Origin of the sequence: Leptolyngbya sp. GGD, assembly GCF_026735145.1 — a bacterium.
Taxonomy (GTDB): domain Bacteria; phylum Cyanobacteriota; class Cyanobacteriia; order Leptolyngbyales; family Leptolyngbyaceae; genus Leptolyngbya; species Leptolyngbya boryana.
Genome location: NZ_JAPQKE010000002.1, coordinates 288,358 through 346,028, shown reverse-complemented (window position 1 = coordinate 346,028; position 57,671 = coordinate 288,358). Strand labels below are relative to the sequence as shown.

The 57,671-nt window shown below is 47.1% G+C and carries 50 protein-coding genes (1 of these 50 running past the window's edge); 28 read left to right on the top strand and 22 right to left on the bottom strand.

Features of this window, described 5'->3' with window-relative positions; all coding sequences use genetic code 11:
• The first annotated feature begins 224 nt into the window (after positions 1 to 224).
• Positions 225 to 761 carry a hypothetical protein gene (locus OU814_RS10570; protein ID WP_017285914.1) on the top strand — a complete coding sequence of 179 codons (537 nt, stop codon included), beginning with the start codon at positions 225 to 227 and terminating at the stop codon, positions 759 to 761.
• Positions 761 to 1,849, top strand: coding sequence for a bifunctional diaminohydroxyphosphoribosylaminopyrimidine deaminase/5-amino-6-(5-phosphoribosylamino)uracil reductase RibD (gene ribD, locus OU814_RS10565; RefSeq protein WP_268182605.1), 1,089 nt, complete (start codon positions 761 to 763; stop codon positions 1,847 to 1,849). The genes OU814_RS10570 and ribD overlap by 1 nt, the downstream gene beginning before the upstream one ends.
• On the opposite strand, the gene OU814_RS10560 is transcribed toward ribD, so the two are convergent.
• The 4 genes from OU814_RS10560 to OU814_RS10545 all read right to left on the bottom strand — a co-directional run bounded on the left by OU814_RS10560 (position 1,841) and on the right by OU814_RS10545 (position 5,364).
• Complete coding sequence (locus OU814_RS10560) at positions 1,841 to 2,056, bottom strand: hypothetical protein (protein WP_017285912.1); 216 nt, start codon at positions 2,054 to 2,056, stop codon at positions 1,841 to 1,843. The genes ribD and OU814_RS10560 overlap by 9 nt on opposite strands.
• A 160-nt stretch (positions 2,057 to 2,216) precedes the next feature.
• The gene (locus OU814_RS10555; RefSeq protein WP_190651541.1) at positions 2,217 to 3,173 is read right to left on the bottom strand and encodes a DUF362 domain-containing protein; all 957 of its coding nucleotides are present in this window, start codon (positions 3,171 to 3,173) and stop codon (positions 2,217 to 2,219) included.
• Between the two features lie 206 nt (positions 3,174 to 3,379).
• Positions 3,380 to 3,991: an SAM-dependent methyltransferase gene (locus OU814_RS10550; RefSeq protein WP_268182602.1), complete on the bottom strand. Its 612-nt coding sequence runs from the start codon at positions 3,989 to 3,991 to the stop codon at positions 3,380 to 3,382.
• 20 nt (positions 3,992 to 4,011) lie between these two features.
• Entirely contained in the window at positions 4,012 to 5,364 is a 1,353-nt protein-coding gene (locus OU814_RS10545; RefSeq protein ID WP_017285909.1) for an APC family permease, read from the bottom strand.
• Positions 5,365 to 5,579: 215 nt separating this feature from the next.
• On the opposite strand from OU814_RS10545, the gene OU814_RS10540 reads away from it, so the two are divergent.
• Positions 5,580 to 6,641, top strand: a complete 1,062-nt coding sequence (locus tag OU814_RS10540) for a peptidoglycan-binding domain-containing protein (RefSeq protein WP_268182600.1) — start codon at positions 5,580 to 5,582, stop codon at positions 6,639 to 6,641.
• Positions 6,642 to 6,656: 15 nt separating this feature from the next.
• On the opposite strand, the gene OU814_RS10535 is transcribed toward OU814_RS10540, so the two are convergent.
• From OU814_RS10535 to OU814_RS10525, 3 genes are all read right to left on the bottom strand, one after another.
• Positions 6,657 to 7,118, bottom strand: a complete 462-nt coding sequence (locus OU814_RS10535) for a Fur family transcriptional regulator (protein WP_017285907.1) — start codon at positions 7,116 to 7,118, stop codon at positions 6,657 to 6,659.
• Between the two features lie 233 nt (positions 7,119 to 7,351).
• The gene (sigC, locus tag OU814_RS10530) at positions 7,352 to 8,596 is read right to left on the bottom strand and encodes an RNA polymerase sigma factor SigC (protein ID WP_017285906.1); all 1,245 of its coding nucleotides are present in this window, start codon (positions 8,594 to 8,596) and stop codon (positions 7,352 to 7,354) included.
• A gap of 357 nt (positions 8,597 to 8,953) precedes the next feature.
• A complete protein-coding gene (locus OU814_RS10525) occupies positions 8,954 to 10,837 on the bottom strand; it encodes a DNA/RNA helicase domain-containing protein (RefSeq protein WP_268182597.1) in 1,884 nt (627 codons plus the stop codon).
• Between the two features lie 78 nt (positions 10,838 to 10,915).
• Here OU814_RS10525 and OU814_RS10520 point away from each other — a divergent pair, with 78 nt between their 5' ends.
• Positions 10,916 to 12,040 (top strand): extracellular solute-binding protein, encoded by a 1,125-nt coding sequence (locus OU814_RS10520; protein ID WP_268182594.1) that lies wholly within the window; start codon positions 10,916 to 10,918, stop codon positions 12,038 to 12,040.
• Here the strand turns inward: OU814_RS10520 and OU814_RS10515 are convergent.
• Entirely contained in the window at positions 12,018 to 12,602 is a 585-nt protein-coding gene (locus OU814_RS10515) for a hypothetical protein (RefSeq protein WP_017285903.1), read from the bottom strand. The two genes, OU814_RS10520 and OU814_RS10515, sit on opposite strands and share 23 nt — an antisense overlap.
• Positions 12,603 to 12,732: 130 nt before the next feature.
• Here OU814_RS10515 and OU814_RS10510 point away from each other — a divergent pair, with 130 nt between their 5' ends.
• A complete protein-coding gene (locus OU814_RS10510; RefSeq protein WP_017285902.1) occupies positions 12,733 to 13,158 on the top strand; it encodes a hypothetical protein in 426 nt (141 codons plus the stop codon).
• Between the two features lie 67 nt (positions 13,159 to 13,225).
• Complete coding sequence (locus OU814_RS10505) at positions 13,226 to 13,750, top strand: DUF456 domain-containing protein (protein ID WP_017285901.1); 525 nt, start codon at positions 13,226 to 13,228, stop codon at positions 13,748 to 13,750.
• Between the two features lie 27 nt (positions 13,751 to 13,777).
• On the opposite strand, the gene OU814_RS10500 is transcribed toward OU814_RS10505, so the two are convergent.
• Positions 13,778 to 14,812: a type IV pilin-like G/H family protein gene (locus OU814_RS10500; protein WP_268182589.1), complete on the bottom strand. Its 1,035-nt coding sequence runs from the start codon at positions 14,810 to 14,812 to the stop codon at positions 13,778 to 13,780.
• A gap of 314 nt (positions 14,813 to 15,126) precedes the next feature.
• Here OU814_RS10500 and OU814_RS10495 point away from each other — a divergent pair, with 314 nt between their 5' ends.
• From OU814_RS10495 to OU814_RS10485, 3 genes are all read left to right on the top strand, one after another.
• A complete protein-coding gene (locus tag OU814_RS10495; RefSeq protein ID WP_268182586.1) occupies positions 15,127 to 16,056 on the top strand; it encodes an Hpt domain-containing protein in 930 nt (309 codons plus the stop codon).
• A 39-nt stretch (positions 16,057 to 16,095) separates the two neighbouring features.
• Complete coding sequence (locus OU814_RS10490; RefSeq protein WP_268182584.1) at positions 16,096 to 16,977, top strand: NAD(P)-dependent oxidoreductase; 882 nt, start codon at positions 16,096 to 16,098, stop codon at positions 16,975 to 16,977.
• A gap of 335 nt (positions 16,978 to 17,312) precedes the next feature.
• The gene (locus OU814_RS10485) at positions 17,313 to 18,590 is read left to right on the top strand and encodes a glycosyltransferase family 4 protein (RefSeq protein ID WP_190651557.1); all 1,278 of its coding nucleotides are present in this window, start codon (positions 17,313 to 17,315) and stop codon (positions 18,588 to 18,590) included.
• Between the two features lie 59 nt (positions 18,591 to 18,649).
• On the opposite strand, the gene OU814_RS10480 is transcribed toward OU814_RS10485, so the two are convergent.
• Positions 18,650 to 19,255: a hypothetical protein gene (locus tag OU814_RS10480; protein ID WP_268182581.1), complete on the bottom strand. Its 606-nt coding sequence runs from the start codon at positions 19,253 to 19,255 to the stop codon at positions 18,650 to 18,652.
• Between the two features lie 364 nt (positions 19,256 to 19,619).
• Here OU814_RS10480 and OU814_RS10475 point away from each other — a divergent pair, with 364 nt between their 5' ends.
• The 7 genes from OU814_RS10475 (at position 19,620) to OU814_RS10445 (ending at position 25,889) form a co-directional block, all read left to right on the top strand.
• Complete coding sequence (locus OU814_RS10475) at positions 19,620 to 20,672, top strand: Fe(3+) ABC transporter substrate-binding protein (protein ID WP_017285894.1); 1,053 nt, start codon at positions 19,620 to 19,622, stop codon at positions 20,670 to 20,672.
• Positions 20,672 to 21,325, top strand: coding sequence for a MotA/TolQ/ExbB proton channel family protein (locus OU814_RS10470; protein ID WP_190651563.1), 654 nt, complete (start codon positions 20,672 to 20,674; stop codon positions 21,323 to 21,325). Before OU814_RS10475 ends, OU814_RS10470 begins: the two co-directional genes overlap by 1 nt.
• Before the next feature lie 22 nt (positions 21,326 to 21,347).
• Entirely contained in the window at positions 21,348 to 21,722 is a 375-nt protein-coding gene (locus tag OU814_RS10465; protein WP_268182578.1) for an ExbD/TolR family protein, read from the top strand.
• An 87-nt stretch (positions 21,723 to 21,809) separates the two neighbouring features.
• Complete coding sequence (locus OU814_RS10460) at positions 21,810 to 23,618, top strand: proline--tRNA ligase (RefSeq protein WP_268182576.1); 1,809 nt, start codon at positions 21,810 to 21,812, stop codon at positions 23,616 to 23,618.
• 235 nt (positions 23,619 to 23,853) lie between these two features.
• Positions 23,854 to 24,342: a GNAT family N-acetyltransferase gene (locus OU814_RS10455; RefSeq protein ID WP_268182574.1), complete on the top strand. Its 489-nt coding sequence runs from the start codon at positions 23,854 to 23,856 to the stop codon at positions 24,340 to 24,342.
• A 4-nt stretch (positions 24,343 to 24,346) separates the two neighbouring features.
• Positions 24,347 to 25,123 (top strand): LmeA family phospholipid-binding protein, encoded by a 777-nt coding sequence (locus OU814_RS10450; protein ID WP_268182572.1) that lies wholly within the window; start codon positions 24,347 to 24,349, stop codon positions 25,121 to 25,123.
• Between the two features lie 106 nt (positions 25,124 to 25,229).
• Positions 25,230 to 25,889 (top strand): GerMN domain-containing protein, encoded by a 660-nt coding sequence (locus OU814_RS10445; RefSeq protein WP_017285887.1) that lies wholly within the window; start codon positions 25,230 to 25,232, stop codon positions 25,887 to 25,889.
• 3 nt (positions 25,890 to 25,892) lie between these two features.
• Here the strand turns inward: OU814_RS10445 and OU814_RS10440 are convergent, their stop codons facing one another.
• Entirely contained in the window at positions 25,893 to 26,249 is a 357-nt protein-coding gene (locus OU814_RS10440) for an ArsR/SmtB family transcription factor (protein WP_017285886.1), read from the bottom strand.
• Positions 26,250 to 26,710: 461 nt separating this feature from the next.
• Between OU814_RS10440 and OU814_RS10435 the strand changes: the two genes are divergently transcribed.
• The gene (locus tag OU814_RS10435) at positions 26,711 to 27,793 is read left to right on the top strand and encodes a Gfo/Idh/MocA family protein (protein ID WP_017285885.1); all 1,083 of its coding nucleotides are present in this window, start codon (positions 26,711 to 26,713) and stop codon (positions 27,791 to 27,793) included.
• A gap of 129 nt (positions 27,794 to 27,922) precedes the next feature.
• On the opposite strand, the gene OU814_RS10430 is transcribed toward OU814_RS10435, so the two are convergent.
• Both OU814_RS10430 and OU814_RS10425 read right to left on the bottom strand, forming a co-directional pair.
• Positions 27,923 to 29,338, bottom strand: a complete 1,416-nt coding sequence (locus tag OU814_RS10430; RefSeq protein WP_268182569.1) for a glycosyltransferase — start codon at positions 29,336 to 29,338, stop codon at positions 27,923 to 27,925.
• 148 nt (positions 29,339 to 29,486) lie between these two features.
• Positions 29,487 to 30,107, bottom strand: coding sequence for an acetoacetate decarboxylase family protein (locus OU814_RS10425; RefSeq protein WP_268182566.1), 621 nt, complete (start codon positions 30,105 to 30,107; stop codon positions 29,487 to 29,489).
• 87 nt (positions 30,108 to 30,194) lie between these two features.
• Here OU814_RS10425 and OU814_RS10420 point away from each other — a divergent pair, with 87 nt between their 5' ends.
• From OU814_RS10420 to OU814_RS10410, 3 genes are all read left to right on the top strand, one after another.
• Positions 30,195 to 30,935 (top strand): LmeA family phospholipid-binding protein, encoded by a 741-nt coding sequence (locus OU814_RS10420; protein WP_268182564.1) that lies wholly within the window; start codon positions 30,195 to 30,197, stop codon positions 30,933 to 30,935.
• Positions 30,936 to 31,051: 116 nt separating this feature from the next.
• The gene (locus tag OU814_RS10415; RefSeq protein WP_017285881.1) at positions 31,052 to 31,888 is read left to right on the top strand and encodes a tetratricopeptide repeat protein; all 837 of its coding nucleotides are present in this window, start codon (positions 31,052 to 31,054) and stop codon (positions 31,886 to 31,888) included.
• 9 nt (positions 31,889 to 31,897) lie between these two features.
• A complete protein-coding gene (locus OU814_RS10410) occupies positions 31,898 to 32,722 on the top strand; it encodes a tetratricopeptide repeat protein (protein ID WP_268182562.1) in 825 nt (274 codons plus the stop codon).
• Here the strand turns inward: OU814_RS10410 and OU814_RS10405 are convergent.
• The 6 genes from OU814_RS10405 to OU814_RS10380 form a co-directional block, all read right to left on the bottom strand.
• Positions 32,686 to 33,189 carry a universal stress protein gene (locus OU814_RS10405; protein WP_017285879.1) on the bottom strand — a complete coding sequence of 168 codons (504 nt, stop codon included), beginning with the start codon at positions 33,187 to 33,189 and terminating at the stop codon, positions 32,686 to 32,688. The two genes, OU814_RS10410 and OU814_RS10405, sit on opposite strands and share 37 nt — an antisense overlap.
• 215 nt (positions 33,190 to 33,404) lie before the next feature.
• Positions 33,405 to 36,056, bottom strand: a complete 2,652-nt coding sequence (locus OU814_RS10400; protein ID WP_268182558.1) for an S-layer family protein — start codon at positions 36,054 to 36,056, stop codon at positions 33,405 to 33,407.
• Positions 36,057 to 36,156: 100 nt separating this feature from the next.
• Positions 36,157 to 38,574 carry a beta strand repeat-containing protein gene (locus tag OU814_RS10395; RefSeq protein ID WP_268182556.1) on the bottom strand — a complete coding sequence of 806 codons (2,418 nt, stop codon included), beginning with the start codon at positions 38,572 to 38,574 and terminating at the stop codon, positions 36,157 to 36,159.
• A gap of 145 nt (positions 38,575 to 38,719) precedes the next feature.
• The gene (locus OU814_RS10390) at positions 38,720 to 41,209 is read right to left on the bottom strand and encodes a two-partner secretion domain-containing protein (RefSeq protein WP_268182554.1); all 2,490 of its coding nucleotides are present in this window, start codon (positions 41,207 to 41,209) and stop codon (positions 38,720 to 38,722) included.
• Between the two features lie 101 nt (positions 41,210 to 41,310).
• Positions 41,311 to 44,073, bottom strand: a complete 2,763-nt coding sequence (locus tag OU814_RS10385) for a beta strand repeat-containing protein (protein WP_268182552.1) — start codon at positions 44,071 to 44,073, stop codon at positions 41,311 to 41,313.
• A gap of 100 nt (positions 44,074 to 44,173) precedes the next feature.
• Positions 44,174 to 46,864 (bottom strand): S-layer family protein, encoded by a 2,691-nt coding sequence (locus OU814_RS10380; RefSeq protein WP_268182550.1) that lies wholly within the window; start codon positions 46,862 to 46,864, stop codon positions 44,174 to 44,176.
• Between the two features lie 179 nt (positions 46,865 to 47,043).
• On the opposite strand from OU814_RS10380, the gene dps reads away from it, so the two are divergent.
• Positions 47,044 to 47,610 (top strand): DNA starvation/stationary phase protection protein Dps, encoded by a 567-nt coding sequence (dps, locus tag OU814_RS10375; protein ID WP_017285874.1) that lies wholly within the window; start codon positions 47,044 to 47,046, stop codon positions 47,608 to 47,610.
• Here dps and hemW read toward each other — a convergent pair.
• Entirely contained in the window at positions 47,600 to 48,778 is a 1,179-nt protein-coding gene (gene hemW / locus OU814_RS10370) for a radical SAM family heme chaperone HemW (protein WP_268182547.1), read from the bottom strand. The two genes, dps and hemW, sit on opposite strands and share 11 nt — an antisense overlap.
• Before the next feature lie 320 nt (positions 48,779 to 49,098).
• Between hemW and OU814_RS10365 the strand changes: the two genes are divergently transcribed.
• The 5 genes from OU814_RS10365 to OU814_RS10345 all read left to right on the top strand — a co-directional run bounded on the left by OU814_RS10365 (position 49,099) and on the right by OU814_RS10345 (position 53,927).
• On the top strand, positions 49,099 to 50,178 hold the full coding sequence (locus tag OU814_RS10365) for a PIN/TRAM domain-containing protein (RefSeq protein ID WP_017285872.1): 1,080 nt from the start codon (positions 49,099 to 49,101) through the stop codon (positions 50,176 to 50,178).
• A 1-nt stretch (position 50,179) separates the two neighbouring features.
• Positions 50,180 to 50,359, top strand: coding sequence for a hypothetical protein (locus OU814_RS10360; RefSeq protein WP_017285871.1), 180 nt, complete (start codon positions 50,180 to 50,182; stop codon positions 50,357 to 50,359).
• A gap of 26 nt (positions 50,360 to 50,385) precedes the next feature.
• Positions 50,386 to 51,237 carry a 3'(2'),5'-bisphosphate nucleotidase CysQ family protein gene (locus OU814_RS10355; protein ID WP_268182544.1) on the top strand — a complete coding sequence of 284 codons (852 nt, stop codon included), beginning with the start codon at positions 50,386 to 50,388 and terminating at the stop codon, positions 51,235 to 51,237.
• A 63-nt stretch (positions 51,238 to 51,300) separates the two neighbouring features.
• Positions 51,301 to 52,005: a Crp/Fnr family transcriptional regulator gene (locus OU814_RS10350; RefSeq protein ID WP_017285869.1), complete on the top strand. Its 705-nt coding sequence runs from the start codon at positions 51,301 to 51,303 to the stop codon at positions 52,003 to 52,005.
• A 116-nt stretch (positions 52,006 to 52,121) separates the two neighbouring features.
• Entirely contained in the window at positions 52,122 to 53,927 is a 1,806-nt protein-coding gene (locus tag OU814_RS10345) for a M61 family metallopeptidase (protein ID WP_268182541.1), read from the top strand.
• A 77-nt stretch (positions 53,928 to 54,004) separates the two neighbouring features.
• Here the strand turns inward: OU814_RS10345 and lysS are convergent, their stop codons facing one another.
• Entirely contained in the window at positions 54,005 to 55,525 is a 1,521-nt protein-coding gene (gene lysS, locus OU814_RS10340; RefSeq protein WP_268182539.1) for a lysine--tRNA ligase, read from the bottom strand.
• Positions 55,526 to 55,700: 175 nt separating this feature from the next.
• Here lysS and cysE point away from each other — a divergent pair, with 175 nt between their 5' ends.
• Positions 55,701 to 56,474, top strand: a complete 774-nt coding sequence (gene cysE, locus OU814_RS10335) for a serine O-acetyltransferase (RefSeq protein ID WP_268182536.1) — start codon at positions 55,701 to 55,703, stop codon at positions 56,472 to 56,474.
• A gap of 208 nt (positions 56,475 to 56,682) precedes the next feature.
• Positions 56,683 to 57,294 (top strand): DUF4142 domain-containing protein, encoded by a 612-nt coding sequence (locus OU814_RS10330; protein WP_036045149.1) that lies wholly within the window; start codon positions 56,683 to 56,685, stop codon positions 57,292 to 57,294.
• Positions 57,295 to 57,371: 77 nt separating this feature from the next.
• Here OU814_RS10330 and OU814_RS10325 read toward each other — a convergent pair whose 3' ends face one another.
• Positions 57,372 to 57,671, bottom strand: partial view of an NAD-dependent epimerase/dehydratase family protein gene (locus OU814_RS10325; RefSeq protein ID WP_268182533.1) — the 3' end only. Its footprint extends 657 nt past the window's final position; the window shows 300 of its 957 coding nt (coding positions 658-957); the start codon falls outside the window, past its right edge — the gene reads right to left on this strand; its stop codon occupies positions 57,372 to 57,374.

Here is a 57,671-nt window from a genome sequence, read left to right as displayed (position 1 = left end):
GACTGTATACTATGCCAAAAATTGCAACTGGAGCGCAAAAAAAGTTAGTTTATTGAGCCTGAGTATCTTCCTACTTGCCACTCTCTACTCCCCATCTTCACAAATGTAATGTTCTCCTCACGAAGTTCATTGAAATTAGATTAAATTCACCTAACGGTTAGTGAGGAAAGCGATGACAACAGTTTAGAATTCAGAGATACCATTGCCAATCCTGAGCTACTCCAGTGTCAGTTACTCGGTTCCTCCGCAAAAGCGGATTCATTCGTCGCCAGACTTTCCTCGCTGTGATGGTCTTCCCAGACGAAGCCTCAGTGTTTCAAGCCTATCGTTTGCTGCATTATCACGGTATTTCGCCCGAACATCTCGCGATCGTGGGCGCGGGTTATAGCAATCCCGAACATGTCGGTTTGCTTAAACCGATGCAGCTTGCTATCCGCAAAGCTCGATTTCTCAGCATTATCTTGGGCACCTTGGGCGCGATCGCTGGATTGGGTTTGTTTCTTGCTGCCCAGTTCGATCTGATTCAGATGACAGAATTAGAATCGCCATTTTTAGTACCAGCTTTATCGATCGTCAGCGGATTTTTTGGCGCAGTCATTGGCGCATTATTCGGGCTGTTTGGTGAAGGAACGACGGCGAGTATTTATCGACATCATCTCGATCGTGGGCAGTATTTGCTGATGATCGAAGGCTCCGAACGGCTTGTGCGCTGGGGACAAGAAATCTTAAGCCACTATTCAACCTCTAGTAGTTTGTATTGATGGCAACAGCAGACGAATTCGATCGGGCAATGATGCAGCGGTGTCTGGAGTTGGCGAGGCGAGCAATTGGGCGTACGGCTCCAAATCCCATGGTCGGCTGTGTGATTGTGTCAGATGGTGAAATTGTGGGCGAGGGGTTTCATCCGAAAACGGGAGAGCCTCACGCTGAGGTGTTTGCGCTGCAGCAAGCGGGTGCGCGATCGCGCAACGCGACTCTCTATGTCAATCTAGAACCCTGTAATCACTTTGGTCGGACTCCGCCTTGTTCTCAAGCAGTCGTGAAGGCTGGACTGAAGCGAGTGGTCGTCGGCATGGTTGACCCGAATCCGCAAGTTGCAGGCAAGGGAATTGCAACGCTTGAGAATGCCGGGATTGAAGTGACGGTTGGGGTTGAAGAAGCGGCATGTCAGACCTTAAATGAAGCCTTTGTGCATCGGATTCTAAATCGTCGTCCGTTTGGAATTCTCAAATATGCCATGACCTTAGATGGAAAAATTGCGGCAACGTCCGGCCATAGTAGCTGGGTGACTGGGCAAATGTCGCGGCGACGTGTTCATCAATTACGGACACAGTGTGATGCGATCGTCATTGGTGGCAATACAGTTCGCAAAGATAATCCTGAATTAACCACGCATGGACTTTCAGAGTGGCAACCCTTGCGGGTCGTCATGAGCCGCAATTTGGATTTACCAACACTGGCGAATCTCTGGAAGACTGAGATTGCTCGAACTGTCGTATTTACAGGGCTGAATGCCAATTCAGACATTCAAGAAAAATTGAGCCAGCAAGGTGTTGAAGTTGTGAATTTGGAGACGACTACGCCTGCTGCGGTGATGGAGAATCTCTACGATCGCGGAATGAATACTGTGCTTTGGGAATGTGGTGGAAATCTAGCAGCGCAAGCAATTCGCCAAAGTTGTGTGCAAAAAGTATGGGCATTTGTTGCGCCGAAAATTATTGGTGGAGAGCACGCACCAACGCCGATCGCAGAATTAGGACTCAATCAGATGACCGATGCGATTCCGTTAACGCGGGTGACCTGGAGCACGATCGAATCAGATTTACTAATCGAAGGCTATTTAGGCTAAGCGTTCATAGGCTAAATCCCGAATCAAAGCGAGCCGAGAATAAACATAAGTCGAGAGCAGCGAATTCTCTTCTGAGTTGAGGGGTTGCTGCGTATTCACTTGGCGCAGAAGAGACTGCACCAAGTTTGCATCATCTAGGTTAACCAGATGAGTGGCTTGGGTCGTCTCTACCAGCGCCCAGAGTTGACGAATCAAAGATGGGTTCATAGGAACAAAGGATGAGGTTGCTGTTTCCACAATACTGAATCTGCCTATCCTGAAAGCCAGACATTACAAGCTGAAATAACAGTTATTAAAAGATTATTCTGCGCCTGTATATCGACAGGACAGTCGAAAATATTGTGACTTTCCTTCATCCTTTCACACATTAGCGGTAGGCTGCTATCGGTTCTTTGATGAAGCGGATATACAGATGTTTGAAAGTTGATTTCAGAACACGAGGCGCACCAAAATCAATGGGCATCATTTTGTCAGGAAGCTGCCAATCTGAAATCTGTAGATCTACGGGTTGAAGCAGTGGAAAGTCAATTGCATCAATGTCCGAACAGAGTCCTAATCGCTGGCTAGCTACAATCGTCGGTACAGTGTTGGGATCGACTTGTAGAATGTCAACGATCGCTCGGTCAAGAGAAAATATATCACGCGATGCTCCCAATACGCCTAAATCTTTTGGTTCACCGCCGCTTGGTCCATTGCCTTCGTGCCCGATGATGCCATCCACGATCGTTAAATCTGGATCGATTGTTCGCGCTGTCTCAACTAACATCGTGCCAAAACGAGATTGATCTTTCCCCGCTTCCATGTGCCACCAAGCTTTCATTTTGCCTGGAACACATCCGAATAAATTTTTCACACCCATTGTGACAGTCAATTGCATGTGCGATTTGACTTTAGGTAGATTGATCACGACATCCGCTTCGATCGCTTGTTTACAGAGCAATAAATGATTGAATTCTTCACCAACTGTTTCATACCGTTTGCCTTTGAATTCAACGATCGGTAAATTGAGCGACTCAGTGAGTTCGAGATAACCACTTGCCTTTGCGACTCCTAGAGCGCTGCCAAAGGCGGGACTATCTCCTAAGAATGGCTTTCCACCTGCTTCCTGCACCATTTTCGCAACGCAGTAGGCAATCTCAGGACGCGTCACGCATTCTTTTCCGGGGCGGGCACCCGTCAGGAGATTGGGTTTGAGTAAAACGCGATCTCCCGGTTTGACGATGCTGCTGATTCCGCCCAGAGGTTCAAGCAATGCTTCGAGTGCAGCCCGAAGTTCTGTTAAATCGTAAGAGGTAGCACGCAGCAGACTAACGGTTGGTTTCATACGCTTAGAAGGTTTTTTATTACTTTAACCGCGATCGAAAAATCCTATTGCAAAAGCACGCTCAGAATTTTGCACATTTTTTGGGAGTGCTGACTGAGTGAGGTCGAGTTACCTTGTGGAAGCGCAAACGGATGCAGACAAGAAGGCAATTCTAGAGTGCAGTGCTAGACTAACGATCAATCAGCAAACCTGCTGAAACCAAACCGTCATTTTTTCAGATTCGCTGGAACCTCTTCAGGTACAACCCAGTAATAAACCGTTGTTCCGCCAACGTTCACGACCTGATCAGGTTTCCAATCGCCCATATCAAAAGCATGAGACACAATCCGTGTGCCTGGTTTCAACTGCAATAATTTAGGACGCAATTCGAGATTGATCCGAGGTAAAAGATAGAGCGAAATCACAGTCGCCTTGCTTAGATCTGTTTTAAATAAATCTTGCTGAGCAAACTTCACCAGATCACTCACGCCTTCTTTTTGGGCATTTGCGTTTGCTTCTTGAATCCGTTGCGGATCGATATCTACTCCAAATCCACGAGTTCCGAATCGTTTTGCTGCGGTAATAGGAATCCGACCATCTCCGCTTCCCAGGTCATACAGCACATCATTCTTCCCAACTTTCGCAACTTTGAGCATGGCATCAACCACTTCAGTGGGAGTAGGCACGTAAGGCACATCAAGCTGCGGAGACTCTTCGACTTGAGCTTGTTGCGGTGCTGCGGAAGGTTCAGGGGTTGCAGTTGGAGTAGAAGTTTGAGCACATCCAGTCAATGTCAAACTGACAAGACTGATAGTGATCATGAAAGTTTTAATCGTCATATCTTAGTTCTCCTAGAGCTTTATCGAAGTTGATTTTGCCGATATAGCACTGGAATTCCCAATGCTAGAACAACCACGCCTGCGATCGCACCCGTTTTCACATACACCAAGCTCGAATACAGCAAGTACCCACAAATTAGACAGAACAAGATTGGCGTGATGGGATAAAACGGAACGCGAAATCCATTTTCCTGAAGTGGCTCCTGCGATCGCAAAATAAATACGGAAATCCCAACCAGCAAGAAAAAGAACCAAAACACTGGAGCTGTATAGTCTACCATTGCTTCAAAACCCTTGCGTGTTAGTACTCCTAGTCCAATCAAAAACAAGGAGATTGCGCCTTGTACAAGTAAAGCGGTGGTTGGAGTATTCTGCTGTGATCGCCAAGTTCCTAAAGCCCGAAATACTGAGAAATCTTGTCCCAAAGCATAGTTTGTCCGTGCTCCAGTAAAAATCGTTGCATTCATCGCTCCTAATGCTGAAATAGCAACGAGGACGCTAATAAACACAACTCCAGGTTGTCCAAATGCTCGTCGCATGAGTTCTGCTGCTACCGCAGGCGAGTTTGCCATTGCACTGATGCCGAGTCCATGCAGATAAGCTGCATTAATTGCAACATAGATCGCTGTGATAATGCCAATACTCCAAAGCAGCGATCGCACAATATTTCGCCGAGGATTCTGAATCTCAGCAGAGATATAGGCGGCTTCATTCCAGCCTCCATAAGACAGCAAGACGAGAATCATTGCGAGTCCCCAACTGAGTGAGGATTTTGACTCGGTTACAACAGGTGCAGCAGTCGGCGATGTGAAGAGTCCAATTATGACAACTAAGATCAGCCCAACGACTTTTGCCGCACTTAAAGCATTCTGTACTCCCTTGCCCAAGCGCAATCCTGCTAGATTGATCACAGTAAAAAGAACAATTGCGCCTGCGGCATAGATCGGAGTCGAGAAGTTACCCAACGAAAAAATCTCAGAGGCATAATCACCAAAAACAAAAGCAAGGAGAGCAATCGAGCCAGTTTGCACAATCGTCATTCTTGCCCAAGCGAACAGAAACGCGATCGCGTTTCCATAAGCTCGCTGTAAGTAGTAGTAATTACCACCCACATGAGGATAATTCGTTGCTAGCTCCGCATAGCACAATGCTCCAATCAGAGACACAACGCCTCCTGCAATCCACGCCAACAGAGCAGCCGAATTTGTTCCAGTATTCGCTGCAACCAATGCAGGGGTTTCAAAAATCCCTGCTCCAATCACAATCCCAACAATCAACGCGATCGCATCAAACAAATTTAATGTAGTCTTGGGTCTAGCAGACTCAACTTGGGTAGTAGAAGCAATCGAGCCAGAAGAGTTGGGTAAACCCATAGCGACACCTAATTAACAATGATTGCTATCGCAACCTTAGCACCGGATTTTAATGTACTGAGGGAACGGACGCGATCTAACTTTCGATAGAGATCAAGAGCTTTTCCACAATCTCCATCCTTAGGAAAAGCGATCACTCTATGGTATGGGTAATATAGTTTCAGAAGCAAAAATTTCCCATTCTACTCCCATTCACGAAAATTGCTCACAAAATTATGAAAATGATCGCATACTTGCATCGAGCTGGCGAAAATAAGTCCCCAGACCACGCGCAGATCAAGCAAATCCGTTCTGGGAACCTCTGCGTTCGGATTTTGAGCGTGTTGATGGGATGCGCGATCGCTGGATTCACTCAAATCGCAATGGCACAGGAGCTTTTAAGAAAAGGAAGTTCGGGGCAAGCAGTGGTCGAATTGCAGAATCGCTTACAAGAGCTAAATTGCTATGACGGTTCCATAACTGGATACTTTGGCGATCAGACCGAAACAGCGGTCATTCGATGCCAGCAACAATTTGGAATTGAAGCCGATGGAATTGTTGGTGCATCAACGTATAACGCTTTGGGGATTGGAACGACTGTAAATCCCGATACAGGTTTTGAGAATCAGTTCAGCGATCGATTACGAGTGGGCGATCGCGGGTCACGTGTACAACAGTTACAACAGCAATTACAAGCTGCCGGATACTATTACAGCGAGATCGATGGCGTATTTGGCTCTGCTACTCAGAGCGCTGTGATTCAGCTTCAGAGAGACTTCAGATTGCCTGAAACAGGCGAGGCTGATGCTTCAGTTTATGCAGCATTAGATCGAGGAAGTGTGCCTACCTCCCCGACGAACAGACCCGGAACAGGCTTACAGCGTGGAGATAGGGGAACCCAAGTGAGCGAACTCCAACAACAACTCAACCGATTAGGGTATTCAGTTCGAGTAGACGGTATTTTTGGGGCAAGTACAGAAGCAGCCGTCTTAGATTTTCAGCAGAGGAACCTGCTTGCAACGACGGGTGAGGCAGATGCACGAACGCTGAATCAAATCAGACAAAGTGCAGAATCTTCTGCCTCGCTGAATGTTCGTCGCTATGTGGTCATTGTTCCGATCCCTACAACAACAGAGTGGAGTCGGGTACTCAACATTGCGCCTAGTGCCACTCCTCGCAAGGATCGATTAGGAGACTACGCTGAAGTGAATCGTTACACGACACCCGAAGCAGCAGAGAGAATTGCCGCAAATTTGCGATCGCAAGGATTTCCCGATGCTCGTGTGATTTTTCGATAACGATTTTTCGATAACTTAGAGCGGTAAGAGCGATCGCTGACAGGTCGGACAAACGGCGTGAATTGTTAACTGGCAGTCTAGAATGTGGTATCCCTCTTTCTGGGCTGCTTTTGTACCGATTTTCAAGATCGGGTCACTTTTGAATTCGATCGTTTTATTACAGCGTACGCAAATCAAATGATGGTGATGATGGAAAGGCTGGTTAATCTCGTAATGCTTGTGACCCTCTGCTAATTCAAGCTCGCGCAGGATTCCCATTCGCGACATTAATTTCAGCGTGCGATAGATCGTCGATAAACTAATTCCCTCATTCTTTTCCTGAAGCTCATGATACAAATCTTCAGCACTGAGGTGTTGACCTTCAGGAAGCTTTTGAAAAACATTCAGAATAGTTTCACGTTGCGGAGTGAGCCGCCATCCTTTTTCATTCAGTTCCGCTTTTAGCGAGGCACTGGTATATACAGGAGCGTTTAGCATTGTCAACAAAGCCTCCTTTCTTGAGAATCATAGCATATAAAAATAATAGGCGATTTGCAACAAGTTCGCCTTATTGAAAATAATCTGCAATTAACTTTTTCAAAAAATTACCCCGCCTGCCTTGCTTGACTGAGCGGAGTTGATGGCTATATCTGCCTTGAGAAAGTCTCCATTGATTGGATTTACGTACAGCGAGTTTCGGCTTCGCTGCACATAAATCCGATGGCAATTCCTCAGCTCAGCGATTCGAGATAGTCCCGAACGCGATTGCGCCGTTTCGGTTGACGAAGTTTTTGCAGCGCCTTCGCTTCGATTTGTCTCACTCGCTCTCTAGACAATTCGAGCGCGCGTCCAATCTCTGCTAAAGAATAAGGATGTCCATCGCTTCCTAGACCAAAGCGCATTTGAATCACATCTCTTTCACGAGTGGTTAAATCGGCAAGCAATTGCAGCAAATCTCGGCGCAGTGATTCCCGCATCAACGTCTCTTCAGGCGTGACTTCTTCTGTTTCCAGCAAGTCGCCGAGTTCGGTGTCTCGCTCTTTGCCCACTTTAGTTTCTAGCGATACAGACCGCGGAACTCGCAACAACACTTCCCGAACTTGAGGCGGTGTCATTTCTAGCTCTGTTGCAATATCTTCGATCGTGGCAGTTCGCCCTTTTTCTTGGGAGATTTTGCGCTGAGCTTTTTTGATCTTATTCAGCTTTTCCGTAATGTGGACGGGCAGGCGGATTGTCCGGCTTTGAGTGGCGATCGCGCGCGTGATGCCTTGCCGAATCCACCAATACGCATAGGTGCTGAATCGGTAGCCTTTGGTTGGATCAAACTTCTCAACGGCTCGTTCTAAGCCGAGTGTGCCCTCTTGGATCAAATCTAGGAGTTCTAAACCGCGATTTTGATATTTCTTGGCAACGGAGACGACTAACCGCAGGTTCGCATTGATCATGCGAGTCTTCGCAGTGAGTCCTTGACTTTGAATTTGCTCGAGTTCGGCAACGCTGAGTTTCACAACTTGTGCCCAATGTTGTTTGCCTTCTGCCAAGAGAGGTTTGAGGTTAGCGACCTCGATATTTGCTTCGGCAGCCCAGCGTTCGAGAGACGGGCGGTGGGTCAGTGTGGACACCAAGCGATCGCGGGCATCCATTAGGTCTACAAATTGACGGATAGAATCATTGCCTTTGTTAGCGGCATCATTGCGCTGTTCTAATAGCTTCATGTAGCGTTGAACTTTTTGCGCCTCAGCCACTTCCTCGTCGCGTCCAAGTAAGTGGTAGCGGCCGATCTCTTGCAGGTAGAGCCTCACTAAGTCAGTGGTTTTCCGTCCAGCGGCGCGCATTTCCATTTGCCCTGCCAGTTCCGCTTCAAGTTCAGCGAGATCCGCATTGGGATCAAATTCGGTTTCTGATAGGGTTGAGGGTTGCTCTAGTGTAGAGGGATCAAACTCTGCATCAGCGTAGAAAGAAGTTGCTGGCATCATGTTCCGTTTGTGCGCTATGTGGAAATCGTTCTGTTGGTTGCTTTGCTAGTGTTCCCGTGCTTCGGGACTCTGAAACAGAGTTTAAAGTTCCAGGAAACGTAGAAACTACCGATGACATTGGATTCGAGCAGGTTTTTGAAAATTGCAGTCTGCAATCTCCTCAGTTCTTGATAGGGACTACACGCGATCGCGGGTGCAATTCGGAATTTACACAGGAAAACTTTCCCGTGTCATCAAGTTGGAGTCAGTATAGTGACGATAAAAGGGATATAAAGTGATTGAGATCATTCCGTGTTTTGACCCAGATCACGTTTCAACGGGGGCTAAAATGATGTGTGATTGATGACATTACCTTTTTCACAACTCGGGTTTGGTCATCCGGATCGAATCTAGCCTCTGTAATCCGGCTGATTCTAAAGCGTCAAAAGTACTGTCCATCTTGCTCTCAGGCGGAATAAATACAATGAATCCGTCGCGTCCCCGGGTAAGTAAAACTCGATAGCTATTGAGGCGTAATTGTCGGGGATTCTGCACATTTTTTTGGCGATTTGTTGTTTTCCAATCCTCGTTCTGCCAAATCAAATCGTCTCCCCAACCCAAAATTGGCAGATCTAATTCTAACCCTTGGCAACTGAACTCAGTGACGACTCGATCAAACATGCAGCAAGAGGTTTCCGTATCAGGTGGTTCGACATACCATGCGCCAACATTGAGTCTTTGAGTCGAGAGATAGTCGTTTCGGATGCCATATTGAGTGAGATTTTTGGCACGAGACGAGGCAACTAGTCCGTAGCGTTTGTCAGGTTGACCCTGGTAGCGATCGCGACAATAAATTTTCGCAACTTCCAAATCACGAGTCAGGTAACAGTCAAATCCTTCTGCAATCATCAAGGGCATGATAGCCCTAGCTTGTTCAATCTCACCGGCTAAAACATGAGAAACCCAGGTTTGAACATATTGGGCAAGATGCGATCGCAAAGACGTGGTCAGATTCAGCAAGGAATTGGTATGAGTGGGCTGATCAAAGAATTTTGCGTGTTCTGGCGAACAGTGAACTTGCCAAGACTCGATCGAGCTTTGTAATCCCTGATTCCATTGCTCGATTCCGCCTTCTTCTCCGACATGGATCGTTTGCCCTTCGCCAATTAAACCAACCAGTACACACCAGTCTGGGGTGCGTTCACAGATCCGTAGAACTGTACCAGGAGCAGCACTTTGAATGCCATATTTTTTGGACATGCGATCGCTATCCCAAGCCCTTTGAGCTTCATCGAAAACAATGATTTGCTCTCTAGGGGCAGATTGGCGACGAGCTTCGTGCTGGATGTAAAAATTCCGAATTTCTCGAACCAAGGCTTTGCTTTTGAGGGCATATTGCAGAACGTTAATCAGTGGGCGGTTTCCAGATAGAAACAGGGCATTGTGATCGGTTTGGTAGACGAACTGTAAGCCGACGAGCGTTTTCCCTGAACCTGGAACGCCTGTGATCAGAACAAGATGGCGTTCTTTTTTCTCTGAGGCTTGCTGCACTAAGCGATCGAGAAATTCAAGTATCTCTGGAATGCCCGCACTTTGGGCGCGTCTGATATTTGGCAATGGCTCTTGCTGAAAGATTCGCTGCGCTGCTTCGATCACCGTAGGCAAGGGTGCATAATCTGAATTCACCCAACTTGTCGGATCGATTTCCGGTTGCTTTGCAGGTAAGGATTCCAAATAGGTTGAAATTTGAGTGGGCTTGAGAATTTGAACTGCGTTACGGGCTGCATTCTCTTTGACGGAGCGAGTGGGAATTAGAACTGCGCTGACTGGATGTTGTGCCGATGCTTGATGATATTCGGATAAGTCTCGTGCATAGGCAGCAACTTGATCGCAATCTGCATTGGAGGCTGAAGTATTTTGTTTGAATTCAAAGACGACAATGTGTCCGAAACCGAGCATAACTAAATCAGGACGACGACCGCCTTCACCCGGCAGTTCGTATTCAAAAATCAATGTCCAGGATTTGCGAGTCAGAGCAGACAATTGCGATCGCAAAAGTTCTCCACAGTCTTGCCAAGCCTGTTGTTGGGTTCCGGCTGAATTTTGATGATAGAGCCTTTGATAATTCGTTTTGAGTGTTTCAAGCCAATCTGCTTGAGAACAGGTGAGAAATTCATCAAGTGACCCCATCCAACCGTAATTCGACATCGTTTTTGCGATCGCAACTTTCCCTACTGTTGCAAAAAATCGGGAACACGGCATCTCGATTGCGACGGAAAGAATTCCCAGCAATCTTGGCAAATAAAGTCTAAGATTGCTGTGATGGAAGGGTTAGGGAAAATGGATCGACGCAGTTTCATACTAGGAATGGCAGCATTAGGAACCACGCTGAGCGGATGCAGTTCTGACCCCTCAGCATTTCGAGTGAGATTGCTGAAAAATTCCATTCCAAGCCAGCTTCCAAACGAGTTTCGCAGACAACTCAAGCAAGATATCAAGCTCGATTTCAAGCCTGCCAATCAGCTGCAAGACCTGTTTAATGACTTGCAGGTTTGGAAACAGAAGCCAAGTCGCAATCAAACATCATCACCCGGTTTACCCTTCATCAGTCAGTCTTCTGAGCCAATTCCAGACTTGATCACAATGGGCGATTACTGGCTTTCCACTGCGATTCGCCAAAACCTCATTCAACCGCTTGACCCGAAAGCTTGGCAGCTTTGGGCACAACTGCCCGATCGCTGGAAAAAGATTGTCACTCGCGACAATCAAGTTTGGGGTGCGCCCTATCGGTGGGGTGCAACGGTCATTGCTTACCGAACGGATATTTTCCGCGATCGTAATCTCCAGCCGCCTCAAGATTGGGCAGATCTGTGGCGCGAAGATTTACGGGGTCGAATTGCCTTACTCGATCAGCCGAGAGAAACGATCGGACTCACACTGAAAAAGCTTGGTCAATCCTACAACACCGCTGATCTCAATAAAATTCCAAATTTAGAACCGGAGTTAGTCGCGTTAAACCGACAAGCCAGAGCCTACAGTTCTAGTACGGCTTTGCAATCCCTGATCCTGGATGATGTCTGGGTTGCAGTCACTTGGTCTACTGATTTTCTACAAGCAGTAAACCGTAATCCGACGATCGCTGCGATTTTCCCCAAGTCTGGTTCTGCTTTATTTACTGACTTGTGGGTTCGTCCTGCTCCTGTTAGTTCAAAAGCGCCGATTGCAGATTGGATTAACTTCTGTTGGCAGCCCGATATCGCGCCCCAACTTTCCCTGATCAGTCAAGCTGCATCCCCAATGCTTTCCACATTGGATGCCAATACTTTTCCAGAAAAACTTCGGCAAAATCCGCTGCTGGTTCCGCAGCCAGAAGTCCTTGCTCGTAGTGAATTTCTAGAACCCATTCCCGACGCTACGATTGAACAATACCGTTCTCTCTGGGCTAAAATCCGAGGGTCGGCTTAGTTGGAGACCAGAAGTTCGTACTCGCTAAATTATCAAAAGAAGCACAAGCAAGTCTTTCATCTGCATCTTTTGCCGCAATCTCTGAATTGAAGTTACAGGTATAGGCTGCGACTATGCTGCCTTGCGGATCAAACACTCGCAGATTATAGCCATAGCCTGTTGTCGCTGTGCCAAATTTTTGGATGAACTCATAGCGATCGAAGAAATCCAGCGAACTCCAAAGCTGAGCATTCACAACTACATCGACTCGGTTGGGTTCTTCGATGCCAGGACAGGCAAGCCACCCATTGACTAAGCGATCGCCGTATTTATTTTGAGCCGCAAGCTGATCCCGAATCCACCATAGACTCGGCTCTGTCAATTCTGTCTGCTGAATATTTGTATCTGTAATTCCAGCGATATTAGAGCTACACATCCCTTGCTGGATCATCTTCGGATTAAATGGAGTGGTCGAAGGTTCAAGCGCAGGTTTTGCGACAACACTTTGACTCCCTAGACCCAGCATCAAACTGATGCGAATGAAGTAGTGTAAGCCAGTTGAGAAAACGTGTTGCTGTGTCATATTGAGTTGAGCGAATTGAGCTGAACGAAATGTTCCAATCTAGCTGGCTAATCGACGTTGAACTCTGAGCAAAAGTGCCTCTCAATCTGTTGTAGTCTATCTGTTTAAAAATTAAAACCCTCAATATTCTATGTTTGATCCGCTCCGCCCGTTGAAATATCTTCCTTGGATAGAATTGCTGCAAGTTGCACTTGTCACGATCGGATTTACAGTTTTATTAGATTGGGCGTTTTTTCAGGCAGCAAGTACTCCTGCTCTACGACCCATTGCTGCACGAGTTCTACAGTCACCGCTTGGATTTTTGCTCGAATTAGCAGCAGCCGTTGGAATTGGAGCATTAGCAGTTGCTATCATGGAACGCTGGTTCCGCCGGAGAATTTTAATTACGAACTCGGTTCTCTGGGCATTAGTGCCGTGTTTGGCACTGTGGCTGTGGCTGCGATCGTTTTTGCCAGACTCGATTTTTCCGCAGCTATTGACTCCGGTTCTAGGGATGAATGCCGTAATTTGTATAATTTTAGGGGTGTTTTGGAAGGGAAAACCCTATTGGCGATGATTCAATTTGTCGCTTGAATACGCTACCGTAGTCTCAAAAGCTTTTACTTACTCAAAGGACGCTCGTGATGGTTGCTCTGTATTGGGTTTTAGTCGTTGCCATGCTCGTTGGCATTGTGGGCGCGATCGTTCCGGGCATTCCAGGAACAAGTCTCATTTTGGCAGCGATCGTCATTTGGGGTGCAGTTAAAGGATTTTCAGATATTACGATCGCGTTAGCAGTGGGTGTGCTCGTCTTTCTGATGAGCTTAGGCATTGATTTTCTCGCAACCTACTGGGGTGCTAAAAAGGCAGGGGCGAGTAATTGGGGACAGATTGGTGCGTTCGTGGGATTTGTGCTCGGATTTTTAGGCTTTTTGCCGACTTTGCCAATCGGAGGACCACTCGGACCCATTATCGGAATTTTCTTTGGCCCTCTGGTAGGTGCGATCGTTGGTGAATATCTCTATCGAAAGGATTTAATGATCGCGGTCAAAGCTGGCTTGGGAATTGTCGTAGGTTCGATCGTTGGCAATCTCATCCAGGGCGTTCTTGCAGTTATTGCAGTGACCGTCTTCATTTTCACAACGTTCCCGACCGTGATGGGAGGTTAGACAAACCACGCTCGCCAGTCTTGCAATTTAAGGCAATTTCTGCGATCGCGCTCCACACTCTAAAGCCTTAGAGCCTTTTGCTGTTTTCGGCTTTTCTGGAGCTTGCACCGATGGCTTTAGAGATTGGCAAATTACACGAGTCGTTCCCGATGGACTCAGGCTGACCACACTGATGTAACTCTGTAAATTTGCTTCCCGAGGAATCGCAGTCATCACGGAATCTGTTCCGACTCGCAGGCGATAAGCATAACTATAGCTTTGAGAAATCACATTCGTCGATCGCTCTAATTCCTCTAAGCTACGCGCAAAGCGATTATTCTGTGTGTAAAAATTCTCTTGGGCAGTTGTCATCGCCTTCAGATAGGTTTCTGCCTCTTGCTGCTTCGCCTCAGGTGAATCACTTTGCGGTTTCATGACCGCCTCAACCGACTTGGAACCCTGATGCTTCGAGGTAGACCAGAACGCCGTCGTTCCACCCACGACAAATCCACCGATGACAACCAACGCGACCGGAAGTGCATAGACTCGCCACCGCTTCTTCACCCAACCTCGAAATGAAAGCGTTTCTTCTTCTTCCTCAATTTCTTCATCGTCGATCGCAACTGCGGATTCCATTTCAGGAAGCTCGTCCTTAATCGGTGGTGTTAAGGTTGCAATTCGTGAAGCTGATTCCTCAATTTTGTCATCGATCGCAACTGCGGATTCCATTTCAGGAAGCTCGCCCTCAATCGGTGGCGTTAAGGTTGCAATTCGCGAAGCTGATTCCGTCGATCGCAGAGAAAACTCACGTGTCCAAGCAAATGCCTCATCTCCGGCTCTTTTTCCTTGTGCCCGTACTGATCGAATTGAGTCATTGCCTAACTCAATCAATCCCTTCTGAATGAACGCTACGAGCGTTTCCTGATTCAGCGGCTTTTGAGACTCTAAAGAAATGCACAAACAGTCATCCTCAATGCCCGCTCGCGCTGTGATGCCTTTGGGAGACAATACTGCATTCATCAACGCTGCGATCGCACTTGGCTCACCTTGTTTTGCAAGCTCTAAAAGGTTCGACTGTTCCATAGACACAAACTAATCTCAAGCTTCAGATCTCAACGAGCCGCGAACGAATTGCCTTTACTTTACCGTAATCCATAGCGTTATCCACTGAAATCGTAGATGCTTCAGGATAAGAACTGACCGATTTTGAAAAAATCTGAATTGGAATTGTGAAGAAATAATTTCATTAAACTTGCATCTTGTAAAATTGCGGCAAAGAATTGTCTTAAAAGCAATTTAGCCTATTTTTGACGTGAATTCTTACCGTCCCTGGGAACACTGAAAAGGTAAAGGGAGAATCTCCCGAACTGGAATCTGTCACTTTCAGGAGCAGGGCGGTGCAATCGGTTAAACAGCAGCAAATTCTCGGTTATTTCATCGAAGAAGCAAAAGAACATCTCGACACGATCGAACAAGGCTTAGTCGATCTCGCTGCTACGATGGCGGATTCAGAGCGGGTCAATGAACTGTTTCGTGCCGCTCACTCCGTTAAAGGTGGGGCAGCAATGCTCGGCTTTGACAGCATTCAGAGAACTGCGCACCACTTTGAAGATTGTTTCAAAATTCTCAAAGAACATCCGGTCAAAATTGACCAACGTCTCGAAGATCTCTTTTTCAAGGGGTTTGACACACTCAAAGAATTAATCGAAGCTTTACAAAGCCCATTTGGCTTACGTGAAGAAGATGCTCAGCAAGCCGTTGCTGCTTCAGAACCAACTTTCCGAGAATTGCAGGCTTATCTCGAAGCGCTCAAAACCGGAAAAGCTTCTCCCTCGAAAGGCACTCTGCTGCCTCACAATGCTGCGACTCAGATTACAACGATTCTCAAGGGCATGTTGCAGCTTTTCAAACAAGGTGATTCTCAAAAAGGTCGCCAGCAGCTCGTCGCACTCTGCAATCGTCTGATTCAAGTCAGCAGTACCACAAAACCCTGGGTGACATTACTGCAAACCGCTCAGCGGGCGATCGCAAATCCCAAAAATACCTACGCATCTCTTGCCCCCATCGTCATTAAAGACCTCAAACAAGCGAGTGATCTTTTACTCTTAGGTCAAGCCGAGCAAATCAGCATTACGGCTAATCTGCAAAAACTGCTCAATCCAGCATCTGCACAGCCTGCTTCGGCAAAAGCTGCCCCATCTCCAGCCGTGAAGCAGCACGTTACGATTCCACTCGAACCGAGAGCGGCAGCTCGGACTCTGCTTGACGTGTTTAACAAGTCGGAACTGATCGAAATTGCTGAGTTCCTGATGAAAGCGATTCAATAGTCCATTAGACTGTGAAAGGCACAGTCTGGAGTCGCGCTCATGGTGAAGGTTAGCTTTCTGGGCATCGGGTTGATGGGATTACCAATGGCGCAACGTCTCATCGGTGCAGGTTATTCCGTGACTGCTTACAATCGCACCGCTACAAAATTAGAAAAGCTCTCTGAAGTCGTAAACCCAAAGGGCAGCATCGCGATCGCACACACTCCTGCAGAAGCGATCGCGGCTTCTGATTGTGTCGTGCTGATGTTAACCAATGCCCAAGCCATTCGAGATGTTTTACATCAAGCTGATTTAAGCGATCGGACTATCATCCAAATGAGTACGATTTCGCCAGATGAAAGTCGCGAGATTTGCCGCGAAGTGATGGCAGCAGGTGGAGCTTATTTAGAAGCGCCAGTTCTAGGAAGTATTCCTGAAGCAAAATCGGGAAAACTCATTGTCATGGTCGGCGCAGAGCCAGAACAATTTGAACAATGGAAACCTTTGCTGCAAACCTTGGGCGAAAATCCAGTTCTGATCGGGTCTGTCGGTTCAGCTGCAACAGTCAAATTGGCACTGAATCAATTGATTGGTTCGTTAACGAGTGCATTTGCTGCAAGCCTTGGGCTTGTCTTACGACAAAACGTTGATGTTGAAGCGTTTATGCAGATTGTGCGGCAGAGTGCCTTGTATGCGCCGACATTTGACAAAAAATTACAGCGGATGATCGATCGAGATTTTGAACATCCAAACTTTCCAACGAAGCATTTGCAGAAAGACATGAACTTGTTTGTTGAAACCGCAAAGTCGTCAAATTTAGATACAGCTTCTATTGAAGGAGTGCAGCAGATTTTACAAACTGCGATCGACCGCAATCTAGCTGACCTCGACTACGCTGCATTGTTTTCGGTAATTGTTCCTGAAGAATCAAAAATTCATTGAAAGTATAATTTTCAGCACTCTCCGGAAATTGGCGCGCAGCGTTGAAATTTAATATAGACCGCCCCCGTAAAAGGTTCATTCCTGACTTTTCACTGAAATTTATATCTCAACGCTAGATTCTCGGCATTTCTATAAAGCGATGTAACGAGTCATCATTTGTGGGCAACCTAGAGTTAGCGTCCCTAAATTTATCTTCGATTTCAAGTCTAGAAACTCACAGGACAGTTTCTTGCCGGTGATATGTGACCCCCTAGCGCATCTTCAGTCTCCAGCAGGTTGAGTTCGACTGAGTTTTATGCACATCGTGACCATTGCCGTTTGGGTTCACCAAAATTATGCGTGTTTTGATCTATTCCTACAACTACTACCCAGAGCCGATTGGAATTGCACCATTAATGACAGAACTCGCGGAAGGTTTAGTCCGCCGGGGACATCAAGTTAGAGTCATCACTGGAATGCCGAACTATCCCCAACGTCAGATTTATGAGGGTTATCGGGACAAGCTCTACATGACTGAGAAACGTAATGGAGTGATCATTCAGCGAAGCTATATGTGGGTAAAACCAAAGCCGAGTCTAATAGATCGTGTTTTACTAGATAGTAGTTTTGTTGTCACGAGTTTCCTACAAGCTCTGAAAGGCTGGCGACCCGATGTCATTCTCCTAACAGTTCCGCCCTTGCCTGTCTGTGTGCCTGCAGCACTTCTAAGCTGGTTCCACAACTGTCCGATTGTGCTGAATGTGCAGGATATCTTACCAGAAGCTGCCGTTCATGTAGGACTGCTCAAGAATAGAACCATGATTCGCGTGTTTGAAGCGCTGGAAAAGTTTGCTTATCGCACGGCTCATACCATCAGTGTGATTGCAGATGGGTTTGTTGAGAATTTAGAAGGTAAAGGTGTGCCGTCCAGTAAGCTCACTTGTATTCCAAACTGGGTCGATACGAGCTTCATTCGCCCGCTATCAAAAGAAAATAATGCTTTTCGGCTAGAGAACGGGCTAGATGGAAAATTTGTTGTGCTTTATGCCGGTAATATTGCCCTGACCCAAGGACTGGAAACAGTGATTGAGGCTGCGGCACGATTGAAGCATCAGCGTGATATTGCTTTTGCAATTGTTGGAGAGCCCAAAGCGATCGAAAACCTCAGACAGCATTGTGAAGCACATGGTGCAGACAATGTAAGACTGTTGCCATTTCAACCGCGTGAGAAATTGCCAGAAATGCTCGCTGCGGCTGATGTAGGCTTGATTGTGCAGAAACGCAATGTAGTGTCGTTTAACATGCCGTCAAAAACTCAGGTATTACTCGCGAGTGGGCGAGCAGTCATTGCTTCTGTTCCGAGTACTGGCAGTGCAGCAAAAGCAATCAAGAAAAGTTGCGGTGGCGTAGTTGTCGAGCCAGAAAATCCTGAAGCACTTGCAGATCAGATTTTGGAGTTGTACAACAATCCTGAACTGACGAGCAAGCTAGGGAAGCAGGGAAGACAATATGCGATCGAGCGCTACTCCTTTGAGCAAGCTTTGAATCAATATGAGGCGTTGTTTGAGAAAGTTGTGAGAACGCCTGCCGTAAAACCTGCCTATATGTTCAGTGTCAATAAGTCGAGCAGCTAGCTTTTAGGCTACGTATTTCCAATAGTTTGATGCCCTCACTTTAGCAACGAGGGCATTTTTTATAGTTGTGCTATTGCTGTGATTTGATCATAAGACAGTAAGTTATCATCACGGATATAAGCCGTTCCGCGATCGCTCCAGATCATGTGCAAATAGTAGGACTGCGTGCCATCTTTTGCAACGAGATAGACCCGAAAGCCTGTGTCTGGTTCTAGTTCTTGTCTTGTCAAAACAAAGCCTTGCTTTTCAAGCTGTTGCTCAAGTGTTCCAGCGACAGTTCGACCATTTGATTCTGCAATTTGCCAACATCCGATTCGACCTTGGCAGCCTGGAGTCGCTCCAGTAATTTGCAGGACATCTGTAGGAGATGGGCTAATGGTTGGTGAAGGATTTACGGTGGGAGATGGGCTGACCGTCGGGGACGGGCTGATCGAAGGCTGTGGAGATGGGCTGACTTGCGGTTGAGGTTGAACTGCTCGCTGAAGTGTGGGAGTTGCAGTCGGCGAAGGTTGAACGGTCTTAGAGGGTTGGACCTTAGGGGAAGGTTTTGGAGTTGGAGAAGTGATCGCGGATGGAGAAGGCGACGGCTTTGGTAAGTTCATCACATTCACTGAGTTCTCAGACTTCGGTGGCTCAATGTCTGAGTCAGTCGATGGAATTGGCATTGCGAAAAGGAATCCGTGCAGCCCAATTGAGATCGGGAGCATGTGCCAAAGCTGGAGATGGGGCAGTTTGAAGATCATGATCGCGACACAGGAGCAGAGACAATACTCAATTTGCAAATTATTCCTGTCTGATCATAAAGCAGTAACTAAATAAATTGTCAATAGTCTGAAGAAGTTTTGCCAGTGATATTGCGCAGAACCCTTGCAAAATATAAATTCTAGATCGACTTAGGGATTCTCAATGCGGATTCACTTGACAAAGATTTGGAACTCTCTTAAATTACTTACTAGAAAAAAGTCTCAATAATGACGACAAGCTCAGCAAGAAGTGCTATCGGACTTTTAAGAACATAGATGGAGTGTTATGGCGATTAAACGGCGGATTTTCTTGGCTTCAGGCGCAGCAGTGGCAGCGATCGCGATTCATCAGCTTGTCAAAATGCAAGCAGGCACATCAGCGGGAGTGGTGAATCTTTATTCTGCACGTCACTACGATACAGATAATGCGATCTACGAAGCATTCACCAAGAAAACGGGCATCAAAGTGAATCTGGTCGAAGCAGATGCAGACAAACTGATTGAGCGGATCAAAAGTGAAGGTGCAAACAGTCCGGCAGATGTTTTGATCACCGTTGATGCAGGCAGACTGTGGCGTGCTCAAGACGCGGGATTGTTCCAACCTGTTGACTCTGCGGTCTTAAAGTCTGCCATTCCTGAGAATCTGCGATCGCCCAACAACCTATGGTTCGGGTTCACCAAGCGGGCGCGGGTGATCATGTATAACAAAGACCGTGTTAAGCCTTCTGAACTGAGCACTTATGAAGATTTAGCTGATCCGAAGTGGAAAGGACGGTTGATTGTACGATCGTCGAGTCACGTTTACAATCAATCCCTCACGGGTGCACTGCTCGAAAAGCATGGCGAGCAGAAAGCTGAGGAATGGGTCAAGGGATTAGTTGCAAACTTTGCGCGATCTCCAGAAGGAAATGATACGGCTCAAATTAAAGCGATCGCCGCAGGCCAAGGTGATTTGACGTTAGTGAATACTTACTATTTACCTCGCTTAGCAAAATCAAATAAGCCTGAAGAGAAAGAGATTGCTTCCAAGATCGGCGTGTTTTTCCCGAATCAGGGTAAAGATGGGAGCGGAACTCACATCAATATTAGTGGCGGAGGCGTCCTGAAGACTGCTCCGAACAAGGCAGCGGCAATTCAATTTTTGGAGTTTCTAGCCAGCAAAGAAGCACAGCAAATTTTTGCTGCAAGCAACAATGAATATCCTGCGGTTGCAGGCGTTCCGGTTGATTCTGTCTTGCAGAGCTATGGAACGTTCAAGGATGATAAGCTGAATGCTGAAATCTTTGGGCGCAACAATGCGAAGGCGCTGCAAATTATGGATCGGGCTGGCTGGAAGTAATGTCAACGCTACTTGATTTAGCGGCAAAAGGTGGACCTGTGATGATTCCGATGACAGGTCTATCTGTGCTCACGATTGCTTGTGCCTTAGAACGGGCATGGTTTTGGTGGCATGTGTTGAGGGGTGAGGATCGCTTGGCACATCAAATTTTGGCGGCGGCTGAATCTGATTTGAATCAAGCGCGATCGATTGCCGAATCTGCTTCGGAAATCGCGATCGCGCGATTTTTATATGCGGCATTGAAGCTGGATCGTCCTGAGCCGGAAACCTTTCGACTGGCATTAGAAGCTGCCAGCGATCGCGAATTTGTCAAAATGCACAAGGGCGATAAGCTGCTCGAAACGGTGATCGCCATGGCTCCGTTGTTGGGACTCTTGGGAACAGTGACGGGGCTAATTGTCACATTTTTTAATTTGAGAATTGGTGGATCTGAGAGTGCGGTGGATACTTCTAAAGCTGCATTGGGGATTGCCGAGGCATTGATTACAACCGCAGCGGGAATGATTGTTGCGATCGTGGCTTTGTCAATTTTTCGGGTGTGTGTGACTTTGCAAGCGAAGCAGATGGACTATTTTGCTGAGATTGGCAGTGAGTTAGAGCTGATCTATCGACAGGTCTGGTACAACAGAGGTCATTTGCGCCATGAGATCTAAAGCAAGGCAACGTGGAACATCTATGCCTGAGATCAATCTCGTGCCGATGATGGATGTGATTATGACCATCCTGACATTTTTCATTATTGTGTCGATGACGTTGACCAACTTTCAGTCGGTTGATGTGGCATTGCCAACTGCTCAGTCTGGGGTCAATCGAGAACGACCGATTGAACCGATGATTGTGGGGCTGAATCAACAGCAGCAAATTTTGTTGGAAGGTAGCCCTGCAACTCGTGAGCAGTTAGCACAAGCGATTCAGAACTATCTCGCGCAGAATCCGAAAGGATCGGTTGTTTTGAAGGCTGATCAAAGATTGCCTTACCAACAGGTTATTCAGGTTTTGGCAACGTTGAAAGAAGTGGGTGGCGATCGCGTGTCTTTAGCGATCGAATAGTTTTGCAAAATCGATCGATCAACTCCGGAGCAAACTGCCATTGCCTTCTAGAATAGGATGTGGTTTTTTGCAACAAGGGCACGATCGATGCGGCTATCTCAGATGCTATTTGTAACACTGCGCGAAGATCCGGCGGAAGCCGAGATTCCCAGTCATAAGCTTTTGGTACGAGCAGGGTATATCCGGCGGATTGGCAGCGGCATCTATTCGTATTTGCCTTTAATGTGGCGGGTGTTACATAAGATCTCGCAGATTGTGCGGGAGGAAATGAATGCAGCAGGCGCACAAGAATGCCTGTTACCGCAGTTGCAGCCGTCGGAATTGTGGAAAGAGTCGGGGCGTTGGGATACATATACCAAGGCTGAAGGAATTATGTTCGCGCTCATCGATCGTCAAGATCGTGAAGTGGGCTTGGGACCGACCCATGAGGAAGTTATTACGACGATCGCACGCGATATGATTCGTTCCTATCGTCAATTGCCTCAAAATCTTTATCAGATTCAAACTAAGTTCCGTGATGAGATTCGTCCTCGGTTTGGATTGATGCGGGGGCGCGAATTCATCATGAAAGATGCCTACTCATTTGACGCAGATGAGGCAGGGATGAAAGTGACGTATCAGAAAATGCACACGGCTTACTGCAAGATTCTGACTAGAACAGGCTTGAAGTTTCGGGCAGTCGATGCGGATTCAGGCGCGATCGGGGGTTCTGGGTCACAAGAATTTATGGTGCTTGCAGAAGCAGGAGAAGACGAAGTTCTCTACACCGAAGATGGGAAATATGCGGCGAACGTGGAAAAAGCGATCGCGCTTCCGCCAGATGTTGTGACCTCTCCTTTTTCCAGTTATGAGAAACGCGAAACGCCAGGAACAGAAACGATCGAAAAGGTTTGCAAGTTTCTAAAATGCTCCCCTACGAATGTTGTTAAAAATGTTCTCTATCAAGCCGTATTTGATAGTGGCATCACTGCATTAGTCTTAGTTCACATTCGCGGTGATCAAGATGTCAATGATGTGAAACTGCAAAATGAACTGACCAAACTTGCTGATCAGTTTGGCGGCAAAACTGTGATTTCGCTGACGGTTCCCGACGCGGAAGCTCAACAGAAGTGGGCAGCAAAATCTTTGCCATTGGGATATATCTCACCCGCGATCGCGGATGATTACATCAAGGCCAGTAAAGAGATTGCATCGAAATTTGTTCGATTCGTGGATCAAACGGTGACAGATTTAGAAAATTTTGTCACAGGTGCAGATGAATCTGGCTATCACGTTGTCGGCGCAAACTGGGAGAAAGAATTCCAGAAACCTGCTTTAGTGGTCGATGTGCGCAAGGCGAAAGCAGGCGATCGCGCAGTTCACGATCCATCTCAAACGCTGCAAACCGCTAGAGGTATTGAAATCGGGCATATTTTTCAACTTGGAACGAAGTACTCGCAGGCGATGAATGCGACCTACACCAACGAGCAAGGGGAGGAAATGCCTTTAGTGATGGGTTGTTATGGGATTGGGGTTTCGCGATTAGCGCAAGCTGCGGTGGAGCAGTCCTATGACAAAGATGGCATTATTTTTCCGGTTGCGATCGCGCCTTATCACGCGGTCGTTGTGATTCCCAATGTCAATGATGCGGATCAAGTCAGCGCTGCTGAGAAGCTATATGCAGAATTGAATCAGGCAGGCGTTGAGACATTGTTAGACGATCGCAATGAGCGGGCAGGCGTGAAGTTTAAGGATTCTGAACTAATTGGAATTCCATATCGAATTGTCACCGGGAAATCTTTGAAAGATGGCAAGGTCGAAGTCGTACAACGGGCGACTAAGGCGGTGCAGGAACTTGCACTCGATCAGGTTGTGCCAACTCTGAAGCAATGGGTGACAGAAGCGCTGCATTCATAATTTTGAGCAAATTTTGAGCAGCAAGTTCTCAGTTAAATGGGTAAAGTTCAAATTTTTCGTGGGATTAACGTGAATTCGGGATAAGAGATTTCGCTCTTGTGCCGATGTGAATGGAATTCACGCCTAAACGTTAACGAACTGACGTTGGAATTAGGTTTCGACTTCGCTCAACCCACGAAAATTTTTTGTTCTTGCGCGTTTGCGTTGAGCTTTGTCGAAGGCTTGACGAAACGGAGTGAACTGGACTAAAGAGGCAACCGCGATGCACATTCGATTGTTTGAAGAACGAGACGCTGAACAGATTGCACAACTGTTTCATGACACGATTCGAGAAATTAATCGCCGTGATTATTCGCCGTCTCAAGTTGCAGCCTGGGCACCGGATGACATCTACTTCAGAGATTGGGTTGCAGTCTGCTCACAGCGAATCACTTATGTTGCTGATGATCACGGTGTGATTGCTGGCTTTGGTGAACTCGAATCGAATGGTCATATCGGCTGTTTCTACTGCCACAAAAACTATCAACGCTGTGGAGTAGGAAAGCAAATTTATCAAGAAATTGAGGCAAAAGCGATCGCACTAAATCTTACACAACTCGTCACAGAAGCCAGCATCACAGCAAGACCTTTCTTTGAAAAAATGGGGTTTTCAGTTGTGAGAGAACAAGAAGTCTATTGTCGAGGTGAGCAATTCAAGAATTACGTGATGCAAAAATTACTCTGAATCCATGGAATTTTTCACAATTTTGCTTTCTAGCTTGCTTGGATTAGTCTCTCCAGCAGGTGTCGTCGTCGATCGCATTGCAGAATCTCAAATCCGCAAGCAACTCGTCAGCGCAGACCAGCTTCAAGTCCGAGTGGACAATGCGCCCAATTATCAAATTGCTCAAGGAAGAATCGATCGCATTCTCATCGCAGGTCGCGGAATTGTACCTGTAAAAGGAGTGCGACTTGAACGATTTGAACTGGAAACCGATGCGATCGCACTTAACCTGAAACGCCGCCAACTGATGCAACCGCTTCAGGCTGGAATTCGAGTGAGTCTCACTCAGGAAGATCTCAATCGCGCCTTAAAGTCTCCACAAGTGACCGCTCGACTTAAAAACTTGAGTCTTCAATTGCTAACGCGATCGCAAGCCCGACAAGCTGAGCGTTACGATTTTCTCAATCCTCAAATCACGCTTTTGCCACAAAATCGCGCTCGATTTGCAATCGAACTTCAAGAGCAAGGTGATCCCGCTAAATTAAAAATCGTCGCAGAGGCTCAACCGCAAATTATTTCAGGTCGATCGCTACAACTGAATGATTTGAGAATCTGGGCAAATGGTCAAGAAAGTCCAAAGCAAATCACTGAAGCGATCGCCAATTTGATTCGCGATCGTCTCGATCTGCGGCGATTGGAAGCGTCCAATACAACCTCTCGAATTTTAACTTTGGTGCTCAATCCCTCCAACTTAGAGATTGCGGCTTTTGTACAAATCCGACCCGACGTAAGGAAACAATAACGGTTTGTGTCAAACATCCGAAATTGCGCTAAACATAGCTGTAGAACTTCTACAATCTGTCAGGACTCAGGCCTGGCAATTTCTGCCCTAGTTGAGGACTTCTCACATGCAAGAGCATCCGCGCCGTTTTCCACTCGGAATCGTAGTTGGATTATCCACGCTGGTTGTTGCGACCGGTAGTGCAACTGCATTTTTCACTTGGCAACAAGCCCAGAAACAAGCACCCACTCCTGTTGCTGTAGAGCAGCCTCAGACCCAAGATCCCCGAACCGCTGCGTCTGTCCCATCAGTTTCGCAAAATCAAATTAAGCCGCAAGCCCCAACGACTGAAAAAACAGCGCAGGTCTTCTGGCTCAAAGATAGTGCAACCGATATGGAACTCGTTCCAGTTGCCATCAAAGTGAAATCTGACGATCGCCAAGAAGTTTTACTCACAGCTGCGGTGAATAACCTTCTGAACAATCCGCCGACTCAAGATTTAATGACTGGCATCCCCCAAGGAACCCAGCTTCGCAGTCTCAAGGTCAAGGCAGATTCGATCTATGTCGATCTGACCAGACCGTTTACTGCAGGTGGGGGCAGTTTGTCGATGACGGGTCGCTTGGCTCAAATTCTCTATACGACAACTAGCCTTAACCCAAAAGCAAAGGTCTTCTTATCGGTTGAAGGAAAGCCTTTAACAGTTTTAGGGGGAGAAGGGCTAATCGTTGAGCAACCCTTGACGCGAGCGCAGTTTGAACAAGACACAGGCACGAAGCAGGAATAAATCCTACCGACGACTGGCTAAGCTGAAGGCTCGGAAATACTGAGCTTGCTGTTCAATCCGAGTCGCTAAGCGATCGCAGACCAGATTACATAACTCGAAAATCAGATCGTCTTCGACGCTGTAATATGCCAGCGTCCCTTTCGATCGCCGAGTTAAGATTCCCGCTTGCAGCATCACCTTGAGATGCTTAGAAACATTAGCTTGACTCGTATCAGTCGCTTCAACGAGATCCTGAACGCATTTTTCGCCATCTCGTAGTAAATTGAGAATGCGAAGACGCATCGGTTCACCTAACACACTAAAATAATCAGAAACTTGCTGCACGACTTCAGGTGGTACAGGTTGTGCGGGAGATTTCATGTCAATTTGACAACGGAATGACTTGATCCCAGATTCTAGCCAGTCATAATGCTCTATAGCAATAGAGTCATCTGAGCCTTACGTAATTTTGGCGAAAACTTCATAAAAACCTCGGCATCTATAGAGATGACATGTCGTAATTTCACGCAGAGTAGCTTTCAACCTGATGCAAATAGACTTGGAAGTCAGAAAGTGCGACATAGCAATTTAATCGAATGCTTTTGAATCGATTGGAGCGCTTAATAAAGGGCGGGAAGTTCTCGATCGCAGATCTACCAAGCAATTCAAAACTCCGTCTCTGGGCGTAGAAATTAAAAAAATCAGCGCACTATTGTAAAAGGGAACTTACCATGCACTTTGGAATTCTTCATAAATAATGTCGCTGTGATAGTATCTGGATGTCTGAGGAGATTATACGGCTGTTTAATCAGCACAATTTCGGTGGTGGAGGAGGAATAAGAGTGCAAAACAATATCCCAATTGGGTATTCCCAGTTTGGTGTATCCCGGAATCAGCCAGAACCTTTGCGGATTGGCGTGATTGGTGTCGGGAATATGGGACAACATCATACCAGGGTGTTAAGTCTGCTGAAAGATGTTGAACTGGTCGGAGTTTCGGACATCAATGTAGAACGCGGTTTGGACACGGCTAGCAAGTATCGTGTCCGATTTTTTGAGGACTACCATGATTTGTTAAATCATGTCGATGCGGTTTGTATTGCCGTACCAACACGGTTGCATCATGGGGTCGGAATGGCGGCTCTGAAGGCAGGGGTTCATGTTTTAATTGAAAAGCCGATTGCAGCAAGTATTGCCGAAGCAGAATCGCTTGTGAATGCGGCAGCAGAATGTCAGTGTATTCTGCAGGTTGGACATATTGAGCGATTTAACCCCGCGTTTCAAGAACTCAGTAAGGTTCTGAAAACTGAAGAGGTTTTGGCGCTCGAAGCTCATCGGATGAGTCCTTATAGCGATCGTGCAAATGATGTATCGGTTGTCTTGGATCTGATGATTCACGACATTGATTTGCTGTTGGAACTGGCAAATTCTAAGGTCGTGAAATTGACCGCAAGTGGTGGGCGTGCCTCGAATTCAGGTCAGTTGGATTATGTGACAGCGACGTTGGGCTTTGCCAATGGCATTGTAGCAACACTGACCGCGAGTAAGGTGACCCATCGGAAGATTCGACAAATTTCAGCCCACTGTAAGAATTCACTGACGGAAGCAGATTTTCTCAATAATGAGATTCTGATTCACCGTCAAACGACCTCGAATTACAAGACGGATTATGGACAGGTCTTATATTGCCAGGACGGTCTAATTGAGAAAGTGAAAACGAGCAATATCGAGCCGCTTCATGCTGAATTGGAGCACTTTGTCCAGTGTGTCCGGGGTGGTATGGCTCCCTCAGTTGGCGGAATTCAGGCATTGAAGGCACTTAGACTGGCGAGTTTGATTGAGCAGATGGCACTCGATGGTAAAGTGTGGCATTCTTCGCCAGACTCAAAGGTAATTGAACTCGATACTGCCGCGATCGCGGTTTGAGGGAGACATAAAATTTGCGCCGATCCAGACAAATCCAGATCGGCGCAGGGATTGTAAAAATTAATAGGTTTAAGAGGGTTAGAAGTGTTTAACCCTCTTTTGTTTGTTTTGTAGAGTGTTTTGTGAGATTCAGTTTGCTGCACCGTGATGCACAGTCTTCACCCACTTCAGCCGCTTCTGACGGATGGACATTCTCAATGTTGCAGTTGAGACAATGACAAACCAGTGCAACATATAAACCGCACCTCGTAATCCTTGAAAGATCTGAGTCAAGATTGAGATATCATCTTGACTTTTCAGTTTTTGAACTCGACGCAATCCACCGATCGCACTAAATAAGAACAAGAACAGCGTCATCGCAGAAATCGGACTCGTCAGCATCATCCGATGGCGCAAAACCGCCATGAGAAAATCGGGAATGGCTGCAGTTGGCATCACATATTGCAGCATCCAAAACATCGCGAGATCGATTGTTTTGCGGCTTCCCATGCGATTGCGTAAAATCAGTCGCCAGTAATCGAGATAGCGTTGATAGCCGCCTTCTGCCCAGCGATTTCGCTGATGCCAAAGCGCGATCGCGTTTGTCACGCCTTCTTCGTAAACGGCTGGCTCTGTCACGACTTCAATATCCCAGCCGCTCAAATGCAATCGGAATGTCAAATCCAAATCGTCTGTGATTGTTTCTTCGTTCCACCCCCCACAGTCGAGCAACGCTTCTCGACGAACGAGTTGTCCATTTCCGCGCAGTTCCCCTAATCCTCCGATCGCGGCTCTCTGCTGCTGAATAAACGCATCCAATGCCATTTCTGCCATTTGTCCTTGGATCCAGAAATTCTTCGCCTCGTTGGAGTGAAATTGCGGTTCAGCCTGAATGATCGCTTTTCTCACTTGGATCGCGCCGATATCTCCTCGCTCAAAAACGGGGATAACTCGACGCAAGAAATCTGGCTCGACTTGAGCATCGGCATCAAATACGACTAAGAATTCACCCGAAGTGAGTGGAAAGACTTGATTTAATGCGCCAGATTTGCCGCCACTTGAGTTTTCAGGACGATTGAAAACTTTCAGTTGGGGATATTGAGTCGTTAAATGGTCGAGCACTTCAGGCGTTTTATCAGTGCTGTTATCGTCAATTACCCAAACTTCGTAGCGATCGCGCGGATAATTCAACTCACACAGCATTTTGACCAAGCGCCCGATCACAGCTTCCTCATTCTTTGCCGCAACCATCAGCGAAACTGTAGGAAATAGATCATCATCTTCAAGAGGCTTTGCGAAGGCATTTGGGCGGGCAAGCATCAAGCGCATTGCATGAATACTCATTAGGGTCGTCACGCCCAACACAAACCAGTAACCCCAGGTCACTAAGTGCAGCGCGATCGTGCTACTCCAAATGGCAGCAAAGACGATCGCTGCTTTTTTCCTACGTCCTTGAAAACCGCGAAACGTATCCGGCTCTTTAGACCCGTTGGGTTCTTCGGGCAGTTCTGATAACAGTGCTGCCAGCGATTCAAGCTCGTTTTCTTGCCAAGAATTCTCCGACATAGGTTGTGATGTCTAACACCCAATAAAGTGAAGTTGAAAATTCAGGTTACTTTAATTTCTGTAACCTTTTCTTCAACTTTCGTACTCTGACAGCTTACCTTGCGATCGCCGAATTTCAGCGTTTTCTTCTAGGGGTTCGTGATTCGGATTACCCGACTCGCTTCGGAGCCGCGACGGTAAGTTCTAGAGATTCGGCACGTAGGGCAAGCCAGGGCTGAGTTCTGATCATGTGAGCAAATGGGCTAGATGCTGGAATATCGAGTCGAGCAGAAATCAGTGATAAATTGGCGATCGCTTCGCTCTCAAACCTTGCAAGCTGTTCCAGACTGGAATAAGTTCCGAATTGTCCCCGCTGTCGCCAAAGATTAAACTGCCAGGTTGGCGTGAAATCGCACAGAATGCGATCGCCTTGTTTGACCATTGCACCTCCGTTCGATTGCCAGACAAATTGTGCTTCTTCTTTCGGCAAACCCCAAATCTTATGTCCTCCTGCGATTGAATTCAAATCATCAACATAGATATGCGAAATCCAAGCTCCGATATTTCCGCTTTGGCGAACTAAAGCAGGTACAACAATGAGTTCTCCATACGTCAAAGTTGAGCCAGGTTCATATTTTCCGAGCACAATGCCGCCGATCGTTTTTCCAGGTAAGACTTGAACAATTTCGAGATCAGTTGGGATGCATTTTTCTGCTTGGACAACATCAACTAGATGCAGCGTCAAAAAGCCGTAACCTTTGAGAATCCAAGGGGCAAGGGGATAATTCATATGAGATCTCCAGAGTTTCTTCCAAAATGTAGAGATGTTTTATCAGCAAGAAATCTAGATTAGTGAGGAATTAAATTTAAAAAAGCTATGTCTGAGCGATCGCGAACTGAAGAGAATATTTTTGCGGAATTTACAAAGCTAGTTTTGGCAAATCAACTCGATGAATTCAGAAAAATAGCAGTTTCGATGAGAACGAATCTAGGTAAGCTTTTTCAAGGCGAAATCAATGACGTTTCAATTCAGGCGCGCGATTTTGTTAAAGATGAAATTCAAGTCCAAGAATTGGAAGTCAAGACGGATCAAATTTCAATTGATCCGCTCAGTATGTTATTAGGAAAAATCCGATTAAGTGAGCCAATTGATAGTGAAATCCGGCTAACTCTCTCTGAACAAGATCTGAATCAAAATATGAATTCAGAGTATGGAAAGTCTTTATTAAAACCCATTGAATTAACCGTCGATCGCGAAATTATTACCCTTGAATTATTGCCTCCCTCGGCGATTCGCCTCTTAAGTGATAATAAGCTGCGATTTACGGGCACTGTAGAGATTAAGCGTGCGAAGCAATCGCAGACCTTAGCATTCACCTGCATTATTTGCCCACGTACTGAGACAAGTCCTGTTCGATTAGAGACATTCTGTTGTACCCCAAATGCTGGGCAATCTATTCCCTTTATGATTGCACTTCTGCAATGGATGGAATCAATTCTCAATCGGCCCTACTATGAAATCGAAGGCATTGCATTTCGATGTAAAGCATTAGAAATTAAAAATAAAGTCTTAACAACTGAGCTTGAAATTCACGCGCGAAAAGTTCCCGATTTGTAATTAAAATCACACCCATTTTCTCTCGATTTCGCCTTATCAATTTTCATAACGTTTGTGATTCCTAGCACATCTTCTGGGAACCTTAACAAGGAACGTGTATAAGACGGAATTGGGTGATGAGCCAAGCTCAAGACGTTGAAGTAACGCTCTTCTTTCAGAAGGGGTTATATCTCAATAAACAGAAAGCCTACGAAGCCGCGATCGCGAGCTATGAAGCCGCACTAAATCTAAAGCCTGACTATCCGGATGCTTGGTACAACCGGGGCAACTCGCTTTACCATTTAGGACGATTCGAGCAAGCGATCGACAGCTACTCTCAAGCGATTGAATACCAACCGGGTTTCCCTGAAGCCTGGAACAATCGCGGCAATGCTTTAGATGAATTAGGACGCTATCAAGAAGCGATCTATAGTTACGACAATGCGATCAAGTACCGCGCTGATTATCACTGGGCGTGGTACAACCGAGGCATTTCGCTTCGGAACATGGAGCGTTATGAAGAAGCGGTCAATAGCTACGATCGCGCGATTGAATTCAAGCCGGACTATTACTGGGCTTGGTACAGTCGTGGACTCGCCTTACGAAAACTGGGTCAATTAGAACGAGTCGTAGCCAGCTACGATCGGGCACTCGAACTCAAACCTGACTTCGAGGAATCCTGGACAAATCGCGGCAACGCACTCTACCACATGGGCAACATTGACGATGCGATCGAAAGCTACGATCGTGCGCTTGCGCTCAAACCAGATTCTGCCACGATCTGGTACAACAAAGCCTGCTGTTACGCACTTCAGGGCAAGTCTGACCTTGCTTATGAACATCTGCGACGTGCAATCGAACTCAATCCTGATGAATATCGCGATTTAGCTCAGAGCAATGCTGACTTTGCCGCTTTGCGTCGAGATAATCGATTTCTATCGTTGCTGAGCTTTCGCGCGCCTCGCGAGTCGTAAATTCTGCCCATGCTTCCCTCTGATGAAATTCGGTATCGCAATGCAGGACGATCGCTATCTCTGCTCGGTCGATATGGAAAACAGTATGCGAGATTTGAGCAAATCTTAGCGATCGATCCTGATCATCCGAATGCGCTGTTGTGTCGGGGTTATGCACTAGAAAAGTTAGGTCGCTATGAAGAGGCGATCTCAACTTTTGAACGTGTGATTACACTTCGCCCTCGCATGGCTTTGGCATGGCAAGGACGCGGAATTTCATTAGGTCGAATCGGACAATATGAAGAAGCTTTGACAAGCTTTAATCAAGCCTTGAAATTTACGCCAGATGATTATCGCAGTTGGCAAAATCATGGCAAAACGCTGATGAATTTGTATCGCTACCAAGATGCGATCGCCAGTTTTGATCAAGTCATTGCTTTGAAACCACAAAATTACAAAGCTTGGTACAACCGAGCGATCGCGTTGTCATCTCTCAATGAGCATGAGGCGGCTTTAACGAATTTAGACATTGCACTGAAGATCAAGCCCGTCTCAGACTACATCTGGAATTATCGAGGGCAAGTGCTTGGAAAGTTAAATCGAATCCCGGAAGCGATTGCAAGTTTTGAGAATGCCGTGAAAATTAATTCTCGGAGTGCCAGTGCCTGGTATGGTATGGCTTGTTGTTATGCACTCAAGCGAGATGCAGAAGCAGCGATCGAGAATTTAACCCACGCGATCGAGCTTTCAGCTTCAATCTATCGCAACCTTGCTGCTACAGATCCGATTTTCAACTTTTTACACAACCGTTCGCAATTTCAGGCATTGCTAGAAGCTGGAACCAAGGCTTCTTGAACAATGAGCACTGAGCATCGTGCATGGTGCATGACATGATTACTGACACTGCCTAAAAAGAATTCACTTAGTCCTGATCTGCCTCTACGTCCCACCACAATTAGATCTGCGTTCCAAGTTTGCGCGATCTCACAAATAGATGTGCCCGGATCACCGACATGTTGTGTAAATTCACACCGGACTCCAGCCGCAGTTGCAGCGGCATCTCGTGCCCGTAACATGTCCAATCCAGCTTGTTCAACTTGGGAAAAGAGCTGGGCTGAAGATTGAAGTAAAGCCTCATGGTGCATCGGATAGAGACCATCGGGCATTGGATAAACAGGAGTTGGCACACCTTCGTCGATTGGGCTGATAATATGCAGTAACATCAATTCAGCGTGATTTGTTTTGGCAAGCTCGACCGCTCTTTCAAATACGGCTTGACTCGAATCAGAGTGATCCAGCGCGACTAAAATCTTGTGGAACATACGATTCTCCTAAATGTTGTAGGCAAAGGCGTTAAACTGGCTTTGAAGAGGAGTTGATCAGTCTTTGCTACTAACAGTATAAAATGCCTAGCTTGGTATTGCCGCTGGGTGTTTTCGCTTCTTAATATTCGATCGACGCTGACCACAACCGGGATGATTTTTGAGCCAAACAAGAGTACGACAATCCTCATCATTTAAGCGGAACTTGAACAACTTCAGGAGTTGGGTGTAGTTGCACAAGTCGCGATCGCATTGGATGGGAGAGGTCTTACGGCTGTTAACTCCACTTTGCCTGTTTGGGGATTGCGATACCAATCTGTGGCTTGCACGATCGTTGGAGTTGACGTGGGAGCTTGAGCGATCGCGGATTTGTGAAAAGCCGAGAGATCACGCATATCATTCCAGGAGCGATTGTGGCTGACTTCTTGAGTTGGATTTTGAGGAATCCCGCCTCGTCCTGTAATCACAAAACTACTCCCTTCAGTGCCGGAACAGGCAGCGGCGACTTGTTGGTTTGAATCGATGAGTGTGGTGGATAGCTCGACTAAGCCAGAGTTCGGGTCAACTCCTACATTGTTGACATCAACAGTACCATTCACGCCGAATTCAGAACTTGCGGTGATGTCATTTTCTGGGGTTAAGCGATCGCGGTACTGCAATCCGATAATGCCTTGAGTCGTAATTTGAATACTGCCTCCACGACCTTGCACAGCATTGGCGACAATATCGCTGTTTTCTAATCCCACAATGATAGGTGCATTAATCTTGATATTGCCGCCTGTGGAAGCTCCTGTAGCACTCGTGACGATGTTACTCCCCTGCCGCAGCAGTAGCAGATCGCGGGCTTGCAGCCAGATATTGCCTTGACTCCCGCCATTGACTTCGGCTTGCAAACTTGAGCCATTGTTGATGAAAACAGTCCCCGCATTGATGTTGAGGTTGCCTGCATCTCCCTTTCCGGTGTTACTGACTGTAATTCTTGCACCATCGCGAACACGCAAACTGTCGGCTCTCAAATTAACCGATCCTGCCGCAAAGGAACTGGTGGACGTTGCAGAAATGGTACTTCTGAGTAATTGATCGTTAAACGAATACTCAGAAATACCCTGCACGTCAATGTCCTTAACGTCTAGGTTAACGCTACCCGCAGTTCCCTGTCCTAAGTTGGAAGACGTGATTTGTCCACCATTAAACAACCGCAGTCTGTCGGCTGTAAGGGTAATATTTCCTCCCGGCCCGGCGGCATTGTTACTTACGGCAACGGTAATGCCAGCAGGTAAATTACTTAAAACATCAATGACGGGATCACTGACAGCTACCTCGGTCGCTTTAATGGTGATGTTTCCAGCCTTCCCGCTTCCTGAGAGAGAACTGCGGACTGTTCCACCGTTCCAGATTTGCAACCGACCAGTCTCGATCGAGATGTTTCCCCCTTGTCCCTCAGTTGCTCCGATCCCTGAGGAAACGCCGCCCAGGAGTTTATTGACCGTGTATCCTGAGATGTCTAAACTCTCAGTTGCTCGAATTTCGATATCGCCAGCCTTACCTGTGGGATAGGGGAAAGGATCTAAGTTGACGACAGCCGTACTGATCATTCCACCGTCTGCTATACGGATGCGATCTGCCTCAATGGTAATTTTTCCACCCTCATTGTTTGTGCCACTAAAGAGCGTCGTGGTAATGGAGGTAGGGATTTCAGTAATAAATGGATGGGAGCCGACGATCTCGATGTCGGAAGCGCGAACATTAACATCTCCCGATCGAGAATCATTGCCGTTGGAGGTGGACTGAAGCCAAGCCCCATTAAATAACCGCAGTCGTCCGGTTTCAACCGTCACATCTCCAGCTCGTCCGAAGGCTGGAAATCCAAGAAAACCAACACCTGTCCCGATACCCGTTGCCATTTGGTCTGGGAGTGAACTTCCCATTAGGTCAATAAAGTCTGTCGTATTGACAGTAATGCCTTTCCCTTGTCCTGCAAAGGTAACCGAACTGATATTGGAGCCATTCTGCACCGTTAACCCACTGCCCCGAATATTGATTGCTCCACCATTCATGCCAGTGGCATCGACAGATGAAACATTGTTGAGAGTGAGTGTGCCCCAGGTTGCTGTAGCTGTAGGACTCGCCAGTTTCCAGCCGATTTGGTTGTCGATCGCGACTCGTCCATTTCCCACTGCCCAAAGCTCAATCCGTCCATCCGGGGCAGAGAGGTTGGCACTGGTAATATCAATTTGTCCGCCGACTAGTGCGAGTGTTTGGGTTGGTGCGAGTGCGATCGTAGGTGGGCGCATCAAGGCGTTTGGGATTGCGGGTCCTTCGACTTGAATCGGTGCCGCATTTGTCCCCATCTGCAACCCCACAGGCGCACTGATCGTTAACAAGGGTGGACTACTCGGATTGAGTGCACTAAACTCGGTGCCATCGGCAAATTGAATGCTATTCGCAGTCGTTCCCACAAAGGAGCCGCCAATGTTCAACCTTGCATTGGCTCCAAACAGAATGCCACTGGGATTAAGCAGAAAAAGACTAGCAGTGCCATTCGTGTTTAACAGTCCATCAATATGGGAAGCACTGCCTCCAGTGACACGAGCAAAGATAGTTTGAATATCTGTTGAGTTATTGAAACTGGCAGAGCCGTTTGTTGGGATAGAGAATCGGTTGAAGCTGTGAAAGAGATTGTTGCCAGAACGTGTGCCTCCCTCGATCGTGAAGGCAAGATTGTTAGGAGTTTGAACTGTCGTTGCTAGGGTGTTGTCGGGAATGACTTGAGCATCAACTCGATCCATTCTGAGAATATGGTCGGTATATCCAAGAGAGATCGTACTGAGTCCAACCCACATTAATCCAACTACAGCCTGCTTCATAACGTTTAACCTTGAATTTTGGAATGTCAAACGTAGAGTGCCCGTGCTTCAAAAAACATCATCTTGCTGTATAAAAAAGATACTGTTGGCAAGCAGAAACTTAGGAAGGGCTTTCAGTTGAGCGAGGTTTGCTGGCACAAGTGGCAGATGGAGTGCTGGAAGTAGGATGTGCTGCAACTAATTCGACTTTTCCAGTTTGAGGATTGCGATACCAAGCCGATGCTTCTACAATCAAGGGTGATGAATTTGGCGACTGAGCGATCGAGGGTTTGTGGAAAGCTGAAAGATCACGCACATCATTCCAGGTGCGATCGTGGGTCACCTCTTGAGCCGGATTCTGAGGCACTCCACCTCGCCCCGTGATCACAAAGCTACTGCCTTGAGTCCCGGAACAGCCAGCCGCGACTTGTTGGTTTGAATCGATCAATGTGGTGGATAACTCGACTAAGCCAGAGTTCGGATCAACTCCAACATTGTTCACTTCGACGGTGCCATCTACGCCGATTCCGGAACTAGCAGTGATGTCGCTTTCAGGTGTTGTGCGATCGCGGTATTGTAATCCGATAATGCCTTGAGTCGTAATTTGGATATTTCCGCCTTTACCTTGTGCTGCATTGGCGACAATATCACTATTTTCTAATCCTACGATCACAGGCGAATTGAGCGTAATATTCCCACCGTTACCATTTCCACCCGAAGTTACCGCGATCGCGCTATTGCTCCGTAGCAGTAACAGCTTACCAACTGCTAAATCAATATTTCCGCCATTTCCTGACGCTGTTTGTGCCTGAATGCTAGCTTGACGATCTAATTGAATAGTATTAGCTTTGATGCTCAGCGTACCACCATTGCCATCCCCTTGATTCGTCACACTGACGGTGCCGCGATCTGTCAAGATTAGATTAGGTGTGGAAATGCTAACACTGCCTGCATTTGCGATTAAAATATCGGGAAGCCCAAATTGCTGCCGCAGTTGTGGGTTTAAGGATAGGACAGAAGAGTTGATGCTGCTATTATTGCTCTGATTGTATCCTCTGATCTCGATAGATTCTGCCGCGTTAATTCTCAGATCTCCGCCATTTCCCATAAAGAATGTCGTTGCTGCAAGGGTTCCGCCATCGAGAATTTGTAACCGATCTGTCTCCAGGGTGAGAGCCTTAGCAGTTCCGGTTGCAAACGTGACTGAACCAATAGCGCTCTGGAATCCGAAGCCGTTGCCGCCCGTGATCGTTGTTTGATTGTTGTGAATTGCAACTTGCCCACTCGCACCGCTGCCAAAGGTTGCTGAACTCAAGGAAGCGCCACCGGAAACGACTAAACTATCCCCATTGACCAGAATGTCACCCGCATTTCCCGAACTGTAGTAACTAGAGGTGCTGAGACTACTCACACTCCTAGGATTGCTGAGTGAAAAACCAGATACTTCAATGGCAGTTGCCTGAATGTCAATATTCCCGCTTGTAGCCGTTCCTATCGTTGAAGTATTCAATCCTGCCCCTGCTTGGACAGTTAGCTTGGGAGTAACAACACTGACGTTGCTTCCTGCTGCAATGCCAAACGTTTCACTCCGAATTCCACTCCAAATGCGTGAGTCCGTTGCACCAATCATGTCGATCGCGTTTGAAGCTCGCAGGCGAATTTCCCCACCCGGCAGGTAACCAAAATTTTGTGACAGGATCAGTGAACCATCGGTGAATTGAATCTCTCGCCCTTGAAGCTGTACCGATCCGGCATTAACGCCACTCACGTCGAGAAGCGACTTTTGGGTGAGTTGAATATTTCCAAAGCTCTGATCCTGCTCATAGTCCAATCGATACCCCTGAGCGGTAGGAATGAGGTGAATCAGACCTGCACCACTCAGACTGCCTAATTCGACTCGTCCCTGTGGGGCGCTTAGAGTTGCACCATTGAGATTCAAATTGCCGCCCATCAAGGCGAGGGTTTGTCCTGGTTGAACGCGCAATTCTGTCGCACTGGGAATTACAGCGATGGGAGGCAACCCACTAGGATTGGGATTACTCAGAGCGTGTCCTGTTCCTTGAACAGTAATGGATGCCGGATTGCTCCCCATTTGCAATCCCACAGGAACACTCATCGTTAACAAAGGGGGTGCCATTACATTGTCGGCATACCACTCTGTACCATCGGCAAATCTGAGACGATTTGCAGTTGTTCCCAAGAATGAGCCACCCAGATTCAAACGAGCATTCGCACCAAAGAGAATGCCATTGGGATTGAGCAAGAATAGATTGGCAGTGCCATTGGTTTGAATTAAGCCATCAATGTTGGAGATGGTGCTACCCGTAACACGACTGAAAATATTTTGAATGTTAGTCGCGTTGTTGAAGAGAGCAGACCCACCTGTGGGAATAGAGAATTCTTGGAAGCTATGGAAAAGATTCGTGCCGGAAGTCGTGCCGCCTGTGATGGTGAAGTCGTTGAGCGATCGTGTGACTTGAGTATTGAGGGTCGTGTCGGGAAGGACTTGTTGCGCTTGAACCGGAAGAGTGAGGGTCAAACATATTCCCAAGAGCACGGAGTGTAGCACGGATCGCACCATAGAAGCTTCTCTTGACAAATAGGAGACTCAGTCAATGTGCCCCAAAAATCATCAAGAGAAATGTTGTGTAAGGAATTTAATTGCAGGGTCGAATTACTTGACACTAGAGCGCAGTTGTAGAGGAGCCACAGGTTGCGGCAATGTGAGGTTTAGTTGGTACAGTGGCAACCAACTCGACTTTGCCCGTTTGGGGATGGCGATACCAAGTTGTCGCTTCTACGATCGAGGGTGATAAATTGGGAGCCTGAGCGATCGCAGGTTTATGAAAAGCCGAGAGATCGCGGATATCGTTCCAGGCACGCTCACTTCTCACAGTTTCAGTCGGATTTTCTGGCATTCCACCGCGTCCTGTGATCACAAAACGGCTGTTTTGAGTCCCAGAACAGCCCGCTGCGACTTGTTGGGTTGAATCGATGAGGGTTGGGGATAGCTCGACTAAGCCAGAGTTGGGATCTACGCCGACATTGTTAACTTCAACGGTGCCGTTCACGCCGAACTCAGAACTCGCAGTGATGTCGTTTTCTGGCGTTAAGCGATCGCGATACTGCAAGCCAATAATGCCCTGAGTGGTAATTTGAATGTTTCCGCCTTGTCCCTGATCAGCGTTGGCAACAATGTCACTATTTTCTAATCCTACGATAATGGGTGTATTGATGGTAATATTCCCTCCATTTCCCTGTCCGCCTGCTGTTGCCGCAATGCTACTACCAGAACGCATCAATAAGAGATCCCGAAGTTGAATGTTAATATTGCCACCCTCGCCTGATTGAGCCACCGCAGTAATGCGACTCTGATTTTCTAGCTGGATGTCATTGGCGATAATTTGTACATTTCCTCCAATGCCTGGGCCATCATTTTGGACACTCACAGCGCCGCCATTGCTGAGGCGGAGGGAGGGAGTATTAATCTTTAAAGATCCCGAATTACCACTGGGAATGGGGGGTAATCCAAATGCAGCTTGAATCTCTGGACTGACCTCTTCAGCATTGGAATAGATGCGAGAGAACGTTCCAACCGCATTTCCTGCTGTTCCCTGACCTTCAATCTCGATGGACTCTGAAGCATTTACTTCTACGTTACCCGCTGAACCTGTTGCAGCCGTAGAGGATCCTAAAGATGCACCCCCGGTTATTACTAATCTTGCTGTGTTGATCACGGCACGATTCGCATTGCCAGCCCCCTGGGTATAGGTAGACAGAGAACTTTCTGAAAATGCCACTGGATTGTAACCCGCAATTTCGACTTGTTTAGCCGCATTGACTTGGATTATGCCTGTGTTCCCATCACGCGCAGCGACCGAAATCATTGCGCCAGAATCCAAGACCCTGAGATTTTCTGTAGATAATGCGATGTTACCCGCATTGCCACTGCCAACTGAAAATGTGGCAACTGCTGTGTACACTGCTGGATTATTGTTGTTAAACCCAGTAATTTCAGTCGTACCATTAACGTTGATATTGATGTTTGCTCCAGCAGTGGCGCTTCGGGTTCTAGACATAATTCTAGAGCTATCTCGAAGAAATAGCTGAGCCGCAGAAATGAGAATGTCTCCAACCTGACCACTATTTAAGTTATTACTTTGAATCAAACTTCCTAATTCACCATTGGAAGTATTGCCTTGCAATATTAGAGATCCTTTTGCATTGACCGTGATTCCCCCTGCCGGTTGTGAACCAAGGTTTTGAAGTAAAGCCGCAGATCCTTCTGTCAAGCGAATGTTTTGTCCTTGGAGCTGGATGGAACCATTACTCCCACTAGCATTCAATAGCGATTCCTGCCCCAAATGAATATCGTTAAATTGCTGTACTGCTGAGTAATCACCAACCCAGCCCGTTGGAGTGGGTTGAAGTCCAACCGTTCCACGACTGACACTCCCGACTTCCAGATGCCCACTGCCCTGGATAGAAGCAACTCCACCAGAGAAGGTCACTGCACCACCAATCAAGGCTAACGTTTGATTTGCGCCAGCTTGTAAGCCAGCAGGACTGTTGATCGCGCTGGCTTGACCAAAACCAGTGATATCAAATAACTGATTGCCTCGCCCCTGCACAGTAATTGCTCCTGGATTCTGTCCCATTTGTAAACCGATCGGTGCACTCATGGTCAACAAGGGCAGACTACTGGGATTCACTGCACTAAACTCAGTGCCATCTGCAAATTGGATACTATTGGCAGTCGTTCCTACGAAGGAACCGCCAACATTCAACTGGGTATTGCTCCCAAACAGGATGCCATTGGGGTTCAGCAGAAACAGACTAGCAGTGCCATTCGTTTTGAGGAGTCCATCAATATTGGAAGCACTGCCTCCAGTGACGCGAGCAAAGATAGTCTGAATATCCGTAGCGTTATTGAAGAGGGCAGAGCCACCTGTGGGAACAGAGAGTTGGTTGAAGCTATGAAAGAGATTGTTACCGGATCGAGTCCCCCCATCGATCGTGAAGTCGAGATTGTTCAGCGTTTGAACTGTCGTTCCTAAGGTGCTGTCGGGAAGGACTTGAGCATCAACTCGATCTATTCTGAGGATATGGTCGGTATACCCAAGTGCGATGATACTTAGACCAACCCATACTAATCCAGCGACAGCCTGCCTCATTGCATTTAACCTCAAATTCTGGAGTGTCAAACGTAGGGTGCCCGTCCCTCAAACAACATCATCGCAATGTCAGAAGAAGTCTACTTCTGGGAAGTGGAGATTTAGATAGGGCTTCGAGTTGAGTTCAGCGTGCTGGCACAAGTGGCAGATGGAGTGCTGGAAGTAGAATGTGCTGCAACTAATTCAACTTTTCCAGTTTGGGAATTGCGATGCCAATTCGTCGCTTCTACGAGCATGGCAGTCTGAGTTGGGGCTGGCGCGATCGCGGTTTTATGAAAAGCTGCGAGATCTCGCACATCATTCCAAGAACGATATCGATCCACCTCCTGATTTGGATTTTGCGGCATTCCACCCCGTCCCGTGACCACAAAACTACTCCCTTGAGTCCCGGAACAGCTAGCCGCAACTTGTTGGTTTGAATCGATCAATGTGGTAGATAACTCGACTAAGCCAGAGTTCGGATCTACTCCAACGTTGTTGACTTCTACGGTGCCATTCACCCCGAATTCGGAACTGGCAGTGATGTCGTTTTCTAGGGTTAAGCGATCGCGATACTGCAAACCAATAATACCTTGGGTCGTAATTTGAATATTTCCGCCTTGACCCTGCACTGCATTGGCAATAATATCGCTGTTTTCTAATCCCACAATGATAGGTGCATTAATCTTGATATTGCCGCCTGTCGAAGCTCCGGTGGCACTCGTGACGATGTTACTGCCCTGTCGAAGCAATAGCAGATCAGCCGCTTGAATGTGGATGTTTCCCTGATTACCACCATTGACCTGTGCTTGTAGGCTGGCTTGATTTAAAGAAACGGTGCCTGCCTTAATGTTGAGGTTGCCTGCATCTCCCGAGCTTGTGTTACTAACAGAGATGACTGCGCGATCGCTGACTTGTAACGTATCAGCTTGGAGATTGACCGATCCAGCAGCAAAGGCACTAGACGAAGAAGCCGCAATCTCGCTCGGAAGGCTCTGTCCGCCTAGCAAAGGTTGAGAAACCCCCTGAATCTGGAGATTCTTCACCTGTACGTTAATATTGCCAGCCACTCCTTGTCCGTCTGTTGCAGAAGCAATCTGTCCACCCTCAAAAACTTTCAAATTGTCCGCTGTCAGGTTAATATCACCGCCAGTTCCACTGCCACTTTTAGCGACTACTGCGATGATTCCAGAGGTTGTCTGGCTAATGTTATCAATAGCAGCATCACGGACTAAAATGTCTTGTGCCTGAATGGTGATATTTCCAGAAGTTCCTGTTCCTGCTAATGCAGTAGAAATTGTTCCGCCATTGTGGAGTTGGAGTTTATTTGTCTCGATCGTGATATTTCCACCTTGTCCTTGAGTTCCTGGTTGCAGCGAGCTAATCACTGCACCGACCATCCCTCCACGGGTCACTCCCTCGATTTCGAGGCTTTCTGCGGCTCGAATCGAGATATCCCCTGTGCGACCTGTAGGGATGAATGGGCTGCCGAAGTTCGTCAGATCGGTACTAATCCGTCCGCCTTCTAATAAACGTACTCGGTCTGCGGTAATACTGATGTCTCCACTTCTGACATTGGTGCCAGGTGCCGTAAGGACTGTGGTAATTGCTGTCGGTATAATATTTCCTGGAAAATCTAGCGGCGTATCTGGTGGTAGAAAGGGGCTAGGAAAAGGAGTATCGCCCTTGACTTCTACATCCCGTGCTCGAATCGAGATGTTGCCACTGTTGGAGTCATTGCTATAACCAATGACTTGTCCTGTGAAGAAGTCATAAACAGCAGAAACACTCGATTGAATCCAAGCCCCATTCGCTAATCGAAGTACTGGAGTGTCCACTACAATGTCTCCTGCGGTTGCGCCTGAATTATAGGCTGTGGTGTTCAAACCTCCATTTCGATTGAATTGATCTGGAGCAGAAGTGCCCAAAAGATCCACAAACTCGGTTGTCTTGATCGTGATAGGTTGACCTGTTCCACTCCCAGAGGTGCTAGAAGCCAAACCAGAGCCATCTTGAACTGTTAACACACGAGCACGCACTTGAATTGAGCCACCTTGATAGGTTCCAAGCCCAAAAAGACCACCTGCATTGACAAAGGAGTTTTGGCGTAACGTTACAGTTCCCCAATCACTTGGTGCGGGAGATGTTCCAGTGAGTTCCCATCCGTTTGCTCGATCGATACTAATTTCAGTATTCTTTACTGCCCACAATTCCACATGCCCATCGGGTGCAAACAGATTTGCTTGAGCTAGATCAATATTGCCGCCAACAAGAGCAAGCGTCTTTCCTGCTGGCACTTGTAAGCCTGAAAAAACAAAGAAATTGGGTGGCTGTCCTTGGACTTGAATTGCTCCAGCGTTAGTACCCATTTGCAAACCAACAGGCGCACTGATAGTTAATAAGGGAGTCCCTGAAGTCTTGATCGCACTGAACTCTGCACCATCCGCAAACTTAATGCTGCTTGCTGTCGTACCAATGAAAGATCCGCCGACATTTAACGACGCATTTGCGCCGAAGAGAATGCCACTGGGATTGAGTAGGAATACATTGGCTGTGCCATTGGCTTGAAGTAAGCCATCAATGTTAGAAACTGTTCCGCCTGTGACGCGGCTAAAAATATTTTGTACATCTATGGGATTATTAAAGCTGGCAGAGCCGCCTGTGGGAACGGAGAATTGGCTGAAACTATGAAACAGGTTGCCCCCGGATCGAGTGCCACCTTCGATCGTGAAGTTGAGATTGTTGGGAGTTTGAACTGTGGTTCCTAAGGTAGTGTCAGGAAGGACTTGGGCATCAACTCGATCCATTCTGAGAACAGTGTCGGCATATCCAAGTACAATAGTACTCAGAGTAACCCACATTAATCCAACGGCAGCCTGCTTCATAACGTTCAACCTTGAATTTTGGAATGTCAAACGTAGAGTGCCCGTGTCTCAAAAAAATCATCCCGATTGTAGAAAAAAGATACTCTTAGGAAGCTGAGACTCAGAGAGAGCTTTCAGTTGAGTGAAGCTTGCTAGCACAAGTGGCAGATGGAGTGCTGGAAGTAGGATGTGCTGCAACTAATTCGACTTTTTCAGTTTGGGGATGGCGATACCAAGCTGTTGCTTCTACGAGTGTGGCAGTCTGAGTTGGAACTGGTGCGATCGCGGTTTTTTGGAATGTCGAGAGATCGCGTACATCATTCCAGGCACGATCTCGGCGCACCTCCTGAGTCGGATTTTGCGGCATCCCACCGCGTCCTGTAACCACAAAACTACTCCCTTGAGTCCCGGAACAGCCAGCCGCGACTTGTTGAGTTGAATCGATGAGGGTTGTGGATAGCTCGACTAAGCCAGAATTTGGATCAACTCCGACATTGTTGACTTCAACAGTGCCATTCACGCCGAATTCGGAACTCGCAGTGATGTCGTTTTCTGGCGTTGTGCGATCGCGATACTCCAAGCCGATAATGCCCTGAGTGGTAATTTGAATATTTCCACCTTGACCCTGCACTGCATTAGCAACAATATCACTATTTTCTAATCCCACAATGATGGGCGCATTGATAGTAATGTTTCCGCCCGTGGAAGCTCCGGTGGCACTCGTGACAATTTGGCTATCCTGCCGTAGCAGGAGCAAATCGCGGGCTGCAAGCCGGATATTACCTTGACTTCCGCCATTGACCTCAGCTTGTAAACTCGCGCCATTGTTGAGGAAAACAGTCCCCGCATTGATATTGAGGTTACCTGCATCTCCAGTTCCGGTGTTGCTGACTGTGATATTGGCTCCATCCCGAACACTCAAACGATCGCTCCGAAGATTGATAGAGCCAGCATTAAAGCCAGTCGTTGAACTCGCAGTGATACTACTGCGAAATTGTCCATCTTGGGAGAAGCCGCTAATATCGATATCCCCAGCTTGGATGTTGATACTTCCTGCATTGCCTAATCCATCGGTTGCCGCTGTAATCTGTCCTCCCCGGAAGACTCGTAATCGATCAGTGACAATATCCAAGTTGCCACCTTGCCCAGTCGCGCCATCTTGCACTGAGGTCACAATGCCGCTGAGCGATCCCGTAAAATCTACTAATGGGTCGCTAACTTCAACTTCGTTCGCTCGAATTACAATATTTCCAGCCTTCCCGTTCCCTACCAAATTTGCAGTAACCTTGGCTCCCTGCTGGATACTCAACCGCCCTGTTGTGATTCTCAAATTGCCGCCATGTCCTGTCCCCCTGGGTTCAACACTGCTAAATAGCCCTGTTGAAAAGGGTCCCCCATCCCAGGTGCTAAACCCGATCAACTCTACCGACTCGGTAGCATTCACCGTTAAGTTGCTGCCATTCCCTGACGCAAAAGCACCCGACGAAAATTGACTACCACCGAAAGCTTGGAACTGCCGAACATTCACCGTTAAATTCCCCGCATCCCCTGAACCGTTGGAATTGGATTGAACAAGCACAAAGTCCTTGGAGAAAAGTCGATCTGCATTGATCGTGAGATTGCCACCCTGACCCTCAGCAAATGTTCCGGTATTGAGAACACTCGGAAAGCCATTGCCATCCAGGTTACCATTGATTTCAACTGTTTGGCTCTTGATCGTGATGTTGCCTGCATTCCCTTGCCCTCTTGTGTTTGCGACAATCGCTCCTGCTTGACTTACGGACAGATAGGGACTGTCAATCTGAATGCTGCCCCCATTCCCAGTTCCCCCTTTGACAACAGCATACATGCCACTTAAACCACTGATATCAAAGTCTTCACCACCATAGAAAATGTTATAGGAAGATAGATCCTCAGTGCCTGCGATCTCGATGCGCTCGGATGCCCGAACCGTAATGGGTTTTCCCTGCTCCGATCCAAGCGTGTTCGATCGCACTTGTGCCCCTTGTTTGAGGCTCAACTGTCGAGCTTGGATTTGAATCGCCCCCCCACTACTGCCACTGGCATCTACTTGTGCCTTCTGAGTCAGTTGAATATCTTGAAAGCCTGTTGCTCCAGCGTAATTCATGACAAAAGTTGTCGGCTCAAGACCCACTTGACTATTCGCAGCAACGCTTCCTAGCTCGATGTTGCCAGATGGCGCACTGAGTGTTCCACCCGCTATGGTGAGAGATCCGCCAATTAATGCAAGAGTCTTACCTGGCTCAACTTGGAAGCCTGTTGTGGATTGGTGCGTGATGCTCCCTGGATTGCTGCCAAACTGTAACCCTACTGGCGCGCTTATCGTTAACAATGGGGTTTGGCTCGAATTTACGGCGCTAAACTCCGTCCCATCTGCAAACCGAATACTGTTAGCAGTGGTTCCCACAAAAGAGCCACCAATGTTCAATTGGGCACTGTTCCCAAACAGAATTCCGGCAGGATTAAGCAGAAATAGGCTGGCAGTGCCATTGGCTTGAATCATGCCATCAATGTTAGAAACTGTTCCGCCTGTAACCCGGCTGAAAATCATTGACACATCGAGTGCATTATCGAAAAAAGCTGTGCCACCCGTCGGAACAGAAAATTGGCTGAAGCTATGGAACAGGTTAGAACCATTATTTGGACGAGTTCCGCCTGTGATCATGAAGTTAGGATTTCCGGTCACAACTGTGCCAAGGGTGCTATCAGGCACAACGGCTTGCGCACAAACTTGTTCTGAGATTGCAACTGCCCCCAAGATTGCCAAACACAGCTGGAATATACCCTTCATCACTACCACACTCTTAAAGCTATAGGACGGTAGGTGTAGAGTTCCCTAATTCATCATTTTGTAGCCTATACAAAACTATAAGTAAGCAATGATTGAGCGCGCCTGGAGGGAATTTTTTGGCGATTTCCTAAGTTCCGATTTGCGATTAGACTATTAGGAAACATTCAGAAAAAAACAATATGAGTAGCACTCCGCTTCATTTCACGCGAATTGATCTTCCAGCGAATGTTCGATCGCAAATTATCGACATTTTGAATCAGACCTTAGCAAATACACTTGATCTCAAGACTCAAGTGAAGCAGGCTCACTGGAATGTCAAGGGAATGGATTTCTATCAGCTTCATCAGTTGTTTGATGAAATGTCATCCGAGTTGGAAGAGTTTATCGATCTGGTCGCTGAAAGAGTGACTGCTCTGGGTGGCACAGCGCTTGGAACTGCAAGACTTGCAGCGCAGACATCAGAGATTCCCGAATATCCGATCGATATTTTTGACGGAAAATCTCATCTGACTGCTTTAGCAGATCGTTATGCACCCTACGCAAAATTATTACGAGATGGGATTTCGGAAACAGACGATCTCGGAGATGCAGACACAGCAGATTTATATACTGAGATCTCAAGAGCGATCGACAAACGTCTGTGGTTTCTAGAAGCACATTTGCAAGCTGAGGGAACTCCAGTTTCAACCAACGGAAGTTCAGCAGAAACAAAAGCAACCAACGGTAAGAAAAAGTCTAAAAAGTAGACTCATCTTCTTCAAAAGCTGCGAACAATGTTGTCAAAATAACATTGGAAAATAGAAATCCTTCTGGATCAGTGAGTCGGATACTTGCTGCTGTGATTTCGACCCAGTTTGATGTTTGATAGGGTGCTAAACATTTCACAATTTCAGCGATCGCAGCTTCTCCGAATTGGGTTTTGAACTGTGCTAAATCAATGCCTTCTTTGAGCCGTAAGCCAACCATCAAACTATCTAACATCAGATCAGTTTGACTCACTTCGGCTTCAGATTGTGCTGTGCCAATCCAGTCGTAATACTCTTTCAGTTTGCGGGGGCGAGAAACCCGATCGCCATTCAAATAGCTGGTTGCTCCCATGCCAAAGCCATAAAACGATCGATTCTCCCAATACACGCGATTGTGTTGGCATTGATATCCCGGTTTCGCATAGTTGGAAATTTCGTAATGCTCAAAGCCTGCATTCGTCAACGTGCGTTGTGCGAATCGGTATAAATCAGCCGTTAATTCATCAGACGGAAGCGGCTTTTCACCCGGTTTCAATTGCTTTCCAAATGGAGTTTGCGGCTCGATCGTTAAATCGTATGTGGATAAATGTGTGGGAGAAAGCGCGATCGCTTGCTCTAACGACTCTTGCCAACTCTCGATCGTTTGATGCGGCAAACCTGAAATCAAATCCAAACTAAAGTTCTCAATTCCTGCTTGCCGGATCAGATCTACTGAAGTGTAAATATCTTCGACTGTATGTGTTCTTCCGCAGGCTTTCAAAATGTCAGATTGAAATGCCTGAGTGCCTAAACTAAATCGATTCACACCCGCTGATTTGAAGCCTTTAATTTGTTCGAGATCAAACGTTCCTGGATCAATTTCCATTGAAATTTCGGCATCTGAAAGAATGCCAAATCGGCGATCGAGCTTATCTAAAATTTGCTCAAGTTGTGACACCGCTAAAAGTGACGGCGTACCCCCGCCAAAAAAAACAGTTCTTAACGGTTCACCAAAATCATTAGAGCGATCAATTTCTTCACAGAGCTTTTCAATATATTGAGCAATAGTTCCAGAATTCCTGCCATTTCGTTGATCCCCTACAACCGAGATCGGAAAATCGCAATAAAAACAACGTCTTCGACAGAAGGGAATGTGCACATACGCGGAAGTTGGAACATTAAATTCCATAACAATTCACTCATTTTTTAGACCAAAATATTGGTTTTTCAAAACTCTCTGACGGTTGCCTCTCAGAAAGTCCAGCATTTGTATCACAAACTACGACTAAGATACGGTAAACCTCCCATGTAATCGGTATTTGGACACAGGAATCGATAAGCTCTCAAGATATAATGGTGCAAAGTCAAGCCCGATCGCTAAGCCTGACATACTCTAAAATTCTAGTCTGGCGAATTTCTGTCTTTAATTTCGCCTCAGAGACTTGGCACTTGGTTTGACTCGTAATTTTCCCGTACAGACGCGATCAAATGCGTCTCATCTTACCCATTATGCTTGACGCAATCATCATTATTTCATTCATCCTAGCAGGGGCGGGAACTGGCTTTCATGGCATTGAAGCATTGCCGGGAAGTGTACTGCAACAAGTCTCAAATCCAGATGCACTGCGCTGGGTCTGTGCGGGATTTGGGGCAATGTTTGGCTTAGCGATCGGGCTAATCGCGCAAAGCGGATTCCGCCGTATCGAGCGCCAAATCCGTCAACTTCCAGCTTATACGCTTCTGAGTCGCGCGATCGGCTTAGTCATGGGACTGCTCGTTGCCAATTTGCTCCTTGCGCCAACGTTCTTACTGCCGATTCCTCCAGAGTTTTCATTCTTAAAACCGCTGGTTGCTGTAGTTGGCAGCATTATGTTTTCGGTTTCAGGCATGTCACTTGCGGATGTGCATGGGCGATCGCTGTTACGGTTAATCAATCCGAGCAGTGCAGAAACGCTGCTTTTGTCTGAGGGAACGATTAAACCTGCGACTACGAAAGTACTCGATACGAGTTGCATCATTGACGGTCGAATTGCTGATCTGTTAGATACAGGATTCTTAGAAGGTCAATTGCTCGTGCCGCAGTTTGTCTTACAAGAACTTCAGCAAGTCGCAGATGCATCCAACGATCAAAAACGAGTGCGCGGACGGCGTGGACTCGACATTTTGAATCGGGTTCGAGAAAGTTATCCCGATCGAGTGATCATTCATTCAGCAGATTACGACGATATTCAAACCGTCGATGCAAAACTGGTGCGCCTGGCTCAAGAGATCAGCGCAACGCTCTTAACCACGGATTACAACTTAAATAAAGTGGCAACGGTTCAGAAAGTTCCGGTTTTGAATGTCAACGATTTGACCCAAGCGATTCGTCCTTCATACTTGCCGGGCGACAGCATCGACCTGAAAATCTTGCGAGAAGGCAAAGAGCCTGCTCAAGGCATTGGCTATCTAAACGACGGCACAATGGTTGTGGTTGAAGATGGGCGCAGTTATGTTGGTGGTGAGCTGCAAGTCGTGGTGACTAGTTCATTGCAGACCTCCGCAGGTCGCATGATTTTTGCCAAGCCGAAAACATCGGCTGTCGCTTGAAATGAGTCGAGTCCGAGAAAAACAATGTGCGCTCTGTGACAAATCCGCTCCAGTGCTCTACCGTATTCAATACGATGAGTTAGGGGAGTGGATTTTTGTATGTCGAGACTGCTGGAATCAAGTCAGTCAAGACAATCCCTTCTATCTCTATGGCGGCACTTGGAAAGCCCACAAACGTTAAGATCACTAAATTCCTTACTATCCGCCATGTCTCTGAATTCTGCCCAACTGACCGAGATTCGCCAAATTGTTCGATCGTGTGGACAACAAGCAAAAACTCTCTCTGCTGAAAAGTTTGAAGTGTTTCAAAAAGCGCCCGGTGATTTTGTCACCACGGTGGATCAAACGCTCGATCGCCAACTGTCTGAATTTTTTACCCAGCTTTTCCCTCAAGACGGCATTATCACAGAAGAAAATGCCGACTCTCGAAAACGCTATCAGTCTGACTATCCAAGATTTTGGTGTATTGATCCCCTGGATGGAACGCAGGACTTTATTCATGGCGATCCCGATTACGCCGTTTTAGTTGGACTGTTAGAGCAGCAGCGTGCGATCGCGGGTTGGGTGTACGCTCCTGAGCACGACATTCTTTACTACGGCGGAAAAAATCTTGGAGTCTGGGAAGTTTTGGGTAACGCAGATCCCCAACCTTGCTTTAGCCCGCTCTCACCTCCGAATTCGTATCGCGTCATTATTGGCGACAAGGATTTCAGAAATACATCTGAGAAAATTGGGGCTGCGATCCCTGAAATTGAATTTTTGCGATCCCCTGGTAGCTTCGGCTTGAAAGTAATGAATGTGGTGCTCGGCAAAGCCGAAGTTTATATTTATTTGAATCGCCGCGTCAAAATTTGGGACACGGTGGCTCCGATGGCGATCGCCGAAGCTGCGGGATTAGTCTGTCTCGATCTCGATGGCAAACCGATTGAATTTACGCCGGAAGTTTTGGATTTAGAGAGTTTGGCGCATCAGCAAGCGATTGTCATTGGCAAACCTGCTGCGATCGAATTCTTACTGCCGCGCTTAAGAAATGTTCTTGATCCCCAACTCTCATATTGAGTTTGGCTGTGATAGATATCACGGTGAGAAAAAAGGGAACGTTAATACTGACCCCTTTTCTCCATGGATCGCGCAATGCAGACCGAAGTATTCAGTGAGTTATTTCCGTTACTGGCGGCAGCAAATCCAGAAACCCTAGACTGGTTACTTTCTGTCGCAACCGAGCACGAGTACCCCTCTGGCAGAGCCGTTTTGATGGAGGATGCTTGGGGTAATGCCGTCTATTTCGTAGTATCAGGTTGGGTCAAGGTTCGCCGACATTCTGGAACAGGTGAAGATGTTTCGACGCTGGCAATTTTAGGGCGCGGGGATTTCTTCGGAGAAATGGCAATTTTAGACGAATCTCCGAGATCGACGGATGTGATTGCCCTCTCGAATGTCCGACTGATGAGTATTTCGGCGCAGCGCTTTATCCAGACCTTGTTCAAAGATCCTCAGTTGCATCATCGTATGTTGCAACTGATGGTCAGACGGTTACGCCAAACGAATTTTCGTTTTCAGTTACGACATCAACCGCCTGCGATCAAGTTAGTCAATACCCTGGTCAGCTTAGGCGAGAATTATGGACAGACTTCGGGATCAGGAGTTGATATTTTCAATATTCCAGCGAAGGATTTGGCAGATGTGTCGGATATTTCAACCGAGGAAACGAGCAAGATTCTAGAAAAATTAAATAGCAAAGGCTGGATTCAAATTAATCCCGATCAGCAAGTGATTCATTTAGTGAATTTAAAACAGTTGATGCAGTTAGCAACCAAAAAACCTTAGTTCGATTTTAGAGTTGGAATTTCGGTGTCGGGTCGATTGATCTGACACCGTTTTATTTTTGGAATCAGATTCGTATGATAGGGGAGAGCCGTTTTGAGAATTAAGTGAGCATCAGCATGAACCGTGAAGATTTTGATTGGGCAGGATCGCAGCAGTCTCAAGAAGTTTCCGATCCTGTAAAACCTTTCACGCTTCATTATGCGATCGCGATGCCTCAGCCAGAGACGCATCTTTTCGAGGTGACGCTACAAATCCGGAATTGCCAATCTGCTACAGTCGAGCTCAAAATGCCAGTCTGGACACCGGGATCGTATCTGGTGCGCGAGTATTCTCGGCATCTCCAAGGCTTTAAGTCTGCCTCACCCTGGCGAAAATTAGCGAAAAATCACTATCAAATTTCAACTGAAGGCAAAGACTCAATCGAGCTTCGGTATCAAATTTTTGCGAACGAATTGACGGTCAGAACGAATCATCTGGATGAAAATCACGGCTATTTCAACGGAGCCGCTCTATTTTTCTACGTTCCAGGATTTCAGAATCAGCCGATTCAAGTCATGATCGAGCCTCCGTATCCAGATTGGAAAGTTGTTACTGCTTTACCCGCGATCGCAAAAAATACATTCATTGCAAAAGATTTTGATACATTAGTTGACAGCCCATTTGAGATTGGAAAACATCAATCTTATGAGTTTGATGTGTTAGGAAAACCTCATCAATTTGTGATTTGGGGAGAAGGAAAATTCGATCTCAATCGCTTAATTCACGACACGAAAAAGGTGGTCGAAGTCGAAGCAGAACTATTCGGTGGGTTGCCCTACGATCGCTATTTCTTTCTGCTCCATTTAACGGCGAATTCTTTTGGCGGATTGGAGCATAAAGATTGCTGTTCGTTAATTTATTCTCGGTTGGGATTTCGAGCGAAAGACAAATACGATCGCTTTATCCAGCTCGTTGCCCATGAATTCTTCCATTTGTGGAATGTAAAACGAATTCGTCCAAAAGCTTTGGAAGTATTCGACTATGAAGGTGAGAACTACACCCCGTCTCTCTGGTTTAGCGAGGGAACGACCAGTTTTTATGATTTGATTCTGCCGTATCGAGCCGGAGTCTATGATGCCAAAGCCTATTTAAATGCTTTGAGTCAGGAAATTACACGCTATTTGAATACGCCAGGTCGAATGGTTCAGCCGTTAAGTGAATCGAGTTTTGATGCTTGGATCAAACTCTATCGACCGGATGCAAACAGCGCAAATTCTCAGATTTCTTACTATCTCAAAGGTGAGATGGTGACATTGCTGCTAGATTTGGCAATTCGGATCAAACACGCGAACCAACGATCGTTCGACGATGTAATGCGCCAAATGTGGGAGAAGTTTGGAAAAGACGAGATCGGCTTTACTCCAGAAGACTTAACGAGCGTGATTGAATCGATCGCTGGATTTGATTTGACGAATTTCTTCGATCGCTATCTCCACGGCACAGAAGAACTGCCATTTGACGAATACTTAGCTGGATTTGGATTACGGCTCAGTTCAAATGCAGGTTCTGCAACGCTGCCTCCATTGACCGGAATGACGGTAAAAACCGAGAACGGGCGAGAAATGATCAAGTTTGTTGAAGCGGGATCACCTGCTCAGAAAGCTCGGATCGATCCGGGTGATGAATTGCTCGCAATCGATGGATTACGAGTTGCGTCAGGTCAGTTTGAGGAGCGTTTAAGAGATTACAAACCCGGAGATACGATCGAACTGACGCTGTTTCACGGCGATGAATTGAAAACACGATCTCTGACGCTAGGTTCTCCGCGCGCGACACAATTTGCGATCGAAGCGATCGAGCAACCTTCTTCGCTGCAACAAAGCAATTTTGAAGGTTGGCTCGGTGTACCGTTAAGTGCAGTTAGCCGTTCAGTTGAGAAGTGAATCTGATAGGGAGACAGGAAGCAATCCGAGCCTATGTTCTCCCTACTCCCCACTCCCAAAGTGAGCGCAGTTGACGACTAACTCGATTTCTTCTCCGCCTCATCCGTCTCCGCCTTTTCCGGCTTGAGCAATGGGAAGGCAATGACATCGCGAATGCTCGCGGCATCGGTGAGTAGCATCACTAATCGATCGATACCAATTCCCAATCCTCCCGTTGGCGGCATCCCATATTCCAACGCTGTTAAGAAGTCCTCATCAACGCCTTGGGCTTCTAAGTCTCCAGCCGCTTTTCGAGCAGCTTGAGCTTCTAAACGTTCACGCTGATCTAAAGGATCAGTTAACTCTGAAAAACTATTGGCAGTCTCACGACCGACCATAAATAATTCAAAGCGTTCAACCAGTCCGGGCTTCGATCGATGTGGCTTCGCTAGCGGAGAAATTTCGACCGGATAATCCAAAATAAACGTCGGTTGAATCAAGGTCGTTTCGACTGTTTGTTCAAATGCCTCGTTCAGTAATTTGCCGATCGAAGGACAATCTTCGATATTCTGCAATCCAGCCGCTTTTGCCGCTGCTTTTGCCGCTTCTAAATCGGTGAATGCTGCAAAATCGATCCCAGTCTTTTCCTGCACAATTTCATGCATCGTGACTCGTCGCCAGGGTGGAGTCAGATCAACGGGTTCACCTTGATAGGTCAGCTTGAGAGTCCCGATCACATTCTGAGTCACGGTTGTGATGATTGCCTCGGTCAGGTTCATCATGTCGTGATAGTCGGCGTAGGCTTGATAAACCTCGATCGACGTAAACTCCGGATTATGCCGAGTCGAAATCCCTTCATTTCTGAAAATTCGACCCAGTTCAAACACTTTCTCAAATCCGCCCACAATCAAACGTTTGAGATGCAACTCTGTCGCAATTCGCAGATACAACTGCATGTCCATCGTGTTGTGATACGTGATGAACGGGCGCGCATCCGCTCCACCCGCTTCACTCATCAACACAGGCGTTTCAATCTCAATAAAGCCTTGCTCATCTAAATAACGCCGAATTCCAGCCGTGATCAAAGCCCGCTTGCGGAAGGTATCGCGCACTTCAGGATTCACAATCAAATCGACGTAGCGCTGACGATAGCGTTTTGCGACATCTGTTAAACCATGCCACTTATCCGGCAAGGGCAACAGCGACTTCGTGAGGATGGTGTACTCTTTCACGTAAATCGATAATTCGCCTTTATCGGTGCGCTTGATGGTGCCTTTCACGCCCAAGAAATCACCTGCATCTGAGAGCTTATCGAGCTGCTTGAATGCAGTTTCGCCCATGTTTTCTTGAATCCGCTTTTTTTCTAAGTAAAGCTGAATCGTTCCGGTTTCGTCTTGAATAGTAAAAAATGCCAACTTACCCAAGAAGCGGCGCAGCATAATCCGACCTGCGATCGCAACTTCGATCGGGTCTTCTTCACCGCTCGGCAACTCAGCAAATTTTTCCTGCAACTGTGCCGCAGAGTGCGTTGATTCCCAGCGATAGGCATAGGGATTGATCCCCAACTGCTTGAGTTGATCAACCTTTTCGATCCGAGTTTGGCGAAGTTCGTCTGACATAGAAATTGAGAGAATGCAGCCTTTTATTATAGAAGTGCAACGGGCAAAGAAGTGGACATCGCAATTATCAATTTGAAATTCACGATCTTTGAAATTCACGATCGCTTCACTCAATGAGGCTCCTTGACACGCTAAGATAAACTTTGGTCTTATCACGCCACATAGGGATGCCACTGTGCTGAAAAGCCTGATTGCTGACTTCAAAATTATTTTCGATCGTGACCCTGCTGCCCGGAACTGGCTGGAAGTTTTGTTTTGCTATCCAGGGCTGCAAGCTTTGATGTTCCATCGCTTCGCTCACTGGTTGTACAAAGTCGGCATTCCGTTTGTGCCGCGCCTGATGTCGCAAATTTCCCGGTTTATTACTGGGATCGAGATTCACCCTGGAGCAACAATCGGACAGGGTGTATTTATCGATCACGGCATGGGTGTTGTGATTGGTGAAACGGCGATCGTCGGAGATTATGCGCTGATTTATCAAGGGGTAACGCTAGGCGGAACTGGTAAAGAGTGTGGAAAGCGTCACCCGACCCTGGGCGAAAACGTGATTGTGGGAGCCGGAGCGAAAGTTCTAGGCAATATCCAACTGGGTAATAATGTGCGGATCGGGGCGGGATCGGTTGTCCTGCGCGATGTGCCTTCGGATTGTACCGTTGTGGGTGTGCCGGGACGGATTGTTTACCGGGCGGGAGAGCGAGTTGAGCCGTTAGAGCATGGACGACTGCCGGATTCAGAAGCGCAAGTAATTCGGGCACTTGTCGATCGCATTGAATCGTTAGAGCAACAGATTCAGCTTCTGCAAACTCGTGACTCGTTAGCTGTTTGCTATGCGATGCCTGCGGCTGAAGCTTCTGAACCTGCTGTCGAAGAGGCTGCGGTTCAGGATGGAGAGGCTTGTCGATTGCGAGATCGCGTGATTGATGAATTTCTCGACGGCGCTGGGATTTAATTTCTGATATCGCACTCCTGTTGGATTTGTCAGATCGTGCAAGTTGGGGGAATGGGGAGCAATTTTCCCTGTTCCCCCATTTCACAGCCGATTGAGGATGGCGATAGATCACTTCTAGAGAGAGAGGGAACTTTCATTCAGATTACGACTATGAATGAAGCGGCTTTATGCTGCCCATAAATTAGACGGAATCAAGGAAACTCTCAAGATGAAAAAGTATTTAGTTCTGGCTTTTTGCGCGATCGTAGGACTTTGTTTTGCGTTTGGTAGCTCTCTATTTTCTTTGCAGGCGACGGCTCAAACTCCTCGCGTTCCTGCAACTCCGGCGCGGCAAGTGAATTTAATTGATGTGGCGTTTGTGAACGAAGCAGCACAGTCTGGCTTAGGCAATATTATGCTGGGTGAGTTGGCACTACAGAAATCGAAGAACCAAGCTGTGCAACAATTTGCCCAAGCTGAAATCAAAGAGCAGCAAGGCGTAAAGGCGAATTTGACGCAAATTGCTCCTCAGATTGGGGTGACACTTCCAACGGCTACAAGTGCGAAGTTTCAAGCTGCAATGGCACGGTTATCTCAGCTTTCTGGGACTCAATTCGACAATGCTTATCTCGATGAAGGTGGGGTAAATGCTCACTTAGAGGTTGCAGCATTGTTTCAGCGAGAAGCTGCTTTTGGACGCAATCCTGATTTGATCAATGTGGTTACGAATGGCTTACCCATCATCAATCAGCATTTCACGACTGCTAGCCGCTTAACAAATTATCAGTTTGCACAAGTGGCGCGACGTTATAACGAAACGCAAAATACTTCGGCTCGGTAGACCTAAACGCGAGCGAGTGAGATCGGACTCAATCAAGTTAGGGGAGTGGAGAAATTACTCCCCACTCCCCACTCTGTCTACCCCTTCATCAGCGATTTAAGGGTAACTTCCGGAGATCGCGGATTCCACCCCAATTCTTGCCGAGCTTTCGTCGCATCTACTCGAACACAGCGATCGTAGAGGTAATGAACTCGCTCATTGTCGATCGGGGGCTGCCAACCGGAGAGGCGACCGATGGGATCGAGAATGCTTGCAACGGTGCGAACTAAAGCTTTTGGAGCTTCGCGAGGGGCAGGAATTCCGGTTTCTTGGCTGAAGATCTCGAACATTTCTTTTGTTGTGAGATCACCTGCTGAAATGATGTAGTACTCGCCAGA

Bases quoted from the DNA above. Each gene is read 5' to 3' on its own strand.
- ribD (WP_268182605.1), top strand. From the start codon at position 761: ATGGCAACAGCAGACGAATTCGATCGGGCAATGATGCAGCGGTGTCTG.
- OU814_RS10560 (WP_017285912.1), bottom strand. From the start codon at position 2,056: ATGAACCCATCTTTGATTCGTCAACTCTGGGCGCTGGTAGAGACGACC.
- OU814_RS10555 (WP_190651541.1), bottom strand. From the start codon at position 3,173: ATGAAACCAACCGTTAGTCTGCTGCGTGCTACCTCTTACGATTTAACA.
- OU814_RS10550 (WP_268182602.1), bottom strand. From the start codon at position 3,991: ATGACGATTAAAACTTTCATGATCACTATCAGTCTTGTCAGTTTGACA.
- OU814_RS10545 (WP_017285909.1), bottom strand. From the start codon at position 5,364: ATGGGTTTACCCAACTCTTCTGGCTCGATTGCTTCTACTACCCAAGTT.
- OU814_RS10540 (WP_268182600.1), top strand. From the start codon at position 5,580: ATGAAAATGATCGCATACTTGCATCGAGCTGGCGAAAATAAGTCCCCA.
- OU814_RS10535 (WP_017285907.1), bottom strand. From the start codon at position 7,118: ATGCTAAACGCTCCTGTATATACCAGTGCCTCGCTAAAAGCGGAACTG.
- sigC (WP_017285906.1), bottom strand. From the start codon at position 8,596: ATGATGCCAGCAACTTCTTTCTACGCTGATGCAGAGTTTGATCCCTCT.
- OU814_RS10525 (WP_268182597.1), bottom strand. From the start codon at position 10,837: ATGCCGTGTTCCCGATTTTTTGCAACAGTAGGGAAAGTTGCGATCGCA.
- OU814_RS10520 (WP_268182594.1), top strand. From the start codon at position 10,916: ATGGATCGACGCAGTTTCATACTAGGAATGGCAGCATTAGGAACCACG.
- OU814_RS10515 (WP_017285903.1), bottom strand. From the start codon at position 12,602: ATGACACAGCAACACGTTTTCTCAACTGGCTTACACTACTTCATTCGC.
- OU814_RS10510 (WP_017285902.1), top strand. From the start codon at position 12,733: ATGTTTGATCCGCTCCGCCCGTTGAAATATCTTCCTTGGATAGAATTG.
- OU814_RS10505 (WP_017285901.1), top strand. From the start codon at position 13,226: ATGGTTGCTCTGTATTGGGTTTTAGTCGTTGCCATGCTCGTTGGCATT.
- OU814_RS10500 (WP_268182589.1), bottom strand. From the start codon at position 14,812: ATGGAACAGTCGAACCTTTTAGAGCTTGCAAAACAAGGTGAGCCAAGT.
- OU814_RS10490 (WP_268182584.1), top strand. From the start codon at position 16,096: ATGGTGAAGGTTAGCTTTCTGGGCATCGGGTTGATGGGATTACCAATG.
- OU814_RS10485 (WP_190651557.1), top strand. From the start codon at position 17,313: ATGCGTGTTTTGATCTATTCCTACAACTACTACCCAGAGCCGATTGGA.
- OU814_RS10480 (WP_268182581.1), bottom strand. From the start codon at position 19,255: ATGCCAATTCCATCGACTGACTCAGACATTGAGCCACCGAAGTCTGAG.
- OU814_RS10475 (WP_017285894.1), top strand. From the start codon at position 19,620: ATGGCGATTAAACGGCGGATTTTCTTGGCTTCAGGCGCAGCAGTGGCA.
- OU814_RS10470 (WP_190651563.1), top strand. From the start codon at position 20,672: ATGTCAACGCTACTTGATTTAGCGGCAAAAGGTGGACCTGTGATGATT.
- OU814_RS10465 (WP_268182578.1), top strand. From the start codon at position 21,348: ATGCCTGAGATCAATCTCGTGCCGATGATGGATGTGATTATGACCATC.
- OU814_RS10460 (WP_268182576.1), top strand. From the start codon at position 21,810: ATGCGGCTATCTCAGATGCTATTTGTAACACTGCGCGAAGATCCGGCG.
- OU814_RS10450 (WP_268182572.1), top strand. From the start codon at position 24,347: ATGGAATTTTTCACAATTTTGCTTTCTAGCTTGCTTGGATTAGTCTCT.
- OU814_RS10445 (WP_017285887.1), top strand. From the start codon at position 25,230: ATGCAAGAGCATCCGCGCCGTTTTCCACTCGGAATCGTAGTTGGATTA.
- OU814_RS10440 (WP_017285886.1), bottom strand. From the start codon at position 26,249: ATGAAATCTCCCGCACAACCTGTACCACCTGAAGTCGTGCAGCAAGTT.
- OU814_RS10430 (WP_268182569.1), bottom strand. From the start codon at position 29,338: ATGTCGGAGAATTCTTGGCAAGAAAACGAGCTTGAATCGCTGGCAGCA.
- OU814_RS10425 (WP_268182566.1), bottom strand. From the start codon at position 30,107: ATGAATTATCCCCTTGCCCCTTGGATTCTCAAAGGTTACGGCTTTTTG.
- OU814_RS10420 (WP_268182564.1), top strand. From the start codon at position 30,195: ATGTCTGAGCGATCGCGAACTGAAGAGAATATTTTTGCGGAATTTACA.
- OU814_RS10415 (WP_017285881.1), top strand. From the start codon at position 31,052: ATGAGCCAAGCTCAAGACGTTGAAGTAACGCTCTTCTTTCAGAAGGGG.
- OU814_RS10410 (WP_268182562.1), top strand. From the start codon at position 31,898: ATGCTTCCCTCTGATGAAATTCGGTATCGCAATGCAGGACGATCGCTA.
- OU814_RS10405 (WP_017285879.1), bottom strand. From the start codon at position 33,189: ATGTTCCACAAGATTTTAGTCGCGCTGGATCACTCTGATTCGAGTCAA.
- OU814_RS10400 (WP_268182558.1), bottom strand. From the start codon at position 36,056: ATGAAGCAGGCTGTAGTTGGATTAATGTGGGTTGGACTCAGTACGATC.
- OU814_RS10390 (WP_268182554.1), bottom strand. From the start codon at position 41,209: ATGAGGCAGGCTGTCGCTGGATTAGTATGGGTTGGTCTAAGTATCATC.
- OU814_RS10385 (WP_268182552.1), bottom strand. From the start codon at position 44,073: ATGAAGCAGGCTGCCGTTGGATTAATGTGGGTTACTCTGAGTACTATT.
- OU814_RS10380 (WP_268182550.1), bottom strand. From the start codon at position 46,864: ATGAAGGGTATATTCCAGCTGTGTTTGGCAATCTTGGGGGCAGTTGCA.
- dps (WP_017285874.1), top strand. From the start codon at position 47,044: ATGAGTAGCACTCCGCTTCATTTCACGCGAATTGATCTTCCAGCGAAT.
- hemW (WP_268182547.1), bottom strand. From the start codon at position 48,778: ATGGAATTTAATGTTCCAACTTCCGCGTATGTGCACATTCCCTTCTGT.
- OU814_RS10365 (WP_017285872.1), top strand. From the start codon at position 49,099: ATGCTTGACGCAATCATCATTATTTCATTCATCCTAGCAGGGGCGGGA.
- OU814_RS10360 (WP_017285871.1), top strand. From the start codon at position 50,180: ATGAGTCGAGTCCGAGAAAAACAATGTGCGCTCTGTGACAAATCCGCT.
- OU814_RS10355 (WP_268182544.1), top strand. From the start codon at position 50,386: ATGTCTCTGAATTCTGCCCAACTGACCGAGATTCGCCAAATTGTTCGA.
- OU814_RS10350 (WP_017285869.1), top strand. From the start codon at position 51,301: ATGGATCGCGCAATGCAGACCGAAGTATTCAGTGAGTTATTTCCGTTA.
- OU814_RS10345 (WP_268182541.1), top strand. From the start codon at position 52,122: ATGAACCGTGAAGATTTTGATTGGGCAGGATCGCAGCAGTCTCAAGAA.
- lysS (WP_268182539.1), bottom strand. From the start codon at position 55,525: ATGTCAGACGAACTTCGCCAAACTCGGATCGAAAAGGTTGATCAACTC.
- OU814_RS10330 (WP_036045149.1), top strand. From the start codon at position 56,683: ATGAAAAAGTATTTAGTTCTGGCTTTTTGCGCGATCGTAGGACTTTGT.